This window comes from Geodermatophilus sp. SYSU D00815, assembly GCF_054050035.1.
In genome coordinates, this window is sequence record NZ_JBJGYO010000005.1 from 1 (window position 1) to 55749 (window position 55749).

The 55749-nt window shown below is 76.8% G+C and carries 52 protein-coding genes, 1 pseudogene and 1 riboswitch (1 of these 54 only partly in view); of the genes and pseudogenes, 24 read left to right on the plus strand and 29 right to left on the minus strand.

The window, feature by feature from the left end; translation table 11 throughout:
• Positions 1–217, minus strand: a pseudogene (locus ACI78S_RS07355) (hypothetical protein); the annotation flags it as partial.
• 196 nt (positions 218–413) lie between these two features.
• Positions 414–568, minus strand: a riboswitch (cyclic di-AMP (ydaO/yuaA leader).
• A 183-nt stretch (positions 569–751) separates the two neighbouring features.
• Here ACI78S_RS07355 and ACI78S_RS07360 point away from each other — a divergent pair.
• Positions 752–1351 carry a TetR/AcrR family transcriptional regulator gene (locus ACI78S_RS07360; protein WP_456971705.1) on the plus strand — a complete coding sequence of 200 codons (600 nt, stop codon included), beginning with the start codon at positions 752–754 and terminating at the stop codon, positions 1349–1351.
• A gap of 52 nt (positions 1352–1403) precedes the next feature.
• Positions 1404–3542, plus strand: coding sequence for an MMPL family transporter (locus ACI78S_RS07365; RefSeq protein ID WP_456971707.1), 2139 nt, complete (start codon positions 1404–1406; stop codon positions 3540–3542).
• A 45-nt stretch (positions 3543–3587) separates the two neighbouring features.
• Here the strand turns inward: ACI78S_RS07365 and ACI78S_RS07370 are convergent, their stop codons facing one another.
• The 5 genes from ACI78S_RS07370 to ACI78S_RS07390 all read right to left on the minus strand — a co-directional run bounded on the left by ACI78S_RS07370 (position 3588) and on the right by ACI78S_RS07390 (position 8177).
• Complete coding sequence (locus tag ACI78S_RS07370) at positions 3588–4694, minus strand: NAD(P)/FAD-dependent oxidoreductase (RefSeq protein ID WP_456972219.1); 1107 nt, start codon at positions 4692–4694, stop codon at positions 3588–3590.
• Positions 4691–4858 (minus strand): hypothetical protein, encoded by a 168-nt coding sequence (locus tag ACI78S_RS07375; RefSeq protein WP_456971709.1) that lies wholly within the window; start codon positions 4856–4858, stop codon positions 4691–4693. The genes ACI78S_RS07370 and ACI78S_RS07375 overlap by 4 nt, the downstream gene beginning before the upstream one ends.
• Before the next feature lie 91 nt (positions 4859–4949).
• On the minus strand, positions 4950–5846 hold the full coding sequence (locus ACI78S_RS07380; protein ID WP_456971710.1) for a hypothetical protein: 897 nt from the start codon (positions 5844–5846) through the stop codon (positions 4950–4952).
• A 221-nt stretch (positions 5847–6067) separates the two neighbouring features.
• Positions 6068–7741: a bifunctional 3'-5' exonuclease/DNA polymerase gene (locus ACI78S_RS07385; RefSeq protein WP_456971712.1), complete on the minus strand. Its 1674-nt coding sequence runs from the start codon at positions 7739–7741 to the stop codon at positions 6068–6070.
• A gap of 34 nt (positions 7742–7775) precedes the next feature.
• Positions 7776–8177, minus strand: a complete 402-nt coding sequence (locus ACI78S_RS07390) for a nuclear transport factor 2 family protein (RefSeq protein ID WP_456971714.1) — start codon at positions 8175–8177, stop codon at positions 7776–7778.
• A gap of 98 nt (positions 8178–8275) precedes the next feature.
• On the opposite strand from ACI78S_RS07390, the gene ACI78S_RS07395 reads away from it, so the two are divergent.
• The 4 genes from ACI78S_RS07395 to ACI78S_RS07410 all read left to right on the plus strand — a co-directional run bounded on the left by ACI78S_RS07395 (position 8276) and on the right by ACI78S_RS07410 (position 12783).
• Positions 8276–8776 carry a MarR family winged helix-turn-helix transcriptional regulator gene (locus ACI78S_RS07395; protein ID WP_456971716.1) on the plus strand — a complete coding sequence of 167 codons (501 nt, stop codon included), beginning with the start codon at positions 8276–8278 and terminating at the stop codon, positions 8774–8776.
• A gap of 212 nt (positions 8777–8988) precedes the next feature.
• Positions 8989–10575, plus strand: coding sequence for a diguanylate cyclase (locus ACI78S_RS07400; RefSeq protein WP_456971718.1), 1587 nt, complete (start codon positions 8989–8991; stop codon positions 10573–10575).
• 90 nt (positions 10576–10665) lie between these two features.
• Positions 10666–12294, plus strand: coding sequence for a glycoside hydrolase family 13 protein (locus ACI78S_RS07405; RefSeq protein ID WP_456971720.1), 1629 nt, complete (start codon positions 10666–10668; stop codon positions 12292–12294).
• A gap of 105 nt (positions 12295–12399) precedes the next feature.
• The gene (locus ACI78S_RS07410; RefSeq protein ID WP_456971722.1) at positions 12400–12783 is read left to right on the plus strand and encodes a YchJ family protein; all 384 of its coding nucleotides are present in this window, start codon (positions 12400–12402) and stop codon (positions 12781–12783) included.
• A 36-nt stretch (positions 12784–12819) separates the two neighbouring features.
• Here the strand turns inward: ACI78S_RS07410 and ACI78S_RS07415 are convergent, their stop codons facing one another.
• Positions 12820–13455: a hypothetical protein gene (locus ACI78S_RS07415; protein WP_456971724.1), complete on the minus strand. Its 636-nt coding sequence runs from the start codon at positions 13453–13455 to the stop codon at positions 12820–12822.
• A gap of 130 nt (positions 13456–13585) precedes the next feature.
• Between ACI78S_RS07415 and ACI78S_RS07420 the strand changes: the two genes are divergently transcribed.
• The gene (locus ACI78S_RS07420) at positions 13586–15130 is read left to right on the plus strand and encodes an ATP-dependent DNA ligase (RefSeq protein WP_456971726.1); all 1545 of its coding nucleotides are present in this window, start codon (positions 13586–13588) and stop codon (positions 15128–15130) included.
• On the opposite strand, the gene ACI78S_RS07425 is transcribed toward ACI78S_RS07420, so the two are convergent.
• From ACI78S_RS07425 to ACI78S_RS07435, 3 genes are read right to left on the minus strand one after another with little or no spacing between them, the layout of a single operon-like run.
• Complete coding sequence (locus ACI78S_RS07425) at positions 15115–15669, minus strand: dihydrofolate reductase family protein (RefSeq protein ID WP_456971728.1); 555 nt, start codon at positions 15667–15669, stop codon at positions 15115–15117. The two genes, ACI78S_RS07420 and ACI78S_RS07425, sit on opposite strands and share 16 nt — an antisense overlap.
• A 40-nt stretch (positions 15670–15709) precedes the next feature.
• Positions 15710–16825: an NAD(+)/NADH kinase gene (locus ACI78S_RS07430; protein ID WP_456971730.1), complete on the minus strand. Its 1116-nt coding sequence runs from the start codon at positions 16823–16825 to the stop codon at positions 15710–15712.
• A gap of 25 nt (positions 16826–16850) precedes the next feature.
• Complete coding sequence (locus ACI78S_RS07435) at positions 16851–17807, minus strand: anti-sigma factor RsbA family regulatory protein (protein ID WP_456971732.1); 957 nt, start codon at positions 17805–17807, stop codon at positions 16851–16853.
• A gap of 127 nt (positions 17808–17934) precedes the next feature.
• On the opposite strand from ACI78S_RS07435, the gene ACI78S_RS07440 reads away from it, so the two are divergent.
• Positions 17935–18567: a cyclase family protein gene (locus ACI78S_RS07440; RefSeq protein WP_456971734.1), complete on the plus strand. Its 633-nt coding sequence runs from the start codon at positions 17935–17937 to the stop codon at positions 18565–18567.
• Here the strand turns inward: ACI78S_RS07440 and ACI78S_RS07445 are convergent.
• Positions 18557–19456: an alpha/beta fold hydrolase gene (locus ACI78S_RS07445; protein ID WP_456971736.1), complete on the minus strand. Its 900-nt coding sequence runs from the start codon at positions 19454–19456 to the stop codon at positions 18557–18559. The two genes, ACI78S_RS07440 and ACI78S_RS07445, sit on opposite strands and share 11 nt — an antisense overlap.
• Positions 19457–19636: 180 nt before the next feature.
• On the opposite strand from ACI78S_RS07445, the gene ACI78S_RS07450 reads away from it, so the two are divergent.
• Both ACI78S_RS07450 and ACI78S_RS07455 read left to right on the plus strand, forming a co-directional pair.
• Positions 19637–20236: an RBBP9/YdeN family alpha/beta hydrolase gene (locus ACI78S_RS07450; protein WP_456971738.1), complete on the plus strand. Its 600-nt coding sequence runs from the start codon at positions 19637–19639 to the stop codon at positions 20234–20236.
• The gene (locus tag ACI78S_RS07455) at positions 20233–20985 is read left to right on the plus strand and encodes an SDR family oxidoreductase (protein WP_456971740.1); all 753 of its coding nucleotides are present in this window, start codon (positions 20233–20235) and stop codon (positions 20983–20985) included. The genes ACI78S_RS07450 and ACI78S_RS07455 overlap by 4 nt, the downstream gene beginning before the upstream one ends.
• Here the strand turns inward: ACI78S_RS07455 and ACI78S_RS07460 are convergent.
• The 3 genes from ACI78S_RS07460 to ACI78S_RS07470 form a co-directional block, all read right to left on the minus strand.
• Positions 20943–22628 (minus strand): LuxR C-terminal-related transcriptional regulator, encoded by a 1686-nt coding sequence (locus tag ACI78S_RS07460; protein ID WP_456971742.1) that lies wholly within the window; start codon positions 22626–22628, stop codon positions 20943–20945. The genes ACI78S_RS07455 and ACI78S_RS07460 overlap by 43 nt on opposite strands.
• A 23-nt stretch (positions 22629–22651) precedes the next feature.
• On the minus strand, positions 22652–23476 hold the full coding sequence (locus ACI78S_RS07465; protein ID WP_456971744.1) for a class I SAM-dependent methyltransferase: 825 nt from the start codon (positions 23474–23476) through the stop codon (positions 22652–22654).
• Positions 23477–23553: 77 nt separating this feature from the next.
• Positions 23554–24213: a dienelactone hydrolase family protein gene (locus ACI78S_RS07470; RefSeq protein ID WP_456971746.1), complete on the minus strand. Its 660-nt coding sequence runs from the start codon at positions 24211–24213 to the stop codon at positions 23554–23556.
• A 224-nt stretch (positions 24214–24437) separates the two neighbouring features.
• On the opposite strand from ACI78S_RS07470, the gene ACI78S_RS07475 reads away from it, so the two are divergent.
• Together ACI78S_RS07475 and ACI78S_RS07480 are read left to right on the plus strand one after the other, a co-directional pair.
• On the plus strand, positions 24438–24674 hold the full coding sequence (locus tag ACI78S_RS07475) for a hypothetical protein (RefSeq protein ID WP_456971748.1): 237 nt from the start codon (positions 24438–24440) through the stop codon (positions 24672–24674).
• 101 nt (positions 24675–24775) lie between these two features.
• Entirely contained in the window at positions 24776–25462 is a 687-nt protein-coding gene (locus ACI78S_RS07480) for a DsbA family protein (protein WP_456971750.1), read from the plus strand.
• On the opposite strand, the gene ACI78S_RS07485 is transcribed toward ACI78S_RS07480, so the two are convergent.
• Both ACI78S_RS07485 and ACI78S_RS07490 read right to left on the minus strand, forming a co-directional pair.
• On the minus strand, positions 25414–25806 hold the full coding sequence (locus tag ACI78S_RS07485; RefSeq protein WP_456971752.1) for a hypothetical protein: 393 nt from the start codon (positions 25804–25806) through the stop codon (positions 25414–25416). The two genes, ACI78S_RS07480 and ACI78S_RS07485, sit on opposite strands and share 49 nt — an antisense overlap.
• Complete coding sequence (locus tag ACI78S_RS07490; protein WP_456971754.1) at positions 25803–27509, minus strand: protein kinase domain-containing protein; 1707 nt, start codon at positions 27507–27509, stop codon at positions 25803–25805. Before ACI78S_RS07490 ends, ACI78S_RS07485 begins: the two co-directional genes overlap by 4 nt.
• Positions 27510–27641: 132 nt before the next feature.
• Between ACI78S_RS07490 and ACI78S_RS07495 the strand changes: the two genes are divergently transcribed.
• The gene (locus ACI78S_RS07495; protein WP_456971756.1) at positions 27642–28985 is read left to right on the plus strand and encodes a M20 family metallopeptidase; all 1344 of its coding nucleotides are present in this window, start codon (positions 27642–27644) and stop codon (positions 28983–28985) included.
• 54 nt (positions 28986–29039) lie between these two features.
• On the opposite strand, the gene ACI78S_RS07500 is transcribed toward ACI78S_RS07495, so the two are convergent.
• Positions 29040–29522 (minus strand): hypothetical protein, encoded by a 483-nt coding sequence (locus ACI78S_RS07500; protein WP_456971758.1) that lies wholly within the window; start codon positions 29520–29522, stop codon positions 29040–29042.
• The gene (locus ACI78S_RS07505) at positions 29519–31945 is read right to left on the minus strand and encodes a molybdopterin oxidoreductase family protein (RefSeq protein ID WP_456971760.1); all 2427 of its coding nucleotides are present in this window, start codon (positions 31943–31945) and stop codon (positions 29519–29521) included. Before ACI78S_RS07505 ends, ACI78S_RS07500 begins: the two co-directional genes overlap by 4 nt.
• Positions 31946–32034: 89 nt before the next feature.
• Here ACI78S_RS07505 and ACI78S_RS07510 point away from each other — a divergent pair, with 89 nt between their 5' ends.
• Complete coding sequence (locus tag ACI78S_RS07510) at positions 32035–32442, plus strand: four-helix bundle copper-binding protein (RefSeq protein WP_456971762.1); 408 nt, start codon at positions 32035–32037, stop codon at positions 32440–32442.
• 45 nt (positions 32443–32487) lie between these two features.
• Complete coding sequence (locus ACI78S_RS07515) at positions 32488–33699, plus strand: MFS transporter (RefSeq protein WP_456971764.1); 1212 nt, start codon at positions 32488–32490, stop codon at positions 33697–33699.
• 3 nt (positions 33700–33702) lie between these two features.
• Here the strand turns inward: ACI78S_RS07515 and ACI78S_RS07520 are convergent, their stop codons facing one another.
• The 3 genes from ACI78S_RS07520 to lpdA all read right to left on the minus strand — a co-directional run bounded on the left by ACI78S_RS07520 (position 33703) and on the right by lpdA (position 36300).
• On the minus strand, positions 33703–34107 hold the full coding sequence (locus tag ACI78S_RS07520) for a DUF6221 family protein (RefSeq protein WP_456971766.1): 405 nt from the start codon (positions 34105–34107) through the stop codon (positions 33703–33705).
• 5 nt (positions 34108–34112) lie between these two features.
• On the minus strand, positions 34113–34712 hold the full coding sequence (gene sigE / locus ACI78S_RS07525) for an RNA polymerase sigma factor SigE (protein WP_456971768.1): 600 nt from the start codon (positions 34710–34712) through the stop codon (positions 34113–34115).
• Positions 34713–34896: 184 nt separating this feature from the next.
• The gene (lpdA, locus tag ACI78S_RS07530; RefSeq protein WP_456971770.1) at positions 34897–36300 is read right to left on the minus strand and encodes a dihydrolipoyl dehydrogenase; all 1404 of its coding nucleotides are present in this window, start codon (positions 36298–36300) and stop codon (positions 34897–34899) included.
• A 104-nt stretch (positions 36301–36404) separates the two neighbouring features.
• Between lpdA and ACI78S_RS07535 the strand changes: the two genes are divergently transcribed.
• Positions 36405–37802: a sensor histidine kinase gene (locus ACI78S_RS07535; protein WP_456971772.1), complete on the plus strand. Its 1398-nt coding sequence runs from the start codon at positions 36405–36407 to the stop codon at positions 37800–37802.
• A gap of 7 nt (positions 37803–37809) precedes the next feature.
• Here the strand turns inward: ACI78S_RS07535 and ACI78S_RS07540 are convergent, their stop codons facing one another.
• Both ACI78S_RS07540 and ACI78S_RS07545 read right to left on the minus strand, forming a co-directional pair.
• On the minus strand, positions 37810–38433 hold the full coding sequence (locus tag ACI78S_RS07540; protein WP_456971774.1) for an SRPBCC family protein: 624 nt from the start codon (positions 38431–38433) through the stop codon (positions 37810–37812).
• A complete protein-coding gene (locus ACI78S_RS07545) occupies positions 38430–38780 on the minus strand; it encodes an ArsR/SmtB family transcription factor (RefSeq protein WP_456971776.1) in 351 nt (116 codons plus the stop codon). Before ACI78S_RS07545 ends, ACI78S_RS07540 begins: the two co-directional genes overlap by 4 nt.
• Positions 38781–38851: 71 nt before the next feature.
• Here ACI78S_RS07545 and ACI78S_RS07550 point away from each other — a divergent pair, with 71 nt between their 5' ends.
• Positions 38852–39883, plus strand: coding sequence for an LLM class flavin-dependent oxidoreductase (locus ACI78S_RS07550; protein WP_456971778.1), 1032 nt, complete (start codon positions 38852–38854; stop codon positions 39881–39883).
• Here ACI78S_RS07550 and ACI78S_RS07555 read toward each other — a convergent pair.
• Positions 39880–42399 carry a hypothetical protein gene (locus ACI78S_RS07555; RefSeq protein WP_456971780.1) on the minus strand — a complete coding sequence of 840 codons (2520 nt, stop codon included), beginning with the start codon at positions 42397–42399 and terminating at the stop codon, positions 39880–39882. The genes ACI78S_RS07550 and ACI78S_RS07555 overlap by 4 nt on opposite strands.
• Before the next feature lie 127 nt (positions 42400–42526).
• Between ACI78S_RS07555 and ACI78S_RS07560 the strand changes: the two genes are divergently transcribed.
• The 3 genes from ACI78S_RS07560 (at position 42527) to ACI78S_RS07570 (ending at position 44976) form a co-directional block, all read left to right on the plus strand.
• Positions 42527–43003: a PaaI family thioesterase gene (locus tag ACI78S_RS07560; RefSeq protein ID WP_456971782.1), complete on the plus strand. Its 477-nt coding sequence runs from the start codon at positions 42527–42529 to the stop codon at positions 43001–43003.
• Between the two features lie 84 nt (positions 43004–43087).
• Positions 43088–44722: an MFS transporter gene (locus ACI78S_RS07565; protein WP_456971784.1), complete on the plus strand. Its 1635-nt coding sequence runs from the start codon at positions 43088–43090 to the stop codon at positions 44720–44722.
• On the plus strand, positions 44719–44976 hold the full coding sequence (locus ACI78S_RS07570; protein ID WP_456971786.1) for a hypothetical protein: 258 nt from the start codon (positions 44719–44721) through the stop codon (positions 44974–44976). Before ACI78S_RS07565 ends, ACI78S_RS07570 begins: the two co-directional genes overlap by 4 nt.
• Here the strand turns inward: ACI78S_RS07570 and ACI78S_RS07575 are convergent.
• The gene (locus ACI78S_RS07575; protein ID WP_456971788.1) at positions 44973–46286 is read right to left on the minus strand and encodes an FAD-binding oxidoreductase; all 1314 of its coding nucleotides are present in this window, start codon (positions 46284–46286) and stop codon (positions 44973–44975) included. The two genes, ACI78S_RS07570 and ACI78S_RS07575, sit on opposite strands and share 4 nt — an antisense overlap.
• Before the next feature lie 160 nt (positions 46287–46446).
• Between ACI78S_RS07575 and ACI78S_RS07580 the strand changes: the two genes are divergently transcribed.
• On the plus strand, positions 46447–49398 hold the full coding sequence (locus ACI78S_RS07580) for a BTAD domain-containing putative transcriptional regulator (protein WP_456971790.1): 2952 nt from the start codon (positions 46447–46449) through the stop codon (positions 49396–49398).
• Here ACI78S_RS07580 and mug read toward each other — a convergent pair.
• Positions 49334–49843, minus strand: coding sequence for a G/U mismatch-specific DNA glycosylase (mug, locus tag ACI78S_RS07585; protein WP_456971792.1), 510 nt, complete (start codon positions 49841–49843; stop codon positions 49334–49336). The genes ACI78S_RS07580 and mug overlap by 65 nt on opposite strands.
• A gap of 14 nt (positions 49844–49857) precedes the next feature.
• Positions 49858–50844 (minus strand): YeiH family protein, encoded by a 987-nt coding sequence (locus ACI78S_RS07590; protein WP_456971794.1) that lies wholly within the window; start codon positions 50842–50844, stop codon positions 49858–49860.
• Between the two features lie 70 nt (positions 50845–50914).
• Here ACI78S_RS07590 and ACI78S_RS07595 point away from each other — a divergent pair, with 70 nt between their 5' ends.
• Positions 50915–51817, plus strand: coding sequence for a LysR family transcriptional regulator (locus ACI78S_RS07595; RefSeq protein ID WP_456971796.1), 903 nt, complete (start codon positions 50915–50917; stop codon positions 51815–51817).
• A gap of 3 nt (positions 51818–51820) precedes the next feature.
• Here ACI78S_RS07595 and ACI78S_RS07600 read toward each other — a convergent pair whose 3' ends face one another.
• Together ACI78S_RS07600 and ACI78S_RS07605 are read right to left on the minus strand one after the other, a co-directional pair.
• Positions 51821–52993 carry an MFS transporter gene (locus ACI78S_RS07600; RefSeq protein ID WP_456971798.1) on the minus strand — a complete coding sequence of 391 codons (1173 nt, stop codon included), beginning with the start codon at positions 52991–52993 and terminating at the stop codon, positions 51821–51823.
• On the minus strand, positions 52990–54006 hold the full coding sequence (locus ACI78S_RS07605; protein ID WP_456971800.1) for a LacI family DNA-binding transcriptional regulator: 1017 nt from the start codon (positions 54004–54006) through the stop codon (positions 52990–52992). The genes ACI78S_RS07600 and ACI78S_RS07605 overlap by 4 nt, the downstream gene beginning before the upstream one ends.
• 241 nt (positions 54007–54247) lie before the next feature.
• Here ACI78S_RS07605 and ACI78S_RS07610 point away from each other — a divergent pair, with 241 nt between their 5' ends.
• Positions 54248–55108: an ABC transporter ATP-binding protein gene (locus tag ACI78S_RS07610; protein WP_456971802.1), complete on the plus strand. Its 861-nt coding sequence runs from the start codon at positions 54248–54250 to the stop codon at positions 55106–55108.
• Between the two features lie 2 nt (positions 55109–55110).
• On the plus strand, positions 55111–55749 hold the 5' portion of the coding sequence (locus ACI78S_RS07615; RefSeq protein ID WP_456971804.1) for an ABC transporter permease. The gene runs 198 nt beyond the window's last position; the window shows 639 of its 837 coding nt (coding positions 1–639); the start codon lies at positions 55111–55113; its stop codon lies off the right edge, out of view.

Consider the following 55749-nt stretch of genomic DNA (forward strand, 5'->3'; position numbering starts at 1 on the left):
CCGACTGCGCGGTCAGGCCCAGCGCCTGGGCGACGGCGACCGACTCGGCGGAGCCGGCCTCGGCCTGCGCGGCCGGGTCGGCGCCGACGAGGACGTTGACCATGACCGCGCCGGCGGCGGCGACGCCGAGGTAGATGCTCGGCCGGCGGGCGGGGACGGTGAGCCGGCGGCGCGAGCGGGCGGTGGCGCGGCCGGGGGCGGGGGTGCGGGGATCCATGGGGAGAGGTGCTCCGAGGGGTGCGTGCGCAGCGCCGGGGTGCGACGAGCGGCGGCGGCTGCGGCGGGTGGGCGCAGGAACGGCGTCAGGGACGGCCGCGTGCGATCGACTGCGCGGGCGCACCCGGGGCCGGCGGTGCCGGCGCGAGCGGGGTCGTGCTGCGGTGCTGGGGGCACGCCATCGGGGCGGCGCTCCGTTCTTCCGACACGCCGCCTACCGAGTTAGCTGACGGGTTCGGGCGGGAAGCAGCCCTACCGGCCGGCGGGCCTCGAACGGCCCGCGGGCGGATTCACCCCAGTACTGCGGTGGGTCCCCGGCTCGCCCCGGAGGGCGACTCGGCGGCGCCCGCTCGGACTCCCCGGCGGGGACGTGACGACCGGTGCGGGCGGCAGCCACGGTAACGGCGTTATGCACTCGTGACAATCGCGGTGCGGGCGAACCGTCAGGTCGCGACCGGAGGTGTGAGCGACGTTACCGACCACTTCGGTCGGTTCCCCTACCGACTCGGTCGGGAGCCGCCGTACCGTCGACGCCGTGGCACGCCCGTTCCGGCAGCAGGTCGACGACGGGATCCTCGACCGGGCCGCCGCCCTGTTCGCCCGGCAGGGCTTCGCCAAGACCTCGCTGCAGGACGTCGCGGACGCCGTCGGGCTGTCGAAGGCCGGCCTGCTGCACCACTTCCCCAGCAAGGAGGCGCTGCACGAGGCCGTGCGCGCGCAGGCCGGCGCCCTCGGCCGGCGGGTGCTCGACCAGGTGCGCGACCAGGAGGAGGGCCCGGCGCGCGACCGGCAGGCGCTGGAGGTCCTGGTCGACGTCGCGCTGGCGCACCCCGGACTGGTGGCGCTGCTGCTGACCCCGGTCCTGCAGCTCGGTGCGGACGCCGAGCCGCCCGAGCTCGACGCCGCGAGCACCGCCGCGCTGCAGGCCTTCGGGGTGGACCCCGGGTGCACGCCGCCGGAGCGCACGGTCCGGGTCGTCGGCGCGCTCGCCGCGCTGGCGGTCCTCTCCATCGCCTCGCACCACGAGAACCGGACCACCGAGTGGCGGCGGCACATCGTCGCCACCTGCTTCGACGCGCTCGGCCACCGCCGCCCCGGCGCCGCTCTTCCCGACCCCGACCAGGTGGAGGCCTGATCCCATGGCTGTGCTGTTGTCCCGACTCGGTGCGTTCTCGCACCGGCACCGGGTGAGCGTGCTGCTCGTCTGGCTGGTCGTCCTGGTGGCCGGCGGCGCGGGAGCGGTCACGCTCGCCGGGGAGACGACGAGCAGCTTCTCGATCCCCGGGCAGGAGTCGACCACCGCCCTGGAGCGCATCGGCGAGGAGTTCGGCGGCGCCGGCGGCGGGGCGACCGCCCGGGTCGTGGTGCGGGCCGAGGACGGCCAGCCGCTGATCACGCCGCAGCACGTGGTCACCGTCGGTGAGCTGGTGACCCGGCTCGGCGCGCTGCCCGGGGTGGCCTCGGCCACCGACCCGCTGGACCCGGCCGCGCCGGCGATCAACGCCGACCAGGACACCGCCTACAGCACCGTCACCTACGACGCGGCCCCCGGCGAGGTGACCCCCGAGCAGCAGGACGCGCTGCTGGCCACCGTGGCCGACGCCCGCGCCTCCGGGCTGAGCGTCGAGGTCTCCGGCGAGGCGATCCAGGAGGTGCCGCACGTGGGCGGCCCGGCCGAGGCGATCGGCGTCGTCATCGCCCTGGTCGTCCTGGCGGTCACCTACGGCTCGCTGCTGGTCGCGGGCATGAACCTGCTGACCGCCGCCGTCGGCGTCGGCATCGGCGTCATGGGCATCACCGTCGCCACCGGGTTCACCGACCTGTCGTCGACCACGCCGATCCTGGCCGCGATGCTCGGCCTCGCCGTCGGCATCGACTACGCGCTGTTCATCGTCACGCGCTACCGCCAGGAGCTGCGCCACGGCGCCGCGGCCGGCACCGCCATCGCCACCGCCGTCGGCACGGCGGGGTCGGCCGTGGTCACCGCCGGCCTCACCGTGGTCATCGCGCTCGCCGGCCTGTTCGTCGTCGGCATCCCGTTCCTCACCCAGATGGGTCTCGCGGCGGCCGCCACGATCGTCGTCGCCGTCCTGGTGGCGCTGACCCTCGTGCCCGCGGTGCTGGGCTTCCTGGGCCTGCGCGCGCTGCCGAAGAAGCAGCGCGCCGCGGCGGCCGAGGGGACGGCGCCGGGGGCGGGGCGCGGCTTCCTCGCCGGCTGGGCGGGCACGGTCACCCGCCGGCGGGTGGTCTCGGTGCTGCTGACGGTCGTCGCCCTGGGGACGATCGCGGTGCCGTTCTTCTCCATGCAGACGACGCTGGTGCAGAACGCCCCCGAGGGCTCGACCCAGGCGCGGGCGCAGGAACTGCTCGCCGAGGGCTTCGGCGAGGGCTTCAACGGGCCGCTCACCGTCCTCTTCGAGGGCGACCGCGCGTCCACGGCCGCCGGGCAGCTGGTGGGGTCGGTCACCGCGCTCGACGACGTCGCCCTGGTCGCCCCGCCGGTCCCCAACGCCGACGACACCGCCGCCCTGCTGACCGTCGTCCCGGTGTCCGGGCCGACCGACCCGGACACCGAGCAGCTGGTGGCCGACCTGCGCGACCTGCTCGCCGGCACCGACGGCGTCGCGGCCTCGGTCACCGGGCAGACGGCGGTCAGCGTCGACGTGGCGCAGGCCCTCGACGACGCGCTGCCGGTGTACCTGGCGCTCGTCGTCGGGCTGGCCCTGGTGCTGCTCGTGCTCGTCTTCCGGTCGCTGCTGGTGCCGCTGGTGGGCGTGCTCGGCTTCCTGCTCACCGTGGGCGCGGCGCTGGGCGCCACCGTCGCGGTGTTCCAGTGGGGGTGGCTGGCCGGCGCGGTCAACCTCGACACGACCGGCCCGCTGATCAGCCTCACGCCGATCCTCGTGATCGGCATCCTGTTCGGGCTGGCGATGGACTACCAGATCTTCCTGGTGTCCCGCATGCACGAGGCCCACAGCCACGGCGTCGCGCCGCGCGAGGCGATCCGCACCGGGTTCCGCCAGGCCGCTCCGGTGGTGGTCGCGGCCGCGCTGATCATGTTCTCGGTGTTCGCGGGGTTCGTGCCCGCCGGCGAGCCGACGATCAAGTCGATCGCCTTCGCCCTGGCGATGGGCATCCTGTTCGACGCCTTCGTCGTCCGCATGGTGCTGGTGCCGGCCGCGCTGGCGCTGCTCGGCCGGGCCGCCTGGTGGCTGCCGCGCTGGCTGAGCTGGCTGCCGGTGCTCGACGTCGAGGGCGCGGCCCTGGAGAAGGCCGACCGCTCCCCCGAGGCGGAGCGGACGCCGGTCGGGGTCGCCGGGCGGTGACCGTCCGGCACGGCCCGTCCCGCTCCGGGGCGGGCCGTGCCGGGGTCAGAACCGGTCGGGGCCGAACGGCTCGAGCAGCGGGTCCCGGCGGCCGGTGAGCACCTCCTCGGCCAGCAGCTCCCCCGCGACCAGCCCGAGCGTCGCCCCGCTGTGCGTGAAGGCGACCCAGCAGCCGGGCACCCCGGGCAGCTGCCCCAGCACCGGCCGGCCGTCGCCGGGGACCGGTTTGCGGCCCACGCCGCAGGAGGCGGCGGTGAGCGCGGGGCCGCCGGCCAGCACCGCCGAGGCCTCCCGGAGCAGCCCCGCCACGGTGGCGTCCGGCACCTCGTACCCGCCGTCGGCCCGGCGGCGGACCTCCCGCTCCGACCAGGCGGCGTCGAGGACCAGCGTGCCGCCGGGCGCGGGCCGCACCGACACCCGCGGGGTGGTGAGCACCGCCCGCAGCCGGTGGTGCGCGGGCTCTGTGCGGACCAGCAGCGCGTCGGTGGTCGCGTCGGGGATCGCCCACCCCAGGGCGGCCGCGGCGGCCGGCACGTCGGGGCCGGTGGCGAGCACCGCGGCGTCCGCCGGCAGCAGGTCGCCCGCGCCCGTGCGCACGCCGGTCACCGCGCCGCCGGTGACCACGACGGCGCACCGCCCCGCCCCGGTGCGCACCCGCCCGCCGGCGGCGACCAGCTCGGCGGCCAGCCGCTCGACCAGCGCGGGCAGGTCGACCCAGCCCTCGTCAGGGGTGAGGAGGGCGCCGGAGCCGGGGACGGCCCGCGGGTCCACGCCGGGCACCCGGGCCGCCACCTCCTCCGGGCCGAGCCACTCCGCCGCGTACCCCGACCGCCGCAGGTGCTCGAACGTCCCCCGGGCGGCGTCGTCGTCGCTCCAGCGGAGCGCGCCGTCGAACCTCAGCCAGGTCGCGCACCCGCCGCCCGCGGCGAGGGCGCGGTAGCGCTCGAGCCCGCGCAGGCGCAGCCGGTGGTACTCCGGCGGGTAGCCGCCGGAGGAGTTCAGCCAGGACAGCGAGCGGCCGCTGGCGCCGCTGGCCAGGCCGGCCTCGGTGAGCAGGGTGACCCGGGCGCCGCGCTCGGCCAGCCGGGCCGCGGTGCAGACGCCGAGGACTCCCCCGCCGACGACCGCGACGCGCCGGGCCGGTGCGCTCAGTCGTCGTCCTCCTCGCCCTCGTCGTCGCCGGACTCCTCCTCCACCTGCTCCTGGCCCCCGCCGTCGTCCTCGGACCCGCCACCGCAGGCGGCGACGGTGAACGCGGAGGCGGCGACGGCCATCCCCGCCACGGCGGTGCGCCAGCGGGCGCGTCGGTACGTCATGGCCGTCGTGTGCCCGCCCGGGGCGGGTGGCACACCCGGCCTCGGGGACGACGGTCGAGGGCCACGCCCTCCCCCGGCGCCGGGCGCGCGGCTAGGAGGCGGCCGAGCGCGGGGCCAGGTGCAGACCGGGCGGCGGCAGGGTCGTGGCCAGCGTGGTGAGGGCCTCGTTGACCTGCTCGTTCATCCGCTGCAACGACGCGCGCGCGGCGTCGCGCCGGCGTTCCAGCTCGGCGATCTCCGCCTCGAGGCCCGCGAGGCGCTCGGCCGCCTGCGCCTCGGCCGCCTCGCGCTGCCGGCGGGAGGCCTCGTCGAGCCGCCGGATGCGCGCGGCCGCCTCGGCGTCCTCGCGCTCGCGCCGCTCGGCGGCCTGCTCGTCGAGCCGCGCGCGCTGCCGGGCGGCGTCGGCGTCGAGGCGGTGCCGCTCCTCGCCCGCGCGCTCCAGCAGCGCGGCGACCTCGGCCAGGGCCTGCTGCCGCGCCGCCGCGGCCTCGGCGCGGTGGCTCTCGGCCTCCTCGCGCACGCGGGCGGCGTCGGCCGCGGCCAGCTCGGTCAGCTCCCGGGCCCGCTGCTTCCAGGCCTCGGCCTCCTCCGCGGCGGTCGCGGTGATCTCGGCGGCCTCGTCCGCGGCCAGCTGCAGCATCGTGCCGATCCGGTCGGAGACGTGCGCCAGCTGCTGGGCGCCGGCCGAGCGCACCGACATCTGGCGGGCGAGCTGCAGCTCGGCCCAGCACCGGCCGTACCGCTGCAGCAGGTCGTCGGTCTCCCGGCGCGCGGCCAGCAGACCGGCCTCCGCCCAGCCGACGTAGTTGTCGACCTGGAGCCGCTCGTAGCCGAACAGGCGCCGCCGGAAGACCGGCCGGGTGCTGAGCATCTCGTCGAGATCGCCGGAGTAGTTCGGTCGCGGCTCGGGTGGGGCGGCGACCGCGGGAGCGGAGCCCGGGGGCTCCCCCGGCGTGTCGCGGCCGACGACGTCGAGCTGGTCGGTCATGGCGAGCCGCCTCCTCGCTCCGGCCGGGCCCTGGGATCGGGGTGGGCCCGGGCGCCGGGTCCTCGGGCTGTCGGTGATGCGGACGATCCCGCACCGGAGACCGCCGGCGACGCGATGGGGGCACCGCGCCCGCGGACACGCCCCGGGCGGCGCGACGAGTGCCGAGGGCGCCACCCACGGTGATCGCGTCCGGCCCGGGCCCCGGGCGTGCGACGGGGCCGTCAGCCGGCGTCGGCCCACGACCGCACGACCGCGACGTCGAGCGGGAAGTCGAGGGGGAACCGGCCGAACAGCAGCCGGCCGGCGCCGGCCGCGGCGGCCCGCACCTCCTCCGCGACCTGCTCGGCCAGGTGCTCGGGCGTGTGCACGACCACCTCGTCGTGCAGGAAGAAGGCGAGGTGCGGCCGCCGGTCGAGCGGGCCGCCGCCGCCGAGCCGCCAGAGCCGGTTGCGGAGGTCGGCCAGCCAGCACAGCGTCCACTCCGCGCCGGTGCCCTGGACGACGAAGTTGCGGGTGAAGCGCCCCCACGCGCGGCGGCGCCGGTCGCGGTCGGCGCGCGAGCCGTCCTCGTCGGGCGGCTCGCCGAGGCCCACCGCCCGCTCGGCCCACTCCCCCGACGGCAGCGGCGAGCCCCGGCCGAGCAGCGTGCGCACGACCTCGCCGCGCTCGCCGGCGCGGGCGGCGTCCTCCACCAGGGCGACGGCGCGGGGGTAGCGGCGGGCCAGCCGGGGCAGCACGCGGCCGCTCTCGCCCCGCGTGACGCCGTAGATGGCCCCCAGGACGCCCACCTTGGCCTCGGCCCGGGTGGCCACCACGCCGGCGTCGACCATGCCCTGGTACAGGTCGGCCGAGCGGGCCGCCCGGGCCAGCGCCGCGTCGCCGCTCATGCCCGCCAGCACCCGCGGCTCCAGCTGGGCGACGTCGGCCACGACCAGCCGCCAGCCGTCGTCGGCGACGGCGGCGGCCCGGACCTGGGCGGGGACCGACAGGGCGCCGCCGCCGTTGGACGCCCACCGCCCGGTGACCACCCCGCCGGGCACGAACACCGACCGGAAGCGGCCGTCGCGGACCCAGGTCTCGAGCCAGGCCCAGCCGTTGGCCGTGAGCAGGCGGGCGAGCTTCCTGTACGCGAGCAGCGCCGGCACGGCGGGGTGGTCGAGCTGCTCGAGGGTCCACGAGCGGGTGTCGTCGACGGCGAGCCCGGCGCCCTGCAGCGCGCGGAGCAGCTCGGCCGGCGAGTCGGGGTTGAGGTCGGGGACGGCGAGGGCGGCGCGGACCTCGCCCAGCCGCCGCTCGAGGGCCGCCGGCCGCTGCCCGGCCCGGGGCCGCGGCCCGAGCAGCTCGGTGAGCAGGTGGTCGTGGACGTTGGCCCGCCACGGCAGCCCGGTGTGCGTCATCTCGGCGGCCGCCAGCGCGCCCGAGGACTCGGCGGCCAGCAGCAGGCCCAGCCGCGCCGGGTCCGCGGACGCGGCGAGCGCCGCCTGCTGGCGCGCGTGCTCGGCGCCGGGGTCGAGCCGGTCGGCCGGGTCGGCCAGCGGGAAGAGCCCGGGGTCGCCGGGGGTGCCCGGCGCCAGCGCGTCCCAGCCGGGGGTCTCCCCGGCGGTCAGCAGCGCCTGGTCGACCAGCGGCGAGCGCCGCAGCACCGCGTGGGCCAGGCGCAGGTCGGTGCAGCGCTCCACCCGCACGCCGGCCGCCAGCAGGGCCGGGTACCAGCGCGCGGTGTCGTCCCAGATCCAGCGGACCGGCGCGGCCTCCTGCGCGCGCACGAAGGCGGGCAGCTCGCCGGCGGGCACCCGGGTCGCCCCGTCCGCCGGACCGTCGTCGGTCCAGTCGCGGGCCTCCACGCCGGCGGCGTCGTCGGCCCCGCCGAGCCGCCGGAGGAGGATGCGCCGCACCGCCGCAGTCTCGCCGACGGTGCCGACGGGCCGGTCAGGAACCGGTGGCGGCGGGCTCGCCCCAGAACTCGTCGACGGCGTACTGGTCGCGGCTGTGCAGCCACGACTCGGCGATCCTCCCGTCGCGCAGCCGCACCACGTGCGCGAGGTTGTTCTCCAGCGGCCGCTCGCGGTCGGGCCGGGTCGCGGTGTAGGTGCACAGGGCGACCCCCCACTCGCCGTCGTCGAGCACCCGGTGCAGGGTGAGGTCGAGCGTCCCGCCGCTCACCTCGGCGGCGTGGACGACGAAGCCGACGATGGCGTCGCGGCCCTCGTAGGTGCCGGTGTTGCTGCTGCGGCCGGGCACGTGCAGCACGGAGTCCTCGGTGAGGGCCTGCGCGGCCGTGGGCAGGTCCCCGGCCCTCAGGTGGTCGTACCAGTGGCGAAGCGCGGACATCGGGTCCTCCTCGAGTGGATGGCTCGGGTCGATGGCTCCCCCGTCATTTCGACGTAGAAATGATGACAGGACGTCGTTTCGACGTCAAACTGATTCTCGTGACAGCTCCGGCCGAGGACGCGGTGGACCAGATGGTGGCCCAGTGGCGCCGCGAGCGGGCCGACCTCGACCCCTCCTCCATGGCGCTGTTCGCCCGCCTCACCCGGGCGCACCTGGCGGCGTCGCGGGCGATCGACGCGACCCTGGACCGGCACGGGCTCAAGCGCGGGGAGTTCGACGTGCTGGCCTCGCTGCGGCGGGCCGCGGCGCCGTTCCGGCTCTCCCCCGGTGACCTCGCCCGCGCGATGGTGCTCTCGCCCGCGGCCACCACCCACCGCGTCCAGCTGCTGGAGGGCCGCGGGCTCGTGGTCCGCCGTCCCGACCCCGCCGACGGCCGCTACGGCGTCGTCGAGCTGACCGAGGCCGGCCGCGAGCTCGTCGACCGCGCCGTCGCCGACCACGTGGCCGGCCTCGACCGCATGCTGGCCGACGTGCCGCCGGCCGACCGCCAGCGCCTGACCGAGCTGCTCGCCGCCGTCGAGCGCGCGGCGGACGGCTGAACCGCGTCGGCTCCGCGGCGACCGGGCCGTGTCCTCGCCGGCGGCACGGCTCCCTCCCCTGGGGAGCACGCGTGCCCGCCGTCCAGCGGTCGGGGTCCCCGTGCGGTCCGCGCCACGCCAGGGGCGCCGCGGCGGCGCCGGCATCGTCCGGGAGGTGTGATCCGCGTCCCGGGACGCTCAAGGACCTCGCCCGATCGGCCGATGCCCCTGCCGTGAGCAGCACCGTTCGCGCGGACGCAGGGACGCTGGCGGCGTCCCTGGACGAGCTGGAGATCCGGTCCCGGCTCGACCGCGGGGGTCTCGAGGAGGACGCCGAGCGCGCCGCCGCCGCCGCGCGCGAGCTCGGCGACGCCGCGCTGGAGCTGCGCGCCCGGCTGGTCGGCGGCGACCTGCTCCGCCGGCGCGGGGACGTCGCCGCCGCCGGCCGGATCGCCCAGGCCGTGCACCGGTGGGCCACCGACAACGGCGCCCGGTACCTGCTCGCCCGCAGCTCGTTCGTGCTCGCCGCCGTCTTCCAGGAGCTCGGCGACCGCTCCCTCGCTCTCGAGCACGCGGTGCGGGCGGTGGACCTGCTCGACGAGGACGCGCCGGCGGCGCTGCGGATCGACCACCTCGGCCGGCTGGCCGACTGCCTGGGCCTGGACGGCGACGACGCGGCGCAGGAGCGCTACTCCGAGGTGCTGCGGCTGGCCGAGGAGCTCGGCGACGTCGACCGCCAGCTGCTGGTGCTCAACAACCGGGCCTACTGCGCGACGCTGCGCGGCCGCTTCGAGCCGGCCCTGGCCGACAGCATCCGGCTGCAGGAGCTCTCGGCGGCGCACGGCCTGCCCCTGCACGTCGGCCGGCTCGACACCGTGGCCCGCGCGCTCATGGGCCTGGGCCGGCTGGCGGAGGCGGAGGCGGTCCTGCTGCCCGGGCTGGCGCCGGAGGTGCTCGCCGCCTCCGACGACGGCGACGCCGGGGCGGACTTCCTGCTCACCCTCACCGAGGTGCGGCGGGGGCTGGGCGAGGTGGCCGCGGCGCAGGAGAGCCTCGACGAGTGCGTGCGCCGCTGCGAGCAGCACGGGCTGACCTCAATCCGGGTGCGCGCCCGGTGCGAGCAGGCGGAGCTGCACGCCGCCGCCGGCGACTTCCGGGCCGCCTACGAGGAGCACAAGCGCTACGTGGCGGCGCTGCTGGAGCTGCAGTCCGCGGAGCGGGACGCCCGGGCCCGCGCCGTGCACGCCATGTACGAGACCACCGAGGCGCGCAAGCAGAGCCGCCGCTACCGCGAGCTGTCCCTGCGCGACCCGCTGACCGGCCTGTACAACCGGCGCTACGTCGACGAGCAGCTGCCCGGACTGCTGCGCCGCGCCGCCGCCGTGGCGGCTCCCGTGACGGTCGCGCTGCTCGACGTCGACCACTTCAAGCGGGTCAACGACACCTGCTCGCACGAGGTCGGCGACCAGGTGCTGCGCACCGTGGGGGAGCTCCTCGAGCAGTTGGAGGCGCCCGAGGCCGGGACCGGCTCCTTCGTGGCGCGGATGGGCGGCGAGGAGTTCCTGCTCGTGCTCGTCGGCGATCCCGCCGAGGCGGTCGCCCACCTCGACGCCGTCCGCCGGGCCGTGGCCGGCCACCCCGCCTGGGGGCGGCTGACCGGGGGGCTGCCCGTCACCGTCAGCATCGGCGCCACCTGCGCGGCCGGCCCGGTCGCCGAGCCGCCGGTCGAGCTGCTGGGCCGGGCCGACCGGCACCTGTACCGCGCCAAGCGGGAGGGCCGCGACCGGGTGGTGGACGACCTGGTGCCGCTCCCGCACTGAGGCCGGTTGGCAGAACCTGACGAACGGGGCTGCCGAGTTCGACAGCGGAGGTCCTCCCGCACGCGCGGGTGGGCTGCCGATCGTTGGGACATGTCCGTCCGGCTCGTGACAGCGCTGTCCGCGACCGAACCACGGGTCGCCCCCCGGCCGTCGTCGTCCCCCTGGTGGCGCACGGCGGCGGTGTACCAGGTCTACCTGCGGTCCTTCGCCGACAGCGACGGCGACGGCATCGGCGACCTGGCCGGCCTGCGGTCCCGCCTGCCCTACCTGAGCTGGCTGGGCGTCGACGCCCTGTGGATCAACCCCCACTACCCCTCGGGCGGGGCGGATGGCGGCTACGACGTCGTCGACTACCGCGCGGTCGACCCCGACTACGGCGACGTCGCCGACCTCGAGGAGCTGGTGGCCGACGCCCGCCGGCTGGGCCTGCGGGTGATCCTCGACGTCGTCCCCAACCACACCTCCGACCGGCACCCCTGGTTCCAGCGGGCGCTGGCCGACCCCGCCTCCCCCGAGGCGGCCCGCTACCACTTCGCCCCGCCGTCGGCCGAGCCGCCGAACAACTGGCAGTCGCTCTTCGGCGGACCGGCGTGGTCGCGCACCCCGGACGGCCGGTGGTACCTGCACCTCTTCGCGCCGGAGCAGCCCGACCTGAACTGGCGCGACCCGGCCGTGGCCGCCGACTTCGAGCGGACGCTGCGCTTCTGGCTCGACCGCGGGGTGAGCGGCTTCCGCGTCGACGTCGCCTACGGGCTGTTCAAGGACGCCGCGCTGCGGGACAACCCCGGCGCCTACTCCCCCACCCTGTTCGGGCACGGTCCGGAGCAGGCCATGACCTGGAACCAGCCCGAGGTGCACGACGTCTGGCGCCGCTGGCGGGCGATCTGCGACGAGTACCCCGACACGATGCTGGTCGGCGAGGTCTGCCTGGCCGACCTCGAGCAGGTGGCGCTGTACTCGCGGCCCGACGAGCTGCACCAGTCGTTCTCCTTCCGGCTGCTGAAGTCCCCGTGGTCGGCGGAGGCCTTCGCCGACGGCGTGCGCACCGCGCTGGACGCCTTCGGCACGGTCGGCGCGCCGGTGTCGTGGGTGCTGGGCAACCACGACAAGGACCGCCTGGTCACCCGCTTCGGCGGCGGCGCCGTCGGCGAGGCCCGGGCGCGGGCCGCCGCCCTGCTGCTGCTGGCCCTGCCGGGCTCCCCGTACGTCTACGCCGGCGACGAGCTGGGGCTGCCGCAGGCCACCGTGCCGGACGCGGCCAAGAAGGACCCGATCTTCTTCCGCAGCGGCGGCGCCCGGGCCGGCCGCGACGGCTGCCGGGTCCCCATGCCGTGGAACTCCTCGGCCGGCGTGGGGTTCTCGCCGAAGGGGTCGGCCGAGCCGTGGCTGCCGATCCCGTCGGCGTGGCGGCGGTACGCGGTGTCGCGGCAGAGCAGGGACGACGGCTCGATGCTGCAGCTGTACCGGCGGGCGCTGGCGCTGCGCAGCGAGCACCCGGCCCTGGGTTCGGGCGAGGCCACCGTGAGCCGCCGCGACGACGTCCTGACGATCCGCTGCACCGGCGAGGGGCGCACCGTCCGCGTGGTCCTGAACATGGGCACGGAGACGGCGCTGGTCCGCTCGTCCGGCACGGTGCTGCTCGCCTCGGCCGCGCACGTGCACGCCTCGGGCGGCAGCGTCGCGCTCCCGCCGGACAGCGCGGTCTGGCTGGAGGACTGAGCGCGCCTCCTCCGCGGTGATCTTCGGCAGGTGGCCGCCCCCGCCGGCGCGTCGGCCGGCCACGTGCCGGTGATCGGCGGCGGACCGGGCGGGCAGACTGGGGGCGTGGCCCCCCGACGCTGCCCCTGCGGCACCGGACTGCCCTACGCCGGGTGCTGCGGCCGGCTGCACGACGGCGGCGCGACCGCGGCCACCGCCGAGCAGCTCATGCGCTCCCGGTACAGCGCCTTCGCCGTCGGCGACCCGGCGTACCTGCTGGCGACCTGGCACCCGTCCACCCGGCCGCGGACGCTCGAGCTCGACCCGGCGGTCCGCTGGACCGGGCTCGACGTGCTGGCCACGTCCGGGGGCTCCCTGCTCGAGGCGGAGGGGGTCGTCGAGTTCCGGGCCTCGTACGTGGCCGGGGGCACGGCCGGCGCCCAGCACGAGCGCAGCCGGTTCGTCCGGGAGGACGGCCGGTGGTGCTACCTCGACGGCGTCGCGCGCTGAGCGGGGCTCGCGGGCGGGACCGCGGCCGGGCACGGCTCAGGCGCTGACGTCCTCGTGGGTGTTCACGCCGGGGATCCGGCGGACCGACCCCCACCCGAAGCGGGCCCAGACCACGAGCAGCGCGGCGCCGGCGAGCGAGCCGAGGGTGTCGCGGACCAGGTCGCCGTTGGTGTCGTCGTTGTCCTCGGAGAGGTCGGTGCCGAACCAGGCGTCGGAGCGCCACTCCCAGATCTCCCACAGCGCCCCGATCGCGATGCCCAGCGCCGCGGTGACGACCGCGATGCCGGCGTAGTGCCGCAGGTGCGTCTCGTCGCGCGGGTCGGGGACGACGTCGAGCCGGGCCAGCGCGATGTAGACCACCGGCGCGGTGAGCAGCGGCAGCGTCACGTGCACCAGGTCGTCGAACCGGACGAACCGGTCGTAGAGCCCGAACGTCTCGCCGAAGCCCTGCAGCGCCATCGCCGCGGTCAGCGACAGGTCGTACACCCGCGGCAGGTTCACGAACCGCGCCAGCAGCGTCACGGCGCCGAGGCCGGCCAGCAGCGCGGCGTCAGCGGTCCGGCCGGCGACCGCGTAGGCCACCGCGCCGGCCAGGATGACCAGCCGCAGGACGTCGATGCCGTCGCGCACCACCGGCGTCCAGTCGCCGAGCACCAGCGTCCGACCGTCCACGCCGTGCCCGTACCCGGAGCCCGGCGACCTGCACGCCGCGCCGCCGCGGCGCCCGCCGGCCCGGTCGGCGGGCGCCCGCACGGTCGCCGTGGAGCGGCGGGATGTCGGTGCGACCTGCGACGATGCCCCCGTGCTGCTCGCCGACGTCCTCGCCGCCTCCGCCGCGGTCGCGGCCACGCGGTCCCGCACGGCGAAGGCGGGGACCATCGCCGACCTGCTCCGGCGGGCGGCGCCCGACGAGGTGCGGCCGGTCACCGCCTGGCTGTCCGGCGAGACCCTGCAGGCGCGGCTGGGTGTCGGCTGGCGCACCCTCTCCCGCCTCGCGCACGACCCCGCGCCCGGGCCGTCGCTGACCGTGGCCGCGGTCGACGCCGTCCTCGACGAGCTGGCCGCCACCACCGGGCCCGGCTCCACGGCCCGGCGCGAGGAGCTGCTGGCCGGGCTGTTCGGGGCCGCCACGGCCGACGAGCAGGGGTTCCTCGTCCGGCTGCTCGCCGGCGACCTGCGGCAGGGCGCCCTGGAGGGGGTGGTGCTCGACGCCGTCGTCGCCGCCGCCGGGGTGCCGGCCGAGACGGTGCGGCGGGCGTTCATGCTCTCGGGCAGCCTGCCCGGCACCGCGGCCGCCGCGCTGGACGGCGCCGCCGCCGCGCTGGAGGGGGTGCGCCTGCAGGTCGGCCGCCCGCTGCGGCCGATGCTGGCCAGCCCCGGCTCGTCGCTCGACGGCGCGCTCGCCGACCTCGGCGCCGACGTCACCGTCGAGTACAAGCTCGACGGCGCCCGCATCCAGGTGCACCGCGACGGTGACCAGGTCCGGGTCTGGACCCGCACGCTGCGCGAGGTCACCGAGGCGGTGCCCGAGCTCGTGGCCCGGGTCCGCGCGCTGCCCTGCACGACCGCCGTCCTCGACGGCGAGACCCTCGCCCTGGACGACGACGGCCGACCGCGGGCCTTCCAGGACACGATGAGCCGCTTCGGCAGCGCGGCGACGGAGGCGGTGCTGCTCAGCCCGTTCTTCTTCGACCTGCTGCACATCGACGGCCGCGACCTGCTCGACGAGCCGCTGCACGTGCGCCTCGACGCCCTCGCCGGGCTGCTCGCCGACGAGCAGCACGCCCCGCTGCGCATGCCCGGCGTGCGCTCCCCCGAACCCGGGCAGGCCGCCGGGGTGCTGGCCGACGCGCTCGCCGCCGGCCACGAGGGCGTCGTCGTCAAGTCGCTCGGCGCCCCGTACGCCGCCGGCCGGCGCGGCAGGGCGTGGCAGAAGGTCAAGCCCGTCCACACCCTCGACCTGGTGGTGATCGGCGCGGAGTGGGGCTACGGGCGGCGGTCGGGGAAGCTGTCGAACATCCACGTCGGCGCCCGCGACCCCGACGGCGGCGAGCCGGTGATGGTCGGCAAGACGTTCAAGGGCATGACCGACGAGCTGCTGGAGTGGCAGACGCGGACGTTCCCCGAGCTCGCCCGCGAACGGCCGCCGTGGGGCGTGCTGCTGCGGCCCGAGCTGGTGGTCGAGATCGCGCTCGACGGCGCCCAGCGCAGCCCCCGCTACCCCGGGGGCCTGGCGCTGCGCTTCGCCCGGGTGGTCCGCTACCGGCCCGACAAGACGCCGGCCGAGGCCGACACGCTCGACGCCGTCCGGGCCCTGCTGGCCGGGGAGGCTCAGGCCACCGCGTAGCGGGTGTAGGTCACCCCGTTGCGGAAGGACGCCGTCTCGACCAGCCGCAGCGCCGGCAGCTCGACCCCGTCGGGGAACAGCCGCCGGCCGCGCCCCTGCACCGCCGGGTAGGTGAACAGCCGGTACTCGTCGACCAGCCCGGCGCGGATCAGCGCGTGGCAGAGCGTGATGCTCCCGGTCACGACGACGTCCTGACCGGGCAGCTGCTTGAGCGCCCGCACCTGCTCGACCGGGTCGCCGGAGAGCACGGTGGTCGGCTCCCAGCCCGGGTCGGTGAGCGTCGAGGAGACGACGTACTTCTGCACCCGGTTCAGGTAGTCGGTGATGCCGGTGGGGTCGTCGGTCTGCGCCGGCCAGTAGCCGCGCAGGTCCTCGAACGTCCGCCGCCCCACGAGGAAGGCGTCGGCGGTGCTGTCCTGCCGGCGCACCTCGGCCAGCAGGTCGGAGGTGTCGGTCTGGTCCGACGGGGCGAACCAGTCCCCGAGCATCTCGATCGAGCCGTCGACGGTCACGTTCTGGGTGATCGCGAGGGTGCGCATGCAGGGTGGACCGGCCGAGCCGGCCGCACTCATCGCCGGCTCAGTCGTCGACCGGTCCGGGGTGGGCCAGGTCCTCCGGCAACGGGATCCCCGGGTCGTAGACCTCCGGCGCCCGGCCGTCGGCGACGGCGGCCCGGGCGTCGGCCAGGCCGAACCGGTCGCGCACCCGGTCGAGGAAGTGCGGCTGGTGGAGGCGGACCAGCGTCGCCCGCTGCCGGGCGCCGTGGACGTTGACCCAGTCACCGGGGTCGAGCACCCCGGTGAGCTGGCCGTCGATGCTGACCGCCACCTGCCCCGACCGGGCCAGCACCCGCAGGCCGATCCGGTGGTTGGCGGCCAGCACCAGGCTGCGGTCGAACACCATGTGCGGCGCCACCGGGGTGAACACCAGCGCGTCGAGGTCCGGCGAGAGCACCGGCCCGCCGGCGGCGAAGCTGTAGGCGGTCGAGCCGGTGGCGGTGGCGATGATGAGCGCGTCGGCCGAGTACGAGGCGAACAGCCGGCTGTCGACGTAGACGGCGATGCTGGCCTGCCGGTCGCGGGCCAGCTTCTCGAAGACGATGTCGTTGAGCGCCCGCACGTCCAGCGGCACGCCCCAGCCGAAGGTCTCGGGGTCCGGCCGCACGTCCGGCGGCGGCAGCGCCGGCCCCCGGCCGTAGCGCAGCAGCGCGTCGATGCCGGCCGGGATCTCCAGCGGGCGGGAGGCGCGCATCGTCAGCGTCATCCGCCGGTCGAGGACGACGTCGCCGGCGAGCACCGCCTCGAGCGCCTCCTCCAGCCGGCCGACCTCGACCTCGGTGAGGAACCCGACCCGCCCGACGTCGACGCCGAGCACCATCGCGCCGGCCGCCGCGGCCACCCGTGCACCGCGCAGGAACGTGCCGTCGCCGCCGACGGTGACCACGAGGTCGGGCTCGCCGGCGATCTCCGCCTCCTCGCCGGCGGTGTGCCGGGAGCCCTCGCCCCAGACGTCGACGTCGGTGCAGGGCAGCCCCCGCGGGGGGGGGCCCCCCGGCCCCCCCCCCCCCCCCCCCCCGCCCCCCCCGCCCCCCCCCCCCCCCCCCCCCCCCCCCCCCCCCCCCCCCACCCGCGCGGCCGCGTCGCGGGCCGCCTCCTTGCCGGTGTGCACGACGAGGCCGATCCGGTGGACGGTCACCGGCCCAGTCTGCCGCGCGGCGGGCCTACGGCCGGGCGGCGCCGTGGGTGAAGGAGAGCCGGACGGTCGTGCCCCCCTCCCCGGTGGCCAGGGCGACGTCGTCGGCGAGGCTCCAGGCCAGCCACATCCCGCGGCCGGCCTCGGCGTCCGGCGGCGGCGGGACGTAGGCCCGCAGCTCGTCGGGCAGGCCGGGCCCGATGTCGGAGACCTCGACGACGAGGGTGTCGTGGTCGGTCCAGTAGGCGACGCGGGCGTACGGCGCGACCCGCAGCGCGTTGACCACGAGCTCGTGCGCCGCCAGGACGACGTCGTCGCGCCGGTCGGACCAGGGGCCGCCGTCCACCGCGTGCGCGAGCTCGGTGCGCGCCTCGTGCGGGGCAGTCACGGTGCCCAGCACGGAGTGCCCGGGGCGCTCGACCCAGCGGGGCCGCGCCGCGCGCAGGAACTGCCGCGGTTCCTCGTACGCCGGGGAGGGCACCGGCCCGCCGTCGCCCCAGACGAGCGGGTGGGTGCGCACGACGGCGTCGAGGACGTCGTCGGGCAGCCGCTGCCGGTCGTGCAGGCACAGGCTGTAGTACGGCAGATCGGCGTAGCAGTCGTTGGCGACGGCCTCGAAGCGGCTCCACTCCCGGCCGTCCTCACGGGCCAGCCACACCGGCTCGGCGGCCAGCCGCCACGACGGGACCGAGGCCCGCAGCGCCCGCAGGTCGCGGTCGTAGGCCTGCAGCGTGCCGTGCCCGCCGCGCCACCAGGTCTCGGCCGGCGCGAACGCGGCCAGCCGGGCCACGTCGGCGCCGAGCCGGTCCGCGAGCACCGTGCGCACCCGCTCGCCCGCGACGACCAGCACCGGCTCGTCGCGGGAGAGGCCCTCCGCGACGAAGGGCAGCACGCGCTCGGCGAGCTCGTCGTCGGTGGCGAACAGGAAGGCCTCGTGCGCGAAGGCCGTGCCGTCCCACCCGCCGGTGGGGCTGATCGTGGTCATGCGGACACCTCCGCCGGGGCGCCCGCTGTGTTCGGGACGGCCACGTCCGGAACGCTACGCCTGCCGGGACGCGTCGGCTGCCGCACCGGTGCCGACTGGCGCCGGCCCGTGGGGGTATCCCACGACCGTGACCGAGTACGTCGACGTCACCGTGCCGCTCGTGCCCGGGCGGGTGCCGCTGTACCCGGGCGACACCGAGCTGGAGGTCCGCCGCCGCCGGTCCCGGGCCGACGGCGACCCGGCCACCGTCTCGTCGCTCACCTGCTCGCTGCACTGCGGCACGCACGTCGACGGGCCGGTGCACTTCCTCGACGGGCGCGCCGGGGTCGAGAGCGTCGGGATCGAGACCCTCGTCGGGCCGGCGTGGGTGGCCGACGCCACCGCGGTCGCCGGGGTCCTCGACGCCGCGGCCCTGGCCCGGGTCGACGTCCCCGACGAGGCGGAGCGGGTGCTGTTCCGCACGGCCAACTCGCAGCTGTGGGACGCCCCGCGGTTCGTCGAGGACTTCGTCGCCGTCGCGCCGGACGCCGCGGCGGCGCTGGTGCGGCGCGGCGTCCGGCTGGTGGGCATCGACTACCTGTCGATCGCGCCCTACGCCGACCCCGCACCGACGCACGAGGCGCTCCTGGACGGCGGCGTGACGGTGCTCGAGACGCTCGACCTGCGGGCGGTCGAGCCGGGCTGGTGGACGCTGACCTGCCTGCCGTTGCGCATCCCGGGCGCCGACGGCGCGCCGGCGCGGGCGGTCCTCAGCCGGTGACGGTGCGCCCGCGCCCCGCTCCCTCCCGGCCCAGCAACGCCGACAGGACGTCCCCGGCCCCGGTCCAGAGCAGCGCCCCACCGGCGTCCTCGACCACGTGGCGCCGCGAGCCGGGGATGCGGCGGTGCAGCCGCTCGCCCAGGTCGGGTGAGTGGACGGGGCTGGTGTCCAGGCGGCCGTACCAGAGGTCGACCGGGACGGCGATCTCGCCCGGGTCGAACGGCCACCGGGTCATGGACAGGACGGTGTCGCGGACGTAGCCGTCCGGGCCCTGGGCGAACGCCTCCTCCAGGGCCCGCCGGTAGGCCGCCGCGAACGCCGGCTCCCGGTAGACGGCCAGGTCGGCGGGCCCGCTGGTGGCCGCGACCATCGCCGCCATCGCGTCGGGGTCGGCGAGGCCGGCGAACGCGGCCGCGGCCGCGTCGGGGTCGGCGGCGCACAGGTCCACCAGCCGGGCGACGTCCGGCACGAGGTCGCGCCGGACGTCGGGCGCGGCGAGCTCGTCGGTCCCGGCCACCACGGCCAGCCCGCCGAGCACCCCCGCCGCGGCCCACGCCAGGGCGGCCGGGGCGCCCTGCGAGAACGCCACGGCCGGCGGGCGGCCCAGCTCGCGCAGCCGGACGACCTCGGCCACGTCCGCGGCCCAGCCGAGCAGGTCGCGGCCGGGGCGGGGGTCGGAGGCGCCCAGCCCCGGGCGGTCGAGCGACACCAGCCGCACGCCGAGCCGGTCGACGACGTCCGCGCCGAAGCCGAGCCACCTGCTGGTCGCGGCACCCGGGCTGAGCAGGACCGGTCGGCCGTCCTCGGGGCCCCACTCGCTCCACGCCACCCGGCGACCGTCCGGCAGGCGGCTGGTGCCGAGGCGGCGCGGTGGCTCGATGCCGAGCACGGGAGGACCTCCGGGCGGTCGTGCGGTTCCGGGCCCCGGGACTGTAGCCGTGGCCGGGACGTGGCCGTGCCGCGGCGGCGGTCGCCGGCGCGGCTCGCCGGCCGAGGCTGGCGCGAATCGGACGGACGTTGTCGTGCCGGCCGCTCGTCGCGGGGCCGCCGGACAGCGCAGGGTGGACCGATGACCTCCTCGTTCCTGCTCCTCCACGGCTGGGAGAACCGGCGTCCGGCCGGGCACTGGCAGCACTGGCTCGCCGACCGGCTGGCCCAGGACGGCGCCCAGGTGCTGTACCCGCAGCTGCCCGAGCCCGACGCCCCGGTGCTCGCCGACTGGCTCGTCGACCTGCGCCGCAACCTCCGGGCGCAGCGCGGGGACGAGCGGGTGCTGGTGTGCCACAGCCTGGCGGTGCTGCTGTGGTGGCACGCCGCGCCGTCGCTCGGGGACCTGGCGCCGGACCGGGTGCTGCTCGTCGCCCCGCCGGCGCCGGGGCTGATCCGCACGCTGCCCGCGGTGGCGGCGTTCGTGCCGGGGGCGATGGGGACGACCCCGCTGCCCGAGGACGTGGTCCGGCGGGTCCGGCTGGTCGCCTCCGACGACGACCCGTACTGCCCCGGTGGGGCCGAGGCGGTGTACGCGCGCCCGTTCGGCCTCGACGTCGACCTGGTCCCCGGCGCCGGGCACCTGGAGCCGGCGTCGGGGTACGGGCCCTGGCCGTCGGTGCTCGAGTGGTGCCGCGACCCCGCCACCCGGATCACCGCGGCCGCGGCGGTGCCCGCGTGAGCGGCGCCCGCGGGGTCTGCGTGGTCACCGGCGGCGGGCGCGGCATCGGCGCGGCGACCGGCCTGCGGCTGGCCCGCGAGGGCTGGGACCTCTGCCTGTCGTGGGCCGCGCGGCGGGACGCGGCGGAGGAGGTGGCCGCCGCCTGCCGGGACGCCGGCGTGCGGGCGGTCGCCGTGCGTGCCGACGTCGCGCACGAGGACGACGTCCTGGCCCTGTTCGCCGCCGCCGCGCGGCTGGGGCCGGTGCGCGGGCTGGTCAACAACGCCGGGTCGCTGGGCCTGCAGGCGCGGGTCGAGGACCTCGACGCCGCGCGGGTGGCGCGGACGTTCGCGGTCAACGCCGTCGGCGCCCTGCTGTGCGCGCGGGAGGCCGTGCGCGCCATGTCCACCCGGTACGGCGGGGACGGCGGGGCGATCGTGAACGTCTCCTCGCGGGCGGCGGTGCTCGGCGGCGCGGACGAGTACGTCGACTACGCCGCGGCGAAGGCCGCCGTCGACGCGCTGACCGTCGGGCTGGCGAAGGAGGTGGCGGCCGACGGCGTCCGGGTCAACGGGGTGCGGCCGGCGTTGATCCGAACCGGCATCCACGCCTCGGGGGGCGAGCCCGGGCGGGTGGACCGGCTGGCGCCGTCGGTGCCGATGCGCCGGGGCGGCGAGCCCGAGGAGGTGGCGGCGGTGATCGCCTGGCTGCTCTCCTCCGACCCCTCCTACGTCACCGGCGCCCTCGTGGACGTCGCCGGCGGCCGGTGACGCGCCGCGTAGGCGGCCGCCTCGGCGCGGTTGCGCACGCCGAGCTTGGTGAGGATGCGGCTGACGTGGTGCCCCGCGGTCCTCTCGCTGATGAGCAGGGCGCGGGCGATCCCGGCGTTGGACATCCCGCGCGCGACCAGGCCGAGCACCTCCTGCTCCCGCGCGGTCAGGTCGCCGACGGCCCGCGGTCGCCCGCCCTGACCGGAACCGAGCTCGCGGAGCAGCCCGGCGGCGGCGTCCGCGGCACGCGACGCACCCAGGGCGCGGAAGGCGCCCAGCGCGGTCCGGGCCTCCTCGCGCGCGGTCTCGGGGTCGTCGGTGGCGAGCGCCCGCGCCATCGCCAGCCGGGCCAGGCCGGAGTCGAGCGGCATGAGCAGGGCGCCGAAGGCGGCGAGCGCGCGCTGCGCCGACCCGAGGGCCTCCTCCTGCTCGTCGGCCGCCAGGGCCACCTGGGCCGCGGCCAGCCCGGCCCGGGCGGCGAGCAGCCGGATGCCCGACGACGCGGCGAGCCCGGAGAGGTCGTCGGCCGCGGCGCGGGCGCCGGCGACGTCGCCCAGCGCGAGCCGCGCCTCCACCAGCGGGACCAGGAGGGCCGCGGTCGCGACGGCGTCGTCGCCGGCCGCGCGCAGCCCCCGCTCCAGCAGGGTCACGGCCTGGCGGGGGCGGCCGTCGGCGATGCGCAGCAGCGCGAGCGCGCGCAGCGCGGCCGGGTGCTCCTCGCGGCCGGCGAGCAGCTCCTCCGCCTCCGGCAGGCGGCCCTGCTGCACGCGCAGCTCGGCGAGCGAGGCGACGGCCGGCGCGCTCATCTCCGGGATGTGGCGGGCGTGCGTGGCGAGCGCGTCGGCCAGGGCGGTCTCGGCCTCGGCCCAGTGCCCGCCGGCCAGCAGCACCTCGGCGTGCACGGTGCGGCAGGCCCCGAACAGCGGCGCGGCGGCGTGCGTGCGGGCGAAGTCCTCCACCAGCTCGCACCACTCGGTGGCGAGCTCCCACTCCCCCGCGCTGGTGCAGGCCAGCACGAGGTTGCAGTACGCCGAGGCGAGGGTGTGCACGTCGCGGACCCGCCCGGCCGTGGCCGACGCCATGGCCTCCTCGAGCAGGCGCAGACCTTCCTCCCGCCGTCCGGCGCTGACCTGCGCGCGCCCGAGCAGGCTGACGGCGAAGACCTCGAGGTCGGTCGCGCCGTGCGCGCGGGCCAGTTCGACGGCCCGGGCCGACTGGGCCACCTGCTCGGCGACGGCGGGCGCCTGGCGGGCCCGCTCGAAGGCCAGCCAGCCGAGCCCGGCGCAGGGCGGCGCCCCGTCGAGGGCGCGCTCGCAGCGGGCCAGCCAACCGCGGGCGGCCGACGCGCGCCCGGCGAGGGCGTGCTGGTTGGCGACCCACACCGCGACCCGGGCCGCGTCGTCGCACCGGCCGAGCCGCACGTAGTCGTCGAAGGTGCCCTCGCGCAGGGCGATGCCCTCGGCGACGTCGCCGAGGAACCACAGCGCCTGGGCGAGCCCGTCGCGCGCCTCGACCTCGTCGCCCGTGGCGAGGACCGCGGTGAACGCCGAGCGGGCGGACTCCCAGTCCGCCCGCTCGAGCGCACGCCACGCATCGTGGAGCTGCCCGGCCGCCGGCCCCTCCATGGCGGAGAAGCCTCCCACGGGCGGACCGGGCCCGGGAGACCTCAGGCGCGGGTGCCCACGGCGAGCAGGTACTCGTGCTCGAAGCGCGCCTGCTCCTGCGTGCCGCGGTTCCACTCGTCGCAGAAGTCGCGGAGCACCTGGTCGAACTCCGCCTCCCGGCCGTCCTTGGCGGCGTTGGCGCGGGCCGCGATGGTGGGCCCGTAGTAGTCGGTGAAGTGGCGGCCGTAGTCGTGCGGGTGGGCGAAGGCGGTGATCTCCAGGACGTCGCGGGTGAGCGTCGAGAACTCGACCCGGCCGCCGAAGAGCGCCTGCAGGTGCTCCTCGCTGCCCCACAGCGGCGGCGGCTGGGCACCCGGCGGGGGCGGCGGCGCGAAGGGCTTCATCGCCCGGAACAGGGCACCGATCTGCCCCTCCGGGGTCCAGCAGAGCAGCCCGATCCGGCCGCCGGGGCGGCACACGCGCACCAGCTCGTCGGCGGCGGCCTGGTGGTGCGGCGCGAACATGACACCGATCGAGGACATGACGACGTCGAAGGAGGCGTCCTCGAACGGCAGGTGCTCCGCGTCGGCCGGGCGCCACTCCAGCTCCAGGCCGGCCGCCTCGGCCCGGTGCCGGCCGGCCTCGAGCAGCTCGGGGGTCAGGTCGCTGGCGGTGACGCGGGCGCCGCGCTCGGCGGCGGGGAGGGACGCGTTGCCGGTGCCGGCGGCGACGTCGAGCACCGTCGTCCCCTCGGTGATGCCGCAGGCCTCCACCAGGCGCGGCCCGAGCGGCAGCAGGAAGGTCTCCACCATCCGGGGGTAGTCGCCGGAGGCCCACATCTTCCGGTGGCGGGCCTTGAGCTCGGTGTCGTCGATCGTGACGCTCATCGGGGATCTCCTCGCGGTCGGGGCTGATGACGGACGAGGATCGGCCCCCGGGCGGTGCGGCACATCGGGCGGAATGCCTACGGACTGCCCACGGGGCGGTCGCCCAGCCACCGGTCGAGCCAGCGGGTGGTCCGCGCGATCACCTGCTCCAGCGCCCCGGGCTCGGGGAACAGGTGCGTCGCACCGGGGACGACGACGAGCTCGTGCTCGCCGCCCAGCCGGGTCGCGGCCGCGCGGTTGAGGTCGAGCACCTGCTCGTCGGCGCCGCCGACGACGAGCAGCGTCGGCGCGCGGACGCGGGCCAGCGCGTCGCCGGCGAGGTCGGGGCGGCCGCCCCGCGACACGACGGCGCGCACGGCGTCGGGCCGGTCGGCGGCGGTGATCAGCGCGGCCGCGGCGCCGGTGCTCGCCCCGAAGGTGGCCAGCGGCAGGCCGGAGGTCCCCCGGAGCCGGTCGGCCGTGGCGGTGAGCCGCTGCGCGAGCAGCCCGATGTCGAAGCGCAGCTGCCGGGTGCGGGCGTCGACCCGCTCCTCCGCCTCGGTCAGGAGGTCGAGCAGCAGCGTCCCGTAGCCGGCCCGCTGCAGGGCGGCGGCCACGTGCCGGTTGCGGGGGCTGTGCCGGCCGCTGCCGCTGCCGTGCGCGAACAGGACGACGCCCCGGGCGCCGGCCGGGACGACGAGGTCGCCCTCGAGCTCGGCGCCGGGGACCGGCACCCGCACGGGGCCGGAAGGCTGCATCGGACGCCTCCTGGTGCTGGTCGGTCCGCTTCCGGTGAGGTGGACCCGCTCGGGGACCCCGGACCGTCGTACCCGCTCCGCGGGTCCGGGTGCGACGACCGGCGACCGGCGGAGCCCGACGACCCGCCACCCTTCTGACGGCCCGGGACCCGATCGGTGGGTGGCACCGACGCCCGAGGTGGGGTGCACTGGCACTGGGATCGCCCAGACCCGGCGAGCACACCGTGCGAGCGATCGTGGAGTTCCCGGTGCGGATCGACAGGGAGCACGTGCTGCAGGTCCTGCGCGTCGAGGGCACCCCCGAGCAGGTCCGTCGCGGCGAGCGGGAACTCGGGCCCGAGGTGGACACAGTCGCCGACGCCGACCTGCTCCGCGAGCTGGGCCTCGACCCGGGGAGCATGGGCCAGGGCGGCACGCTGTCGCCGGCCCCGCGGCGGGACGACGAGATCCACCACGGCTGACCCGACCGGGTTCCGGCCCGACGGCCGCGCTCTGTCGCCTCCGTGCCGGCGACGGGGGCGGCCCCGGGTGCCCGCGCCCCTCCGGGGGTAGCGCACGGGGCATGACCGTGGACGTCCCCGCCGGCACCGTCGTCGTCTGCACCGACGTCGTCTGCGCCTGGTCGACCGTCGCCCTGCACCGCTTCTACCAGGCCCGTGCCCGCCTCGGGCTCGACGAGCGGGTGCGGGTGGCGCACCGGCTGTTCCTGCTCGAGGACGTGAACCGGTTCGCCATCCCGCAGCGCATGCTCGACGCCGAGATCCCCGTCGTCGGCCAGCTGGAGCCGGGCCTGGGCATGAAGCCGTGGCAGGCGGAGCCCTCGACCTGGCCGGTGACCGTGCTGACGGCGAACGAGGCGGTGCACGCGGCGGCCGCGCAGTCGCCCGAGGCAGCCGAGCAGCTGGACATGGCCCTGCGGCTGGCGTTCTTCCGCGACAGCCGGTGCATCAGCATGCTGCACGAGGTCGTCGACGTGGCCCGGGGCTGCGACGCCGTGGACGCCGACGCCGTCGCCGCCGCGCTCGACGACGGCCGTGCCCGCGGGCCGATGATGGCCGACTACCGGGCGCACCGCGACGACGTGCAGGGCAGCCCGCACTTCTTCCTGGCCGACGGCAGCGACGTGCACAACCCGGGCATCGCGATGCACCCGGACGAGGAGGGCGGCTACCCCGTCGTCGACTCCGACGACCCGTCGGCCTACGAGGACCTCGTCCGCCGCGCCGCGTCGGCCGCCGACCAGGGGTAGACCAGCGCTGCGGCGAGCAGGACCGAGGCCGCCGACACGGCCGCGCTCGCTGCCGCCAGCCGTCGGTGCGCCGGCCACCGCACGGCGACGGGCACCATGCTCAGGGCGTGCAGCCCGTCGACGACGGCCCACCCGAGCACCGCCGGGCGGGTCGGGAGCACGGCCACGACGACGTGCTGCGCCAGCATCCGGCCGCCGAGCAGCCGCACGACGCCGAGCGGCGGCTCGGGCTCGTCCGGGGCGGCGAGGCCGACCGCCTCCCGCGGCCGGGCGAGCAGGCCCACCCCCGCCGCGGCCAGGGTCGCGGACGTCCCGCGGACGACCGCCCGCCGGCGCGCGTTCACCCCACCGCCGTCGTGGACTGCGGCGCGGAGCTCTCCGGGGCGCCCGTCCCGGTCGCGCTCGGCTCCGGGGCACCGGTCTCGGTGGCGCCCGGCTCCGTCGCGCTGGGTGCGGCCGTCTCGCCGGGGGGTGCGGTCCCGCCGGGCTCGGCGCCGGTCGGGTCGCTGCCGCCGGACGGCGGCGGGGTCGCACCGGTGGGACCGGGGGCCTCCGGCGCCGTGCTGCCGGGGTCGGCGGTCGTCGGCGGGGCGGTCTCGGGCGTCACCTCCGCGGTCGGGGGCGCCTCCGACGTGGCGAGCGGCTCGTCGCTCGGGGTCTGGTCGGCCGGCGCGGCGGGAGGAGGACCGGCCGGGCGCGCCGCCTCGCCGCCGTCCGCCGGCCCGGCGGAGCCGGGGTCGTCCTCCGCCGGCGCCGGGGTGGACGGCGGCGCGACGGCGACGGTGAGCCGCACCTCGTCACCCGCGATCAGCCGCGTGCCGGCCGGCCGCAGGTCGGTGACCGTCCCCGCCGGGGCGGCGTCGGTGACCTCCTCCTGCCGCGTGACGGTGAGCCCGACGGCGGTCAGCTCGGCGGTGACCTCCTCGGCGGGGCGGCCGACGTAGTCGGCGGCGGCGAGCAGGATGCCCCCGGTCGACGGGGCGTCGGCCGCGGGCGCCGCGACGGGCGCCGGTTCGCCGCCGGAGCGGGCCAGCACCGCACAGGTCACGACGACGCCGAGGAGCAGGAGCAGCAGCGGGACGGCGAGCAGCCACCCCCGGCGGCGGTCCTCCCGGGGCGCCGACAGCGCCCGGGGCGCCGGCAGCGCCCGGGGCGCCGGCACGGGCGGGCGAGCGGCGGCGGCCAGGTCGATCACCCGGGTGGAGCGCTCGTGCAGGGCGTCGTCGATCGCGTCCAGGAACGCGTCGCCGTCGGGGATCCGGGTGTCCGGGTCCTTGGCGAGCGCCGCGCCGATGAGGTGCCGGACCCCGGGCGGCAGGTCGCCGGGCAGCGGCTCCGGCTGGGCCTGCACCTGCTGGAGCGCGACGGTCACCGGGTTCTCCCCGGCGAAGGCCGGGCGGCCGGTCAGGCACTCGTAGCCCACGAGCCCGAGCGCGTACACGTCGCTGGCCGGGCGCACCGGCTCGCCCAACGCCTGCTCCGGCGCCATGTACTGCGGGGTGCCGACCACCTGGCCGGTGCGGGTCAGCGGCACGCTGCCGGCCGACCGGGCGATGCCGAAGTCGGTGAGCTTCACGGTCCCGTCGTCGCGGACCAGGATGTTGGCCGGCTTGACGTCGCGGTGCACCACGCCGTGGCGGTGCGCCTCCCCCAGGGCGGCCGCGGCCTGCCGCAGCACCCGCAACGCCGACCGGGGGCCCAGGGCGCCGTCGGCCCACAGCCGGTCGGCCAGCGGGCCCCCGTCGACGAGCTCCATGACGAGGAAGGCGGCGGGCTCGCCGGTGGCCTCGAGGGCGACCTCGCCGTAGTCGTGCACCGCCGCGATGTTGGGGTGGCGCAGCGCGGCGGCGTGCGTGGCCTCGGCGCGGAACCGCGCGGTGAAGGCGGGATCGCCGGCGTACTCACTGCGCAGCAGCTTCACGGCGACTGGCCGGTCGAACAGCACGTCCCGGCCGCGCCAGACCTCGCCCATGCCGCCGGCCGCGATGACCCGCTGCAGCTCGTAGCGGTCCCCGAGGACCTCGTGGTCGAGGTCGGCGATGGACACGCTGGCTCGTCCCCCCGTCGGCGGCTGGCGGGGGCACCTCCCCCGCACGTACCGGTGCCCAGGGGGGCCCGGCGGTACACGCCGCGCTCCGGCCGACCGGCGGCCCGGTGCGGCACCCGGTACACACGGGGCATGACGTCCGAGACGCCGGACCACCGGCGGCCGCGCCCGGCCGGCACCGCCCACCTCGAGCAGCTGCGGGCGGCCACCGACCGGGCCGCCGCCGTCGCGGAACCGCTGTCGTCGTCCTACGCCGGAGCCCCCGAGGAGCTGCTCGCGCGCGCCGAGCAGGCGGTCGAGGCGGCCCGCGCCGACCTGCTGGAGCTGAGCCACGACCTGCACGCCCACCCCGAGGAGGGCTACGCCGAGCACCGGTCGGTGCGCGCCGTCGCCGCACTCCTGGGCCGGCACGGGATCGCGGCGGAGGTCGGCGTGCACGGGCTGGAGACCGCCCTGCGCGCCGCCACGAGCGCCGGCGACGGCCCCACGGTGGCGGTGCTCGCCGAGTACGACGCCCTGCCGGGCATCGGCCACGGCTGCGGCCACAACGTCATCTGCTCCGCGGCGGTGGGCGCGTTCCTCGGGCTGCACGCCGTGCTCGCCGCCGGCGCCGTCGGCGGGACGGCGCTGCTGCTCGGCACGCCGGCCGAGGAGGGCGGCGGCGGCAAGGAGCTGATGGCCCGCGACGGCGCCTTCGACGGGGTGGACGCGGTGGTCATGCTCCACCCGTTCAGCTACGACGCGGCGGTGCAGCCGTTCCTCGGCCGCCGCCAGCTGCAGGTGACCTACACCGGCATCGCCGCGCACGCCTCCGCGCAGCCGTTCATGGGCCGCAACGCCCTGGACGCCGTGGTCGCCGGCTACCAGGGCGTGGCCATGCTGCGGCAGCACCTGCCGGACACCGACCGGGTGCACGGGGTCATCACCGACGGCGGTCAGCGGCCGAACGTCGTCCCCGAGACCGCGAGCGCCCTCTACTACGTGCGCTCGGCGACGCCGGAGACGCTCGCCGACCTGTCACAGCGGATGGAGGCGATCGCGGCGGCGGCCGCGGCGATGACCGGCTGCGGGTACGAGCTGACCTGGGACGAGCTGCCCGCCTACCTGCCGATCCGGGCCAACCTCGAGCTCGCCGCCCGCTGGACGCGCCACCAGGCCCGGCGCGGGCGCACCGCGCTGCCGCCCGGTGTCACGCCGGCGTCGCTCGCGGGCTCGACCGACCTGGGCAACGTCAGCGTGCGGGTGCCGTCGATCCACCCCATGATCGCCATCGCCGGCCCGGAGACGTCCATGCACACCAGCGAGTTCGCCGCGGCGGCCGCCTCCGCCGAGGGCGACCGGGCGGTGCTCGACGGCGCCGTCGGGCTGGCGCTCACCGCGCTGGACGTGCTCGCCGACCCCGAGCTCCTCGCCGCGGTGACCGCCGAGTTCGAGGCGGAGGGCGGTGTGCTCGACCTGGCGGAGGTCCTCGGTTGACGCCCGGCCGGGGAGACGACCCGGCTCTCGACCGGTGCGGTCCAGCCGAGCTCTTCAGCTCACCAGCGCCTGGGTCGCGGACTCCTTGAGCTTGGCGTTCGCCCAGTTCATCTGGCGGATCGTGTCGGGGTGGCACCGCTGCGCCAGGTCGAGCAGGTCTCGCTCTCGGGCCCCCTGCGCGGCCTGGGCGAGCAGCTCCCAGTCGAGGGAGACCCCGGCCGCCTCGCGGTGGACGTAGCGGAGGTCGGCGAGCAGCTGCAGCGCGGGCTCGGGACGGCGGCCGAGCAGGGCTGAGGCGGCCTGCTGGACCCGCTCGAGCACGCCGGGCTCGCCGCCGGGCTCGGCATCGAGGTCGACGCCGAACGTGGTGCCGATCCGCGCCAGCTCGGCCACGTGCCGCTGCGACCAGCGGGCGACGTCGCGGGCGACGTGGAACACCTCGGGGTCGGCCTGGTGCCGGTCGGAGACGGCGAGCAGCACCCGGTGCAGGTGCACCTCCGACCGGTGCAGCTCCTCGATCGCCACGTGCAGCTTCACCGGACCTCCTCCGTGGCCAGCGCCGCCTCGCCGCCGACCGTGGGCGGCACGGTGCCCCGCACGGGCCGCGACGCCGTCGTCGTGGGTGCCGCCGAGGGCTCCCCCGCCGTCCGCTCGACCAGCGCGGCCCGAGCCGCCGCCGTCTTGAAGATCGGCTGCTTCGACACCGGGTCCCAGTCGGTGATGGTGAGCTCGTTCGCCGCCCGGTCGTGGTCGCCCCCGCCGTCGTCCCAGTAGCCGTAGTGGAAGGGCAGGAAGAGGACGCCGGCGCGGATGCCGCTGATCCGCAGCCGCGCCGTCACCCGCCCGCGCGGCGTGGCCACCTCCAGCAGGTCGCCCTCGTGCAGGTCGCGGTCGGCGGCGTCGGAGGCGGCCATCTCCACCCACACCTCCGGTGCCGCGTCGCGCAGCTGCGGCGCCCGGCCGGTCTTGGTCCGGGTGTGGAAGTGGTAGAGCGTGCGCCCGGTGATCAGCTGGAACGGGAAGGCCTCGCCGGGCAGCTCGTGCGGCGGCACGTACTCGGCGGCCTTGAGCAGCGCCTTGCCTTCCGGGTTGAGCGCCCGGTACTCGGTCGGCTCCAGCGGTGCTCCGGTGACCAGGTCGCGGCCGTAGCTCTCGCAGTACGCGGGGTCGGCCCAGAACCTGCCGTCGGCGTAGAGCCGCTCGGTGCCCTCGGGCGCGTCGTCGGTGACCGGCCACTGGATGCCGTTGCGCGCGCGCAGCTTGTCGTAGGACAGGCCGGTGTAGTCGCACGGGCGGCCGCGGCTGCACTCCTTCCAGCCCTCGAACGCGCCCTCGGCGTCGGACCACTTCACCAGGGGTGCGCCCTCCTTGTCCCGCAGGCCGACGCGGTGGGCGAAGTCGATCAGGACGTCGAGGTCCGGCCGGGCCTCCCCCGGCGGGTCGACGGCCTTCTCCGACAGGTGCACGGTGCGGTCGGCGTTGGTGAAGGTGCCGGTCTTCTCCCCCCAGGTCGCGGCGGGCAGGACGACGTCGGCCAGCTCCGCGGTCTCGGTGAGGAACAGGTCGGAGACGACGAGGAACAGCTCCTCCCGGGCGAGGATCGAGCGGATCCGCGCCAGCTCGGGCAGGGAGACCGCCGGGTTGGTCGCCGTCACCCAGAGGAAGCGGATCGACCCCTCTTCGGCGTACCGGAACATCTGCATGGCGTGCGTGGGCGGCGAGTAGTGCGGGATGTGCAGCGGGTCGACGTTCCAGACCCGCGCCAGCTCGGCCACCTGCGCGTCGTCGGACCAGTTGCGGAAGCCGGCCAGGTCGCCGTCGGCGCCGGCCTCGCGGGTGTTCTCGGCGGTGGGCTGGCCGTTCATCTGCAGGATCCCGCAGCCGGGCCGGCCGAGCATGCCGCGCAGCACGTGCAGGTTGTTGACCTGGACGGCGGCGGCGGTCGCCTGGTGCGACTGGTAGAAGCCCTGGAGCACGGTCGACAGCAGCCGCTCGGCGGTGCCGATGAGGCGCGCGGCCTCGCGGATCTGCGCGACCGGGACGTCGCAGACCTGGGCCGCGACGTCGGGCGGGTAGTCGCGCACCCGCTTCTCGAGCTCGTCGAAGCCGACCGCGTGCGCGTCGACGTAGCCGCGGTCGACCCAGCCGTTGCCGACGACCTCGTGCAGCAGCGCGTTCATCAGCATCACGTTGGTGCCCGGGCGCGGCGCCAGGTGCACGGTCGCGGCCCGGGCGACCGGCGTCTCGCGCGGGTCGACGCAGACGATCGCCGGCGGGTTGGGTCCGGCCAGCCGGTCGAGCACCCGCGTCCACAGCACCGTCTGGGTCTCGGCCATGTTGTGCCCGTACAGGGCGATGACGTCGGCGGAGTCGATGTCGCCGTACGAGCCGGGCTGGCCGTCGCAGGCGAAGGTCTCCTTGAGCGCCGCGGCCGCGGTGGCCGTGCACAGCCTCGTGTTGCCGTCGACGTGGTTGGTGCCGATGCCGCCGTGCGCGATCAGCCCGAGCGTGTAGTACTCCTCGAGGAACAGCTGGCCGCTGGTGTAGAACGCGATCGCGCTGGGGCCCTGCTCGTCGAGCAGCTCCCGGCACCGGCCGGCGACGGCGTCCATCGCCGTGCCCCAGTCGCACTCGACGAGTTCTCCGCCGCGCCGGATCAACGGTTTCTCGAGCCGGTCGGGCGCGTTGTTGGCCTGCCAGCCGAACAGGTCCTTGGGTCCGAGCCGGCCGTGGTTGACCCGGTCGTCGGCCCGGCCGCGGACGCCGACGATCCGCCCGTCCGCGACCGCGATGTCGATGCCGTCGCCGTTGGAGTGCAGGATCGACGCCGACGGCACCCACCGGTCGACGTCGGCCTCGTCGACGGTGAGGTGGGTGTCGACCCGCACCGGCCAGGGCTGCCCCGGCCCGTACGGCGTGCGGCTCCCCCACGGCTCGGCGACCCGGTCGATCCTCGACATGGGCCGCTCCCTACCCGGCGAGCCGGCCGTCCACGTGACGATCGCGTGACGGACGCACACCCGGGCCCGCCCCGGGTAGAGCGGCAGGCATGACCGTGACCGCGCAGATGCTGGACTCCTACCCCGGCGACCTCGGCGGGATCGACCGCGAGCGGCTGCGGGCGTGCATCGACGCCTGCGTGGAGTGCGCGCAGGCCTGCACCGCCTGCGCCGACGCCTGCCTGGGCGAGGAGATGGTCGCCGAGCTCAGGACGTGCATCCGCACGAACCTCGACTGCGCCGACGTCTGCGAGACCACCGGCCGCGTGCTCTCGCGGCACACCGGCTACGACGCCGACCTGACCCGCGCGGTGCTCGAGGCCTGCGCCGCCGCGTGCCGTGCCTGCGGCGACGAGTGCGCGTCGCACGCCGGGATGCACGAGCACTGCCGCGTCTGCGCCGAGTCCTGCCGGCGCTGCGAGCAGGCCTGCCGGGACCTCGTCGCCGCGCTCGGCTGAAGAACTCCCCGGCACCGGCGCCGGGACGTGCGAGCATGCCGTCTCGTGCGGGTGCCGGGCCGGGGAGAGCTGCCCCGCGAGGTCTGGGTCCTCGCCGTCGTCGCGTTCGTCGTGGCGCTGGGCTTCGGCGTCGTGGCGCCCGCCATCCCCGTGTTCGCCAGCTCGTTCGGCGTCGGCACGACCGCCGTCGGGCTCGCCGTCAGCGCCTTCGCCTTCTTCCGCTTCGTCTCCGCGTTCGGCGGCGGGACGCTGGTGGAGCGCTTCGGCGAGCGGCTCGTGCTCACCGCGGGGCTGGTGGTCGTCGCCGTCACCACGGGCCTGGCCGGACTGGCGACGAGCTTCCCCGTCTTCCTCGCGCTGCGCGCGGCGGGCGGCACCGGCAGCGCGATGTTCACCGTCGCCGCGCTGTCCCTGCTGCTGCGGGTCGCGCCGGCCACGCACCGCGGGCGGGCGGCCGCCACCTGGCAGGGCGGCTTCATGCTCGGCGGCATCGCCGGGCCGGCAGCGGGCGGACTTCTCGCCGAGCTCTCCCCGCGCCTGCCGTTCCTCCTCTACGCCGGCACGCTGCTGGTCGCCGGCGCCGTCTCGCTGGTCCTCCTCCGCACGCCCACCGTGGCGCGCGCCGAGGACGCCCCCGCGTCGTCCGAGGAGCTACCGGAGCCGCTCGGGCTGCGGTCGGCCCTGCGCACCCGGGCCTACGTCGCCGCGCTGGTGGCCAACCTCGGGCTGGGCTGGGTGGTCTTCGGGGTCCGCAACTCCCTCGTCCCGCTGTACGTCACCGAGGAGCTCGGGCGGACGGTCGCCTGGGCCGGCGCCGGCCTGCTCGCCGGCACGGCGGCCCAGGCGCTGGGCCTGCTGCGGTCGGGCCGGCTGGTCGACACCTGGGGACGCCGTCCGTCGCTCGTGCTCGGGACGGCGACGGCCACCGTCGCGATGGCGGTCCTGGTGCTGCCGCCCTCCCTGGCCGCGTTCCTGCTCTCGATGGCCGTGTTCGGGCTGGCCGCCGCGCTCCTGGGCAGCGCACCGGCCGCCCTCGTCGGCGACGTCACCCCGGCGCGGGGCGGGCGGGTGGTCGCGGTCTTCCAGATGGCGGCCGACCTCGGCGCGATCGCCGGGCCGCTGGTCGCCGGCTGGCTGGCCGACGTCGCGTCCTACCAGGCGGCCTTTGCGGTCACCACCGGTGTGCTGGCCCTGGGTCTGGGCACCGCCCTCGCGCTGCCCCGCGCGCGCACCGGCACCGCCGCCCCGACGGCCTGAGGGTCAGGGACGCCACTCCGGCCGGTAGTCGTGGTGGTCGGCGTAGGGCAGCGCGAGCAGCGCCAGGGTCAGCGCGGCCAGCTGGTGCTGGTCCGCCGGCGGCAGCGGGAAGTCGGCCATCCCCTCGGGCCGCGCGCCGAGGAAGGCGAGGTCGGGCCGCGCGTCGCGGCAGGCCATCACCAGCCGCCGCTTGGCGGCGCACTCGGCGAGGGTGCGCGCGGGGTCGTGGTGCAGGAGGTGCTCGGTCGCGCCGCGGGCGAGGCCCCCGGCGTCCGCGGCGGTCCACTGCGCCCGGCCGGCGGCCGCGGCCGCGTCCACCGCCACCCGCTTGTCCTCCGCGATGCGGGCCAGCAGGAACTCGTCGAGGTTCGGTTCGCGTGCGGGTTCCAGCCCGGACACGGCGGCCATGCCCGTCATCCTGCTGCCCGGGCGCCCTCCTCCGCAGCCTCCGCCGGAGCCCGGCGCGGGTCCAGGTGGGCCAGCGCCTCGCGCAGCTGCACGCGGCCGCGGTGGATCCGGCTGCGCACCGTCCCCAGCTTGATGCCGAGCGTCGCCGCGATCTCCTCGTAGGTCAGCCCCTCGATGTCGCAGAGCACCACCGCCACCCGGAACTCCGGCGACAGCGCGTCCAGCGCCGCCTGGACCTGCGGGTCGAGGTGGGTGTCGGCGTAGACCTGCTCGGGGCTGGGCGCCGAGCCGGGCAGCCGCTCGGTGTCCTCCGGCAGCGCGTCGAACCGGATCCGCTGCCGGCGGCGCACCATGTCGAGGAACAGGTTCGTGGTGATCCGGTGCAGCCAGCCCTCGAAGGTGCCGGGCTCGAAGGTGGCCAGGGAGCGGAACACCCGGATGAAGGTCTCCTGGGTGAGGTCCTCGGCGTCGTGCGGGTTGCCGGTCAGGCGGTAGGCGAGGCGGTAGACGCGCGCCGAGTGCTCGCGCACGACCTCGTCCCAGGTGGGGGTGGTCCAGCCCTCGGCGGCGAGGGGGGCATCAGCACGGGTGGCAGCAGCGGACATGGCGGAGACCTCCAACACGTGGTCGGCAGGTCTCCCCCACCCGGCACGGTGCCGGGCCGGAGCGCCGAGCCTGGTGCCAGGCCGTAGTGACGACGTTCCGCGGAAGGGGTACTCCCCTGTACGTGATCAATTCTGCCGGGGTCCGCGGCGGTTTGTCCACTCCGCCGCGGACCTCACAGCGGATTCAGAGGTTGATCATGTGCCCGGCGAGGCCGTGGATGGCCTCCTGGAGGCCCTCCGACAGCGTCGGGTGGGCGTGCACGTTGCGGGCCAGCTCCAGCGCCGTCAGGTCCCACTTCTGCGCCAGCGTGAGCTCGGGCAGCAGCTCGGTGACCTCGGCGCCGATGAGGTGGCCGCCGAGCAGCTCGCCGTAGGTCTCGTCGGAGATGAGCTTGACGAAGCCGCCCGGCTCGGCGAGGCCCTGCGCCTTGCCGTTGGCGGTGAACGGGAACTGGGCGACCTTGACCTTCCAGCCCTTCTGGTCGGCCAGCTCGCGGGCCTGCTTCTCCGTGTAGCCGAAGCTGGCCACCTGCGGGGCGCAGAACGTGGCCCGCGGCATCATCACGTAGTCCAGCTCCATGGTCTCGGCGCCGGCGATCGTCTCGGCGGCCACCACGCCCTGCGCCTCGGCGACGTGCGCGAGCATGAGCTTCGCCGTCACGTCACCGATCGCGTACACGTGCGGCACGTTGGTGCGCATGAAGTCGTCGATCGCGATGGCGCCGCGCTCGGTCAGCTGCACCCCGAGGTTCTCCAGGCCGTAGCCCTCGACCCGCGGGGTGAAGCCGATCGCCTGCAGCACCTTGTCGGCCGTCAGCTCGCGGGTGCCCTTGGCGTCGGACACGGTGACGGTCACCTGGTCGCCGGAGTCGTCGATCTTCTCGACGCGGGTGGAGGTCAGCACGTCGATGCCGAGCTTGCGGTAGGCCTTGGCCAGCTCCTTGGAGACCGCCTCGTCCTCCAGCGGCAGCATGCGGTCGAGGAACTCGACGATGGTGACCTGCACGCCGTAGTTGCGCAGGACGAAGGCGAACTCCACGCCGATGGCGCCGGCGCCGGCGACGATGACGCTGCCCGGCAGCTCGCGGGTGAGGATCTGCTCCTCGTAGGTCACCACCCGCTCCGACAGCGAGGTGCCCGGCAGCAGCCGCGTGGTGGCGCCGGTCGCGATGATCACGTTGTCGAAGGTGACGGTCTCCTCGCCGCCGCCGTTGAGCGCCACCCGCAGGGTGTGCGGGTCGGTGAAGGCGCCCCAGCCGTCGAACTCGGTGATCTTGTTCTTCTTCATCAGGAAGTGGACGCCCTTGACGCGGCCGTCGGCGACCGTGCGGCTGCGGTCGAACGCGGCGCCGAAGTCGAAGGACACCTCACCGGAGATCCCGAACGTCTTCGCCTCGTCGCGGACGAGGTGGGCGAGCTCGGCGTTGCGCAGCAGCGCCTTCGACGGGATGCACCCGACGTTCAGGCACACCCCGCCCCAGTACTTGGACTCGACCACGGCCACGCTCTTGCCGAGCTGGGCGGCGCGGATGGCGGCCACGTACCCGCCGGGACCGGCACCGAGGACGACGACGTCGAAATGCGGCATGACCGAAGCCTAGGACCGCCGCCGGGTACCCCGCCGTCCGCACCGTGCGGCGTCCGTCACCGCGGGTGTGGACAGCGGGGCCCCGGCTGGCCAGGCTCTGCGGCGTGACCGCGGTCGAGGAGCTGCGCCCGCTGGGGCTGTTCGCCGGGACCGACGACGAGCACCTGCGGGAGCTGGCCGCGCTCGGCGAGGAGGTCCGCTTCGCCGCCGGTGACGAGCCGTTCCGGGAGGGCCGGCCGGCCGAGTTCTGGTGGGTGCTGCTCGAGGGCAGCCTGGACCTCGTCCGGCACGTGGGCCGCGAGGAGACGCTGCTGGGCAGCATGGACGTGCCCGGTCGCTGGGCCGGTGGCTTCCGCGCCTGGGACGAGCACGGCGCGTACCTGGCCACGGCGCGCGCGCGGACGGCCGGCCGGTTCTTCCGGGTGCCGGCCCCGGTGCTGAGGGAGTGGGCGGCGGCGAGCTTCCCGCTCGGCGTCCACCTGATCGAGGGCGTCGTCCGGACCGCGCGCGGCTTCGAGGCCGTCGCCCGGCAGCGGGAGTCGCTGGTCGCGCTCGGCACGCTGGCCGCCGGGCTGGCGCACGAGATCAACAACCCGGCGGCCGCCGCGACGCGGGCGGTCGACGTGCTGGCCGGCGCGCACGGCGGGATGCTCGACGCCCTCCGGCGGCTCGCCGCGGCCGGGGCCGCCCCCGAGCAGTTCAGCGCGCTCGACGCGCTGCGCCGGGCCGTGGTGCCCGCGGCGACCCCGGAGAGCGCCCTCGCGGTCGCCGACCGCGAGGAGGCGCTGACCGACTGGCTGTCCGACCGGGGCGTCGAGCGCGGCTGGGTGATCGCCACGCCGCTGGCCGCGGCCGGCGTCGACGTCGCCTGGTGCGAGCGGGCCGCCGGGGTGCTCGGCGAGCGGGCGCTGGCCCCGGGCCTGGAGTGGGTGGCGTGCACGCTGACCGCCGCCGCCGTGCTCGACGAGGTGAAGGAGTCCACGCACCGCATCTCCGGTCTGGTGGCGGCGGTGAAGTCCTACTCGCAGATGGACCGGGCGTCGCTGCAGTGGACCGACCTCGCCGAGGGCCTGGACAGCACGCTGGCGGTGCTGGCGCACCGCGTGCCGGCCGGGGTGACGGTTGTCCGCGACTACGGCGCGGACGTGCCGCGCATCGAGGCCGCGCCCGCCGAGCTCAACCAGGTGTGGACCCACCTGGTCGACAACGCCCTCGACGCGATGGACGGGCACGGGACGCTGCGCATCTCCACCCGCCTCGACGCGCGCGGCGACGTGCGGGTGGAGATCGGCGACACCGGCCCCGGCATGTCGGAGGAGGTCCGCCGGCACGCCTTCGACCCGTTCTTCACGACCAAGCCGGTGGGCCGGGGCGTGGGGCTCGGGTTGGACGTCGCCCGCCGCGTCGTAGAGCGCCACCACGGCGAGATCGCCGTCGACGGGCGCCCGGGCGAGACGGTGCTGGTGGTGCGGCTGCCCGGGAGGTCGGGCCCCCGGGGCTGACCGGGCGTCAGGCGGCGTCGACGTCGGGGGCGAACTGGGCGCGCGCCATGCCGGCGAGCGCCGCGACCTCGTCGGCCGACGCGGTGCCCGACGACGTCACCACCTCGACCCAGGCGTCGATGGCGGCGGCGGCCGAGCGCTGCACCTCCGGGGTGCTCTCCCAGGCCGACGGATCGTCGACGACGTCGCCGGCGAGGAACCGGCCGAGCGCCAGGAAGCCGATCTCCCAGCCCGGCGCGACGAACAGCGCGCCCGCGCCGCTCTGCGCGATCGCCAGCGGCGCGGTGTGCTCGAGCTCCAGCGTCGTCCGGTCGCCGTCGGCGCGCAGCCGGACGTCGACGACGCTGGTCGGGCCGCCCCAGGTGACGGTGAGCTGCCGCGGCGGCTCGCACCGGCGCACCTCGCCGCCGGCGTTGCCCTCCACCTGGAACTCGCCGCCGGGGCGCAGGTCGCCGCTCACCGGGGCGAACCAGCGCCGCAGCCGCTCGGGATCGGTGAGCGCGTCCCAGACGTCCTCCGCCTCGGCGTCGTAGGTGCGGCTCAGGTGGACGGCGACCTCCTCGTCGTCGCCGCTCCCCCGGCGGGCCACCGCCCGGTGGGCCGCCGCGATCTCGTCCAGCAGTTCCCTCACGTCTCCTCCTCGGGGGTGCGGTCGCGCCTGCGGCGTCTGCCGCGGGCGAGCTCGGTGGCCAGGGCGTCGAGCCGCTGGTCCCAGAAGCGGCGGAAGCGGTCGAGCCAGGCGTCCACCTCGCGCAGCGGTGCGGTGTCCACCGCGTACAGCCGACGGGCGCCGTCGGCCCGCACGCGCGCGAAGCCGTTCTCGCGGAGCACGCGCAGGTGCTGCGACACCCCGGGCTGGGAGATGCCGAACTCCGCCCGCACGACGGCGGTGATCTCCCCCGAGGACAGCTCGCCGTCGGCGAGGAGCTCGAGGATGCGCCGCCGGACCGGGTCGCCGAGGACGTCGAACGCGTGCACGAGGCGAAAGCTACAGCTAGCGCTTATATCAGCGCAAGCTTATGCCGCGGGTCGTGCGCGATGATCGCCGCATGCCCGACCCCTCGGCGCCGCTGCAGAAGCTCGGCTTCCTGACCATCGGCCTGTTCGACCGCGCCGACCCGCGGCCGGGGCACGAGGGCACCCTCGCCCTGATCGAGCTCGGCGAGCGGCTCGGCTTCGACAGCGCCTGGGTCCGCCACCGGCACCTGCAGTACGGCATCTCCTCGCCGGTCGCCGTCCTGGCCGCCGCGACGCAGCGCACGACCCGGATCGAGCTGGGCACCGCGGTCACCCCGCTGGCGTGGGAGAACCCGCTGCGGCTGGCCGAGGACCTCGCCACCGTCGACGTCCTCTCCGGCGGGCGGCTCAACCCCGGGGTCAGCGTCGGGCCGCCGATGCGCTGGGACGACGTCCGCGGGTCCCTCTACCCCGACACCGCCGACGCGGAGGACTTCGGCTACGAGCGCGTGGCCCGGCTGCTGCGGTTCGTGGCCGGCGAGCCGGCGAGCGCGTTCAGCGGCCGCGAGGGGGTCGTCGAGGAGTGGTCGGACCGGGTGCAGCCGCACTCCCCCGGGCTGCGCGCCCGCATGTGGTACGGCGGCGGCAGCCTGGCGTCGGCGCGCTGGGCCGGTGAGCACCGCATGAACTTCATGACCAGCAGCGTGGTCAAGGCCGAGGAGTCGGAGGACTTCGCCGAGGTGCAGCGGTCGCACGTGCGCGCCTTCCGCGCCGCGCACCCCGACGGCGACGCCGCCCGCGTCTCGCAGGGGCTGGTGGTCGTCCCCACCGACAGCGCCACCGCCGTGCAGCGCGCGCGGTACGCCGCCTACGTCGAGGCGCGCACCCCGCGGACCACCGCGCCGCAGGGCCCGGCGCGGATGCTCTTCGCCCGCGACCTGCTCGGGACGTCGGAGCAGATCGCCGAGGCGTTGCACGCCCACGCGGCGTTCCGGGAGGTCAGCGAGGTGGCGTTCGCGCTGCCGTTCAGCTTCGAGCACGAGGACTACGTGCAGATCCTCACCGACATCGCCGGGCGGCTGGGCCCGGCCCTGGGCTGGCGGCCGGGCACCCCGGGCGCCTAGGGCGCCGGGCCCCGGACCGCCGGCCGCGGGGTCACCGAGTGGACCAGGCCGCGCAGGTGCGGCCAGGCCTGCGGGTCCTGGAACCAGTCGCTGTGCAGGTGCGCCGGCGGCGGTGAGGGGTTGTCGTCGGTCCACAGCACCGGCGGGTCGACCACCGGGGCGTCGACGCCGGGACCGCCGCCGTCCGGGCCGTACGGGTCCCGCCGCGCCCAGCCGCCGATGTAGTCGCTGAGCCGGACGAGGTTGCGCCACCGGACGACGCCGTCGTCGGTCAGCGACCGCTCCAGCAGCTCGAGCTGGTCGGGGCCGAAGTACGCGGGGAAGGCGCGGCCGTAGAGCCGCCGGACCGGCGCCGCCAGCGTGAGCAGGGCGACGTGCCGGCGCACCTCCCGGGGCAGCTGCGCCACGACGGCGGCCGCGATGACCGTGCCCTGGCTGTACCCGACGACGACGACGGGCGAGTGCGGTTCCCGGGGCGCCCCGCCGAAGGACTCCGCCACCTGCTGCGCCACCGCCGGGTCGGTGGGGCCGTGCGCCTCGCCGCCGACGACCCGTCGGACGCGGGTGACGACCTCGGGCACCGAGCGCTCGGCGTAGCTCGGCGGGCCGAACGGGTGGCAGGCCCGCGGCCAGAAGGTGACGACGTCCCAGAAGAACCCGACGCGCTTGCGGGAGCCGCTGCTGGTCAGCGCCGAGCGGAGGAAGAGCAGGAAGAGGCCGGTGACGAAGACCGCCGCGCCGGTGCCGAGCGAGGCGAGCCCGGCCAGCAGGTTCCACGCGCTCCACGGCAGGAACTGGTAGCCGACGAGCACCAGCGCGGTCGGCACCGCGACCGCGAAGAGCACCGGCGCGGCCCGGTCGGTCAGCATGGAGGTGGCCCACACGCCGGCGACCGCCCGCCGCGCGCGCCGCGTCCCCCCGGCCGCCGCGCCGCGGTCGGCGTAGACCGACCCCACGGACGACGGCGCGGTCCCCGTCAGCAGCCGGCGGGCGGTCCGCCACCGCACCGCCGCCAGCCACGCCCCGGCCAGGACGGTCGCCAGCACCGCCGCGGCGAACGCCAGCCCGCACGCGAACACCGTCGCGGGCAGGGCCAGCCTCGCCGGCGCCCCGCCCGCCCCCGGCGCCGTCTGGGTGAACGTCGGCCGGGCCAGCAGGTTGGCCGCGGTCATGAGCAGGGCGGCGCTGAAGATGCCGGCGACCAGGGTGGCCGTCAGGGCGACGGCCACCGACGCCAGCCCCCGGCCCATCACGTCGGGGCGGGCCCACGGCCGCTGCGCGCAGACCACGAGCATGAGGACGGCGACCAAGCCGAGCCCGACGTCGAGGACGACGACCTGCAGCGTCCGGTCCCCCGGCAGCGCCGCGCCGTTGGGGTGCGGCCGCCACCACAGGCGGGCCAGCGCCGTGCCCCCGGCCAGCCCGAGCGCCGCCCAGGTCACGCCGGCGGTGACCGCGTCACCGACGTCGCGGGGGTCGCCGGCCCGGTCGATCCGGTCGGCCCACGGGGTGAGCAGGGCGACGACGGCGACCGCGGCCAGCGCGGCGCAGAGGGTGAGCAGCACCCAGCGGACGGCCGGTGCGGACGACTCCGGCAGCAGGAGGACGACCCCCACCACGGCGAACGCGACGGTCAGGTGGGCCCGGCGCTGGCGGACGAGCGGGCGCTCGCCGCACCAGAACGTCGGGCGCGACAGCTCCAGCCGCGGCAGGTCCCCCACCCCCGGTCCGGGTGCGCGGCGCTCGTACGCCCCCTGCGTGCGCGTGCTCAGCCACCACAGGACGGCGACCGCCAGCAGCACCACGGCCCCGGCCAGCGCCATGCGCACGCCCGGTCCGAGCCCGGCGAACCAGCCGAGCCACGACCACAGCGTGCCGACCTCGGCCGCCTGCCACGCCACCAGGTCGACGAGCAGGTAGGCGGTGGTGGCCACGAAGGACGCGGTCAGGGCCAGCGCCACCAGCCGCAGCACCGCGCGGGCGCCCTGGCGCAGGAGGCCCGGGCCCCGTTCGGGCAGCGCCCAGTGCGCGACGTTGACCAGGCCGAAGGGCAGCAGCAGCAGCCACAGCGCCGACCACGAGGCCTGGTAGTTCAGCCGCCCCCAGCAGTACGCCTCGACCCGCGGCCGGCCGCGGGCGGGCGCGCCGGGGAACCAGGCGCGGAAGAAGCCGGCCCGGCCGTCGCCGGCGACCTGCACGGTGGCCGGGGACTCCAGGTTCTCCGGCGCCGGCGCGCCGCCGACGCCGTGGATGCGCAGCTGCAGCACGTCGACGGGGTCGCCGTCGGCCAGGGCCGGCACCTCGCCGCGGGCCAGCGCCGCGGCCGGGCTGGTGAGGTCCTCCCCGCTGAAGGCCTGGCCGGCGCCGGGCGCGAGCACCACGCCGGCCAGCCGGCCGCCGTCGACCGGCGCCGGGACGCCGTCCGGCAGCCGGACCGGCCGGGGGTCCGCCGGCGGGGGCGGGACCACCGGCACCGCGCGCGCACCGGCCGGGGCCGGTCCGTCGAGCCGCTCCATCGCCGCCTCCTCCGGCCGTGCCGCTGGGGACTGGTGCCGCTGGGGGAATGGTGGCGGAGCCGGGGCCCCCGTAGCGCGTCGCCGGACGCGGTGGTCCCGGCCTCGGGCCGCACGCGAGGATCGCCGCATGAGCGACGGCGGACGCAGCGTGCAGGAACGGCTCTACCCGCGGCTGACCTGCTTCGGCTGCGGACCGGCCAACCCCGCCGGCCTGCGGCTACGCAGCTACCCCGAGGCCGACGGCGTGACCGCGACCTTCGAGCCGCGGGCCGAGCACGACAACGGCTTCGGGTTCCTCAACGGCGGCATCATCTGCACCGTCCTCGACTGCCACAGCGCCGCGGCGGTCTTCGTCGAGGCGGAGCGGCGCGGCTGGACCGGCGAGGACGGCGCGGTCCTGCCCTGGGTCACGGCCGGCCTCGACGTCCGCTTCCTGCGGCCTGCGCCGCGCGACCGGGCGCTGACGCTGACCGGGCGCGCCACCGAGGTGTCGGGGTCGGAGATGACCGTCGCCGTCGAGCTGGGCTGGGACGGCAAGCCGCGGGCGACCGGCGTCGCCGTGTGGAAGCGCTGGCGCGCCCGACCGCCCGGCGCGGCGCACTGAGATCCTCCCCGACTCTGTGATTCGGCTCACAGGCGAAGGGGAACAGAACCGGCCGGGTCACCTCGGAGTCCGGGAGATGCGGCCATGGCAGCCACACCGACGTTGCGCACCATCGAGACGGCGATCCCCGCGCGGATGGACCGATTGCCGTGGTCCGGCTGGCACTGGATGGTGGTGGTCGGCCTCGGCACCGTGTGGATCCTCGACGGCCTCGCGGTCACCATCGTCGGCGCCCTGGGCGGGCGGCTCACCGAGGAGGGCAGCGGGCTCGAGCTGAGCGCCACCCAGGTGGGCGCCACGGGGTCGGCCTACATCGTCGGCGCCTGTCTCGGCGCGCTCTACTTCGGGCGGCTGGCCGACAGGATCGGCCGCAAGAAGCTGTTCATGATCACGCTGGGCGTGTTCCTGGCCGGCAGCATCCTCACCGCGTTCTCCATGAACTTCTGGTGGTTCCTGATCTGCCGCGTGATCACCGGCGCCGGCGTGGGCGGCGAGTACTCCGCGATCCACTCCGCCGTCGACGAGCTCATCCCCGCCCGCGTGCGGGGCGCGGTGGACCTGGTCATCGGCGGCTCGTACTGGATCGGCACCATCCTCGGCTCGCTGGCCTCGGTCGCGCTGCTCAACCCCGACTGGTTCGCCCTCGACCTCGGCTGGCGGCTGGCCTTCGGCCTCGCCGCGATCATGGGTTTCGCCATCCTCCTGGTGCGGCGGCACGTGCCCGAGAGCCCCCGCTGGCTGTTCCTCCACGGTCACGACGAGGAGGCGGAGCGGGTCACCGCCGACATCGAGCGCCAGGTCGTGGCCTCCACCGGCCAGGAGCTGATCGAGCCCCGCCGCACCATCCGCGTCAAGCAGCGCGGCCCCATGGGCATCGGCGAGATCGCCCGCGTGGTCTTCGGGATGTACCCCAAGCGCGCGTTCGTGAGCCTCGCCCTGTTCACCGGCCAGGCCTTCCTCTACAACGCCATCTTCTTCACCTACGCGATGGTGCTGACCGAGATCTACGGGGTCTCGGCGGCCGCGGTGGGCTGGTACCTCATCCCGTTCGCGATCGGCAACTTCCTCGGCCCGTTCCTGCTGGGGCGGCTGTTCGACACCGTCGGCCGCAAGCCGATGATCGCCGGCACCTACATCCTCTCCGGCATCCTGCTGATCATCACCGGCGTCATGTTCAACGCCGGGATCCTCAACGCGACGACGCAGACGATCGCCTGGTGCGTGATCTTCTTCTTCGCCTCCGCCGGCGCCAGCGCGGCCTACCTGACGGTCAGCGAGGTCTTCCCGATGGAGACCCGCGCGATGGCGATCGCGTTCTTCTATGCGACCGGCACCATCGTCGGCGGCTTCGGCGGCCCGCTGCTGTTCGGCGCGCTGATCCAGAGCGGGGAGCCGAGCCAGATCTTCATCGGCTATGTCGTCGGCGCCGTCGTCATGATCCTCGGCGGCGTCATCCAGGCGACGATGGGCGTCGAGGCGGCCGGGCGCGACCTGGAGGACATCGCTCCCCCGCTGTCGGCGACCGACGAGGAGATCGACGAGCCGGGCGAGGAGGCCGACCCCTACACGCTGGGCCGGCACCAGGGCCGCGGCGAGGTGCACACCGACGACGCCCCGCGCGACTACCGCGTCGAGGGCAACGTCCCGGCCGACCAGCCGCCCGAGTGGAAGCCGGCGCCCGCCGGCCGTCGCGGCGGCACCACCGGAGGTGAGCGATGAGTCGACGAGCGGCCTTCTCCCCGTTCCTCGGGACCTCCGAGAGCGACGCGGAGGAGAACGAGTGGTGGCTGCGGCGGGAGATCTCGCTGATCCAGAACCTGCTGGCCGAGCACGGTGAGACCGACAAGAAGACGATCGGCGACGAGCTCGGCTGCAAGTACTGGGGCCCGATGCGGTTCAACGCGGCGCTGAAGGCCGGGGTCGAGCGGGGCGCCTTCCGCAAGGCCGGCCACCACCGCTACGCCCCGAACTAGCCGCTCCCCCGGACCCCGCGGGCGCCGCGCAGGATGCGGTGCGGGTCGTGGTGCGCGGCCAGGCCGGCCAGCCGGCGCAGCGTCGCGGCGTCGTAGACCCGCGTCGCGTCGGCGGGGCCGGCCGGGGCGACCACGTCGGCCAGCGCGCGCCCCGACGACCACGGCGACAGCGCGCCGATCAGCGCCGCGGCGCGCTCGGCGGGCGCTGGGGCCCCGGCCGCGCCGAGCACGTCCAGGGCGAAGCGGGCGTCGCGGTGCGCGACGGCGCTGGGCCGCTCGGGCAGCCGGGCGACGGCGCCGCCGAGCTGGCGCAGCTCCACGGCGAGCGGTGGCGGTGCGGTGGCCGGTCCGCCGAGGGCCAGCAGGACGTCGACCGCGGCCTCGGGCAGCCGGTCGAGCAGGAGGTGCGCCAGCAGCTCCCGTGGTCCCGGCGCGGCGCCGGCCGCGTCGAGCGCGCCGAGCGCGGTGTACGGGCGGACGGCGACGTCGTCGCGCAGCGGCTCGGCGGCCGCCCGCACCGGCGCGAGGACGCCGGCGCCCGCGCCGGGGTCGCCGACCCAGGCGAAGCGGACGGCCACGGCGGCCGGGGCGGGCAGGAACGCCAGCGAGGTGGTCGCCTGCGGGGGCAGGCCGGCGCACCAGTCGCGCCACCGGTGCGCGACGGCGGCCGCGTCGGCGCCGGCGAACCACAGCGTCCCCGCGTAGAGCTCGTCGACGGCCAGCAGGTCCACCTCGAGCGCGGTGACGACGCCGAGCGCGCCGCGGCCGCCGCGCAGGCCCCAGAACAGGTCGGGGTGCTCGACCGGCGTGACCCGGCGCGGCACGCCGTCGCCGGTGACCACCTCGAACGCCCGGACGCGGTCGGCGGCCAGGCCGTAGGTGCGCGCGACCGGCCCGATCCCGCCGCCGGTCGTGGACCGGACGACGCCGGCCGTCGTGGCCGCGCCGACCAGGGGCGCCAGCCCGTGCCCGGCCGCCGCGTCCAGCAGCCGCTGCCAGCGCACGCCCGCCCCGACGCGCGCCCAGCCCTCCGGGTGCACCGTGCACTCGTCGAGCGCCTCGGTGGAGACCAGCAGCACCCCGGCCAGCGGGTCCCCCGGCGCGGTCCCCGGCTCGGCCACCTCCAGGCCGTGCCGGGCGGCGAAGCGCACGGCCGCGACGACGTCGTCCGCGTCCTCGGCCCGGACGACGGCCACCGGCCCGGCGGCCGACGGTTCGGGCAGCAGGAGGCGCCCCCGCAGGTGCTCCGCCAGCCGGGTCAGGGGCGGGCGGGCACCGGGCAGCGGGCGCGCGGGTGGTGCGGTGGTCACGGGGAACTCCTCGGGCGGGGACCGGCTCCCCCGCACCGTCCGGCACGGCCCTTGGCGCCGCCTTCGGGTCCCCTTGGGGTGCAGGTGGGTGCCCCCCGACCGGCGGAAACGTGGAGCGGCTACACGGGTTTCGCCGTGCCGGCTGCTTATCCTCGCGGGCGTGACTACCCGCACCTTCCGCGTGCTGGGTCCCGTGGAGGTCTGGTCCGACGGCCGGCCGGTGCCCCGGCAGACCCCGCGCCACCGCGCCGTCCTGGCGGCCCTGCTCGTCGACGCGGGATCCACGGTGCCGCTCGACGTCCTCGTCGAGCGGGTGTGGGACGGCTCGCCGCCGACCGCCCAGCTCGGCACCCTGCAGGCGATCGTCTCCAAGCTGCGCCGCGAGCTCGAGCCGGACGTCGCGGGGGGCGCCTGGCAGGTGCTGGTCACCCAGGCCCCCGGCTACCGGCTGGCGGTCGACCCCGAGACGGTCGACGCGGTGCGCTTCAAGGCGCTGCTGCGCGCCGCGCGGGCGCACGCCGAGCGGGACGAGACCGAGCAGGCCCGGGCCGTGGTCGGCGAGGCGCTGGAGCTCTGGCGCGGCCCGGCGTACGCCGACGTCGCCGAGGCCTTCGCGGTCGAGGAGGCCGCCCGGCTCGAGCAGCTGCGCCTCGACGCCCGCGAGCTCGCCGCCGAGCTGGACCTGCGGCTGGGCCGGCACGCCGAGCTGGTCGAGGAGCTGCGCGAGCTGGTGCGCGCCGAGCCGCTGCGCGAGGGGCTGCGCGGCTCGCTGATGCTCGCCCTGTACCGCGGCGGCCGCCAGGCCGAGGCGCTGCAGGTCTACGACGAGGGCCGCCGGCTGCTGGTCGAGGAGCTGGGCGTCGACCCCGGCCGCGACCTGCAGGCGCTGCACGAGCGCATCCTGCGGCAGGACCCCGAGCTGACCGCGGCCGAGCCGGCGCGCGTGCCGGCGCCGCGCCCGGCGCCGGTCCCGCCGCCGCCGGACCGCCTGCCCCGACCGCTCACCGCCTTCGTCGGCCGCGAGCGCGAGCTCGACGACCTCGGCCGCGCCCTCGCTACCCAGCGCCTGGTCACCCTGGTCGGGCCGGGCGGCAGCGGCAAGACCCGGCTGGCCCTCGAGGCGGCCCGCCGCCGCGCGGCCGAGGTCCCGGCGGCGTTCGTCGAGCTGGCCGGCGTCGCGGAGCCCGCGCTGGTCGCGCCGCAGATCGCCACCGCGCTGGGGGTGAACCTCACCACCGGCGACGCCGTCGCGGCCGTGGTCGCCGCGCTGCAGGGCCGGCCGTCGCTGCTGGTCCTCGACAACTGCGAGCACGTCGTCGACGCCGCCGCCGAGATCGCCGCCGCGCTGCTCGCCCGCTGCCCCGACCTGCGGGTGCTCGCCACGTCCCGCCAACCCCTGGGACTGCTCGGCGAGGCCGTCGTCCCGTGCGGTCCGATGGCGGCCGGCGACGCCGACAGCGACGCCGCCCGGCTGTTCCTCGACCGGGCCCGGCTCGCCGCCCCGCACCTGGCCGCCCCCTCCGCCGAGGACCTCGCCCTGGTCACCACCGTCTGCGCGGAGCTCGACGGGCTCCCGCTGGCGGTCGAGCTCGCCGCGGCCTGCCTCACCACGCTCCCGCTGGCTGAGGTCGCCGCCCGCGTCGACGACCGCTTCGCGCTGCTGTCGGGCGGCTGGCGCACCGCTCCCCCGCACCAGCGCACGCTGGCCGCGACCGTGCAGTGGAGCGTCGACCTGCTCGACGAGCGGCAGCTCGCCGTCTTCCGGGCGGTCTCGGTGTTCGCGGGCAGCTTCTCCGCCGACGCGGTGGAGGCGGTCGCCGGCCCGGACGGCGGCGGCACGCTCGACGCGCTGCGGGCCCTGGCCGCGCAGTCGCTGGTCGAGGTGGAGCACGCCCGCGGCCGCTACCGCATGCTCGAGACGCTGCGCCAGTACGCCGACTCGGTGCTCGGCGACGAGGAGCGGCACCTGCTGCGCGACCGGCACGCCGCCTTCATGGCCGACCTGGCCGAGCGGCTGGAGCCGACGCTGCGCCGGCGCGACTCCGCGCTGAACTGGCGGCGCCTCGACGACGAGCAGCCCAACCTGCGGGCGGCCATGGCGCACGCGCTGGCGGCCGGCCGGGGCACGGTGGCGCTGCGCATCGCCGGGTCGCTGGGCTGGTGGTGGTACCGCCGGGGCTACGTGGCCGAGGGCCGCCAGTGGCTGGCCGACGCGCTCAAGGCCGCCCCCGACGCGCCGGTGCCGGTGCGCATGCAGGCGCTGCTGGGCGACGCGCTGCTGGCTTACCTCACCGGCGACGTGCCCTCCATCTGGGACCGCACCAACGAGATCATCGCGATCACCCCGAGCGAGGAGGAGGGCATCCTCGCCCTCGCGCTCGTGCTGCGCGGCTTCGTGCGCGCCCTGCTGGGGCACGTCGACAAGGAGAACGAGACCGCCAAGGACGTCGCCCGCGGCATGGCGGTCGCCGAGGTCTGCGGCATCGACTGGGTGCGCTCGGAGATCGCGATGACCCTGGGCCAGTTCTCCCGGGCCGACGGCAACCCGCAGGCCGCGCTGGAGCACCTGGACCGGGCGGCGGAGCTGGCCCGCGGCTTCGGCCACACGTGGGCCGAGTGCTCGGCGCGGTGGATCCGCGCCAAGGTGCTCATCGAGCTCGACCGCGGCCCGGAGGCGCTGCAGGCCGTGGCGGCGGCCACCGGGCTGGCGATGGCCGACGGCGACCGGACCTCCACGCTGGCCGGCCTGCTCACCGCCGCGGGCGCGGCCACCGCGGCCGGCGACCCGCGCTCGGCCGCCGTCCTGCTCGGCACGGTCGACGAGCAGTCGCGCCTGGTCGGCTACGACCCGCTGCGGATGGACCCGGTCGACGGCGGGCGCTACGTGGAGAGGACGCAGGCGGCGCTGGACGCCGCCGCGTTCGAGGCCGCCCGCGACGAGGGCCGCGCCCTCGGCCTCGCCGGCGGGTTGGCGCTGCTCGAGCGCCTCGCCGGGCGCCCCGGGGCGCGGTGCTGCGCGACGTGCCCGCCACCTGAGCCGGGCCGCGCTACGCGTCCGGGCGCACCTGGGCGTAGAGCCGGGCGAGGTCGGCCAGCTGGTGGTGGGCGTTGAGCCCGCTCGGGTTGGGCAGCACCCAGGTGGCCGCGCCGCCCACCCGCTCCGGCTGCAGCCCGAGCACCGCCTCCGGGCGCCGGAACGCCTGCCGCCAGGCGGTCACGCCGAGCACGGCGAGCACCCGCGGCCGGTGGGCGGCCACCAGCGCGGCCAGCGCGGCGGCGCCGGCCTCGAGCTCGGCCGGCGTCAGCTCCGCCGCCGTCCGGGTGGGCCGGTCGACGACGTTGGTGATCCCCAGGCCGTAGCGGGGCAGCTCGGCGTCCTCGTCGGGCGTCATCCGCCGCGGGGTGAGCCCCGCCAGGTGGATCGCGGGCCAGAACCGGTTGCCCGGCCGGGCGAAGTGGTGGCCGCGGGCGGCGGAGAGCAGCGACGGGTTGATGCCGCAGAAGAGGACGTCGAGGTCGGGCGCGATCACGTCGCGCAGCGGCTTGGCGTCCGGCACACGGTCAGTCTGCGTCAGGTGAGCGCCAGGGCGCCGAGCGCGGTCAGCCCGACGAGCAGCGTGGACAGGCCGCCGAGCAGCAGGCCGCGGCGGCCGGTCCGCAGCAGCGCGCCCAGCCGCACCGCCGTCCCGAGGCCGAAGAGCGCGGCGGCCAGCAGCACCGTCGTCGTCCCCCGGGCCGCGGCCAGCGCGGGCTCGGGCACCAGGCCGGTGCCGCGCAGGGCGACCATCGCCAGGAAGCCGAGCACGAACAGCGGCACCAGCGGCGGCCGCCGCCCCGCCTCGTCCTGCCGGCGCACCACGCCCACCGCGGCCACCATCGGCGCGAGCAGCAGCACCCGGGTGAGCTTCACGACGACGGCGATCCCCACGGCCGCCGCCCCCGCCGGCGAGGCCGCGGCCACCACCTGGGCGACCTCGTGCACGGCCAGCCCGGCCCAGGCGCCGAGCTCCTCCTCGTCCAGGCCCAGCCCGGCGCCGGCCAGCGGCACCAGCGCGATCGCCGCCGTCCCGTAGAGCGTCACCAGGGTGACGCCGGTGGCGACGTCCTCGTCCCGCGACCGGGCCACGCTGCCCATCGCGGCGATCGCCGCCGCCCCGCAGATCGAGAAGCCGGTGGCGACCAGCAGGGTCAGCCCGGGCGGGACGCCGACCAGGCGGCCCAGCAGCAGCGTCCCCGCGAAGGCGGCGACGACCGTGACCACCACCGCGACGACGGTCCCGGCGCCCAGGCCGGCGACGGCGTCGACGCCCAGCTGCAGGCCCAGCAGGACGACGCCGAGCCGCAGGAAGCGCCGGGTGCCCCAGCCCAGCCCCGCCCGCGCGGCCGCCGGCAGCAGCGGGCCGGCGAGGACGCCGAGCACCACCGCGGCGGTCAGCGCGCTCACGGCCGGGACGACGCCGTTCAGGGCCAGGGCGGCCGCCGTGCCGGCCGCGGCCACCGCGAGCCCCGGCGCCAGCGGCGCGGGCCGGCTCGGCGACGGGACGGCGGTGCGGGCCACACCAGCACTTTCGGGGGTGTCCCGGCGCCGCGGTAGCCACGGGGTGTGCCGTAGGTCATAGCCTGCGGGAATGGCGGGGGTGCCCGACGTGGAGTCGCTGCAGCTGCTCGTCCTGGTCGACGAGCACGGCAGCCTGACCGGGGCGGCCACGGCGCTGCGCATCAGCCAGCCGTCGGCGAGCAAGCGGCTCAGCGCCCTGGAGCGCCGGCTCGGCCTGCAGCTGGTCGACCGCAGCCGCCGCGGCTCGGTCCTGACCGCCGAGGGCACCGTCGTCGCCGGCTGGGCGGCGCGGGTCCTCGCCGAGCTCGCCGTGCTCACCGAGGGCGCCGCGGCGCTGCGCCGGCACCGGGAGGCGGAGCTGTCGATCGCCGCGAGCCTCACCGTCGCCGAGCACCTGCTGCCCGGCTGGATCGGCGCGCTGCGCCGCGACGCCCCGGGCCTGCACGTGGGGCTGCAGGTGCTCAACAGCACCCGGGTGTGCGAGCTGGCCCGGCACGACGGCGTCGACGTCGGCTTCATCGAGTCGCCCGGCGCGGCCGAGGGGCTGGAGTGCGTTCCCGTCGGGCACGACCGGCTGGTCCTCGTCGTCGCCCCCGGGCACGAGTGGGCCGGCCGGGCCGCTCCGGTGACCGCCGCCGAGCTGGCCGCGACGCCGCTGATCACCCGGGAGCCCGGCTCGGGCACGCGCGACACCGCCGACCGGGCGCTGCGCGCCACCGGGCTGCCGGTGGCGCGGCCGCTGCTCGAGCTGGGCTCGGGCACGGCCGTGCGCACGGCCGTGGTCTCGGGCGCGGGCCCGGCGCTGCTCAGCGAGCTGGTCGTGGCCGCCGACCTGGCCGCCGGCGCGCTGGTGGAGGTGCCCACCAGCGGGCTCGAGCTGCGCCGCACCCTGCGCGCGGTCTGGCGGACCGGCACCCGCCCCAGCGGACCCGCCGCCGACCTGCTGGCGATGCTGACCCGCCGCCCCGGCTGACGGTCACCCCGGGGACCGGCGCAGCACCGCCGCCGTCGCGACGGCGATCACCCCGGCGCTGCCCAGGAAGACCCCCGCGCTGCCACTGCCGGCGGCGGCCAGGCCCAGCGCCGGCGGCAGCAGCGTCTGCGCCAGCCGGTTGGCGGTCAGCCGCAGGCCGACCGCCGAGCCGCGCAGCTCCGGGGCGGAGAGGGCGGAGACCCACGACAGCGTCATCGGCTGGGCCAGCCCGAGCCCCACCCCGAGCAGGAGCATCACGACGACCGCGCCGGCGACGTCGACGAACGGCAGCAGCGCCAGCCCGGCGATCCCCATGAGCAGCGATCCGACGAGCGTCCAGCGGCGGGTGAACAGCGCGATGAGCCGAACGACCAGGGCGCGCGAGAGCAGCGAGACCAGCGCGCGCAGCGCCAGCAGCCAGCCGACCACGGCCACCGGGACGCCGTGCTCCTCGGCCCAGGCGGGCAGGAACGCCAGCAGCAGGTCGAGCGCGGCGAGCACGGTGCCGCTGGCGAGGACGGCCGGCCCCATGCCCTCGGTGCGCAGCAGCACCGCCAGCGCCCGCCGCGACGACGTCCGCTCCCCCGCCGCCGCGGCGACCGGGCGCACCCGCCGGCCGTGCCGCAGCGCCAGCGGCAGCGCCACCACCGCGAAGACCGCCGCGACGGCCAGCCCGACCACCCCCGCGGGCAGCCGGTCGGTGGCGAGGAGGCCGGCCAGCGGCAGCGCCGCGGCCGGCCCGACCATCTGCCCCACCGACGCCGCGGCGGTCAGCGAGCCGAATCCGCGGTCGCGGTCGCTGCCCAAGTCCAGCCGGGCGACGACGGTCTGCTGGCCCACCATGCCCAGCAGGTGGGCGAAGCCGAGCACCGCCGCGGCGAGCACGAGCACGACCAGCCCGGGCGCGAGCAGGGCCGCGACGCTGCCGGCGGCGAGCAGGACGGCGCCGCCGACCACGAGCCGCCCCGGGCCGAGGACGTCGGCCTGCCGCCCCACGGCGAAGGCGAGCAGGAGGGGCAGGACGGCGAAGGCGGCGGCCAGCGCCCCGAGGGCCGCGCTGCCGGCGCCGAGGTCGAGCGCCCGGTAGCTGATCATCGGCCGGACCACGCCGTACGAGGCGTGCAGCAGCGCCGCCTGGACGAACAGCCAGGCCAGTCCCCCGCCCCGGCGGCTCACCGGGGCGGCGCGGTCGAGGACCTGACGACGAGGGTGGGGCGCAGCAGCACGGCGCGGGCGGGGCGGTCGGGCTCGGTGAGGACGTCGAGCAGCAGCCGGCCGGCCTCTGCGCCCATCTCGTGGTGCCCCACCCGGACGGTGGTCAGCGGCGGGTGCATCTTGTCCATCAGCGGCATGTCGTTGAAGCCCACGACGCTCACGTCGTCGGGGCAGCGCAGCCCGCGGGCGGCCAGCGTGTCGTAGACACCCAGCGCCGAGCGGTCGTGCGCCGCGACGACGGCGGTGAACCCCACCCCGCTGTCGAGCAGCGCGGCCATCGCCCGGGCCCCCTCCTCCTCGGTGGAGCTCGCGCAGCTGACCACCAGCCGCGGGTCCTCGGGCAGCCCGTGGTCGCGCAGCCCCTGCAGGTAGCCGCGGCGCCGGATCGTGCCGGTCGACAGGCTCTCCGGCCCGGCCACGTGCGCGATCCGCCGGTGGCCGAGGGCGACGAGGTGGTCGACGGCGAGGGCGACGCCCGCGGCGTTGTCGGCGGTGACCGACGGGATCGAGGCGCCGGCGAGCAGGCGCTTGACCAGCACCATGCGCACGCCCTCGGCGTGCAGCGCCTCCAGCCACCCGTCGTCGAGGGAGGCGGTGGCCACGATGAGCCCGTCGACCTGCTTGCCCAGCAGCGAGTCGATGAGCGCCCGCTCGCGCTCGGGGTCGTTGTCGGTGTTGACGATCCAGGCGTCGTAGCCGGCGGGCGCCAGGACGCTCTCCGCGCCCCGCACCAGCGGGGCCACCAGGGAGTTGGTCAGGTCGGGGACGACCAGGCCCACCGTGTCGGTCCGCGCGGTGCGCAGGCTGCGCGCCATCGGGTTGGGCCGGTAGCCGAGCTCGCGGGCCGCGCGGAGCACGCGGTCGGCCGTGCTGCGGCTGACCCGGCCGCGGCTGTCCGGGTTCAGGGCGCGCGACGCCGTCCCGACGTGCACCGACGCGGCCTCGGCGACGTCACGGAGAGTGGGCGGGCGCATGACTGCAATCGTACGCATCCGGTACTCGCCCGAGCCGCGTCCCGCGCGCGCCGGCGACCGCCGCCGTCCCCCCGGTGACCCCGCAAACAGCAACTTGGCTGCGATGTCGGTGTAACCCTTGACACATCTGCGGCGGTTCTGACGATACTTCCCGCCGAGGCAATCGATTGCAGCTCCGAGAGCTGACGGACCCCGCTCGAGCCCGTGGCGCGTCGGACGCAGGACAAGGGAGTCGATGCACGTGGCACCAGGTCAGGACCGGCTGGGCAGGACGCTGGCCGTGGAGGCCCACGGGGTCTCGGTCGAGTACGAGCGGACCCGGAACAAGGACACGCTCGTCGCGCTGGAGGACTTCACGCTCGACGTCGCCGACGGGGAGTTCCTGGCGGTCGTGGGCCCCAGCGGCTGCGGCAAGAGCACCTTCCTCAACGTCGTCGCCGGGCTCGTGCCGCCGGCGGCGGGCGAGGTGAAGGTGTTCGGCAAGGAGGTCACCGGGCCCGGCCCGGACCGCGCCGTCGTCTTCCAGGACTACGCCCTCATGCCGTGGCGCACGGTCGAGAAGAACGTCCGCTTCGGCCTCGAGATGCAGGGGCGCGTCGACGCCGACACCGGCGCCAAGGTGGCCCGCTACATCAAGATGGTCGGCCTCGCGGGGTTCGAGAGGGCCTACCCCAGGGAGCTCTCCGGCGGCATGCGCCAGCGGGTCGGCCTCGCCCGCGCCCTGGTCACCGAGCCCCGGCTGCTGCTCATGGACGAGCCCTTCGCCGCGGTCGACGCCATGACCCGCGAGATCATGCAGGAGGAGCTGACCCGGATCGTCGCCGCGACCGGGCAGGCGATCATCTTCATCACCCACGGCGTCGACGAGGCGATCACCCTCGGCGACCGGATCGCGGTGGTGACCAACCGGCCGGGCCGGATCAAGGAGATCATCGAGGTCGACCTGCCGCGGCCGCGCAGCCGGGCCAGCCGCCAGCTGCCCGAGTTCCAGGCGCTGCGCGACCGGGTCTGGCAGCTGCTGTCCGAGGAGCACCCCGAGCGGTCGGAGCTCGCCGAGCCGATCGGCGCCAACGGTCCCGTGGCGAACGCGGGCGGCGTCTGACCATGACCGCCACCGCCACCCCGGCCGCGACCCCCTCCCGGGCGCGCAGCCCGAAGAAGCAGCAGTCGTTCGCCTCCCGGCTGCTGCGCAAGCGCGGCCCGGGCGTGCTCGCCTTCGTCGTCTTCATCGGCGTGTGGCAGCTGGCGGTCGTGCTCTTCGACCCGAGCCCGATCCTGTTCCCCGGCCCGGTCCCGGTCGCCGAGGAGTGGGGCGCGGCCGCGGCCGACAGGTCGATGTGGGAGGCCACCGCCGACAGCATGTACGCGATGTCGATCGGCCTGCTGATCTCCCTGGTCGTCGGCATCCCGCTCGGCGTCGCGATCGGCATGTCCCCCACCGCCGACCTGATCACCTCGCCCTACCTGTGGGGCTTCTTCGCGATGCCGCGCATCGCCCTGGCGCCGCTCATGGTGCTCTGGCTGGGCTTCGGCGCCGAGATCAAGATCTGGCTGGTCGTGCTCTCGGCCATCATCCCGATCATCCTGTCGGCCAAGGACGGCGTGCAGACCACCGACGAGGGGCTGCTCCGCGCCGCCCGCAGCTTCGGCGCCGGGCGGCTGCAGCTGTTCGGCAAGGTCGTCGTCCCGAGCACCCTGCCGTTCATCGCCAGCGGCGTGCGCAACGGCATCTCCCGCGGGTTC

Bases quoted from the DNA above. Each gene is read 5' to 3' on its own strand.
- ACI78S_RS07570 (WP_456971786.1), top strand. From the start codon at position 44,719: ATGAGTCGACGAGCGGCCTTCTCCCCGTTCCTCGGGACCTCCGAGAGC.
- ACI78S_RS07595 (WP_456971796.1), top strand. From the start codon at position 50,915: ATGGCGGGGGTGCCCGACGTGGAGTCGCTGCAGCTGCTCGTCCTGGTC.
- ACI78S_RS07550 (WP_456971778.1), top strand. From the start codon at position 38,852: ATGCCCGACCCCTCGGCGCCGCTGCAGAAGCTCGGCTTCCTGACCATC.
- ACI78S_RS07380 (WP_456971710.1), bottom strand. From the start codon at position 5,846: ATGACCGACCAGCTCGACGTCGTCGGCCGCGACACGCCGGGGGAGCCC.
- ACI78S_RS07480 (WP_456971750.1), top strand. From the start codon at position 24,776: ATGACCGTGGACGTCCCCGCCGGCACCGTCGTCGTCTGCACCGACGTC.
- ACI78S_RS07510 (WP_456971762.1), top strand. From the start codon at position 32,035: ATGACCGTGACCGCGCAGATGCTGGACTCCTACCCCGGCGACCTCGGC.
- ACI78S_RS07450 (WP_456971738.1), top strand. From the start codon at position 19,637: ATGACCTCCTCGTTCCTGCTCCTCCACGGCTGGGAGAACCGGCGTCCG.
- ACI78S_RS07425 (WP_456971728.1), bottom strand. From the start codon at position 15,669: ATGCGCACCCTCGCGATCACCCAGAACGTGACCGTCGACGGCTCGATC.
- ACI78S_RS07520 (WP_456971766.1), bottom strand. From the start codon at position 34,107: ATGGCCGCCGTGTCCGGGCTGGAACCCGCACGCGAACCGAACCTCGAC.
- ACI78S_RS07565 (WP_456971784.1), top strand. From the start codon at position 43,088: ATGGCAGCCACACCGACGTTGCGCACCATCGAGACGGCGATCCCCGCG.
- ACI78S_RS07405 (WP_456971720.1), top strand. From the start codon at position 10,666: ATGTCCGTCCGGCTCGTGACAGCGCTGTCCGCGACCGAACCACGGGTC.
- ACI78S_RS07375 (WP_456971709.1), bottom strand. From the start codon at position 4,858: ATGACGTACCGACGCGCCCGCTGGCGCACCGCCGTGGCGGGGATGGCC.
- ACI78S_RS07495 (WP_456971756.1), top strand. From the start codon at position 27,642: ATGACGTCCGAGACGCCGGACCACCGGCGGCCGCGCCCGGCCGGCACC.
- ACI78S_RS07435 (WP_456971732.1), bottom strand. From the start codon at position 17,807: ATGACCACGATCAGCCCCACCGGCGGGTGGGACGGCACGGCCTTCGCG.
- ACI78S_RS07465 (WP_456971744.1), bottom strand. From the start codon at position 23,476: ATGAGCGTCACGATCGACGACACCGAGCTCAAGGCCCGCCACCGGAAG.
- ACI78S_RS07470 (WP_456971746.1), bottom strand. From the start codon at position 24,213: ATGCAGCCTTCCGGCCCCGTGCGGGTGCCGGTCCCCGGCGCCGAGCTC.
- ACI78S_RS07560 (WP_456971782.1), top strand. From the start codon at position 42,527: ATGAGCGACGGCGGACGCAGCGTGCAGGAACGGCTCTACCCGCGGCTG.
- lpdA (WP_456971770.1), bottom strand. From the start codon at position 36,300: ATGCCGCATTTCGACGTCGTCGTCCTCGGTGCCGGTCCCGGCGGGTAC.
- ACI78S_RS07390 (WP_456971714.1), bottom strand. From the start codon at position 8,177: ATGTCCGCGCTTCGCCACTGGTACGACCACCTGAGGGCCGGGGACCTG.
- sigE (WP_456971768.1), bottom strand. From the start codon at position 34,712: ATGTCCGCTGCTGCCACCCGTGCTGATGCCCCCCTCGCCGCCGAGGGC.
- ACI78S_RS07605 (WP_456971800.1), bottom strand. From the start codon at position 54,006: ATGCGCCCGCCCACTCTCCGTGACGTCGCCGAGGCCGCGTCGGTGCAC.
- ACI78S_RS07555 (WP_456971780.1), bottom strand. From the start codon at position 42,399: ATGGAGCGGCTCGACGGACCGGCCCCGGCCGGTGCGCGCGCGGTGCCG.
- ACI78S_RS07505 (WP_456971760.1), bottom strand. From the start codon at position 31,945: ATGTCGAGGATCGACCGGGTCGCCGAGCCGTGGGGGAGCCGCACGCCG.